At 69.5% G+C, this 54647-nt stretch carries 44 protein-coding genes; 25 read left to right on the top strand and 19 right to left on the bottom strand.

What is annotated here, in order from left to right; genetic code table 11:
* A partial coding sequence (locus tag ABZ441_RS30045; RefSeq protein WP_358979900.1) for a hypothetical protein occupies nt 1-216 on the bottom strand: 216 nt, incomplete at its 3' end.
* A 41-nt stretch (nt 217-257) separates the two neighbouring features.
* On the bottom strand, nt 258-1610 hold the full coding sequence (locus tag ABZ441_RS30040) for a family 43 glycosylhydrolase (RefSeq protein ID WP_358979898.1): 1353 nt from the start codon (nt 1608-1610) through the stop codon (nt 258-260).
* A 635-nt stretch (nt 1611-2245) separates the two neighbouring features.
* Here ABZ441_RS30040 and ABZ441_RS30035 point away from each other — a divergent pair.
* The 3 genes from ABZ441_RS30035 (at nt 2246) to ABZ441_RS30025 (ending at nt 5488) form a co-directional block, all read left to right on the top strand.
* Nucleotides 2246-3538, top strand: a complete 1293-nt coding sequence (locus ABZ441_RS30035; RefSeq protein ID WP_358979896.1) for a DUF692 domain-containing protein — start codon at nt 2246-2248, stop codon at nt 3536-3538.
* A gap of 5 nt (nt 3539-3543) precedes the next feature.
* Nucleotides 3544-4593, top strand: coding sequence for a TIGR04222 domain-containing membrane protein (locus tag ABZ441_RS30030; protein WP_358979894.1), 1050 nt, complete (start codon nt 3544-3546; stop codon nt 4591-4593).
* A 118-nt stretch (nt 4594-4711) separates the two neighbouring features.
* Entirely contained in the window at nt 4712-5488 is a 777-nt protein-coding gene (locus ABZ441_RS30025; RefSeq protein ID WP_358979892.1) for a TIGR04222 domain-containing membrane protein, read from the top strand.
* 281 nt (nt 5489-5769) lie between these two features.
* On the opposite strand, the gene hemQ is transcribed toward ABZ441_RS30025, so the two are convergent.
* Nucleotides 5770-6483, bottom strand: coding sequence for a hydrogen peroxide-dependent heme synthase (gene hemQ / locus ABZ441_RS30020; RefSeq protein WP_358979890.1), 714 nt, complete (start codon nt 6481-6483; stop codon nt 5770-5772).
* Between the two features lie 4 nt (nt 6484-6487).
* Nucleotides 6488-7975 carry a protoporphyrinogen oxidase gene (gene hemG, locus ABZ441_RS30015; protein ID WP_358979888.1) on the bottom strand — a complete coding sequence of 496 codons (1488 nt, stop codon included), beginning with the start codon at nt 7973-7975 and terminating at the stop codon, nt 6488-6490.
* A 127-nt stretch (nt 7976-8102) separates the two neighbouring features.
* Here hemG and ABZ441_RS30010 point away from each other — a divergent pair, with 127 nt between their 5' ends.
* Both ABZ441_RS30010 and ABZ441_RS30005 read left to right on the top strand, forming a co-directional pair.
* Nucleotides 8103-9065: a DUF4349 domain-containing protein gene (locus ABZ441_RS30010; protein WP_358979886.1), complete on the top strand. Its 963-nt coding sequence runs from the start codon at nt 8103-8105 to the stop codon at nt 9063-9065.
* Between the two features lie 52 nt (nt 9066-9117).
* On the top strand, nt 9118-10506 hold the full coding sequence (locus ABZ441_RS30005) for an FAD-dependent oxidoreductase (RefSeq protein ID WP_358979884.1): 1389 nt from the start codon (nt 9118-9120) through the stop codon (nt 10504-10506).
* Here ABZ441_RS30005 and hemE read toward each other — a convergent pair whose 3' ends face one another.
* Entirely contained in the window at nt 10507-11550 is a 1044-nt protein-coding gene (gene hemE / locus ABZ441_RS30000; RefSeq protein WP_358979904.1) for a uroporphyrinogen decarboxylase, read from the bottom strand.
* Between the two features lie 158 nt (nt 11551-11708).
* On the opposite strand from hemE, the gene ABZ441_RS29995 reads away from it, so the two are divergent.
* The 9 genes from ABZ441_RS29995 (at nt 11709) to ABZ441_RS29955 (ending at nt 25396) form a co-directional block, all read left to right on the top strand.
* Entirely contained in the window at nt 11709-12368 is a 660-nt protein-coding gene (locus ABZ441_RS29995) for a DUF3000 domain-containing protein (RefSeq protein WP_358979882.1), read from the top strand.
* A 220-nt stretch (nt 12369-12588) separates the two neighbouring features.
* Entirely contained in the window at nt 12589-13251 is a 663-nt protein-coding gene (locus ABZ441_RS29990) for a response regulator transcription factor (RefSeq protein ID WP_069169388.1), read from the top strand.
* 116 nt (nt 13252-13367) lie between these two features.
* A complete protein-coding gene (locus ABZ441_RS29985; RefSeq protein ID WP_358979879.1) occupies nt 13368-14642 on the top strand; it encodes an HRDC domain-containing protein in 1275 nt (424 codons plus the stop codon).
* A gap of 280 nt (nt 14643-14922) precedes the next feature.
* Entirely contained in the window at nt 14923-16143 is a 1221-nt protein-coding gene (locus ABZ441_RS29980) for an acetyl-CoA C-acyltransferase (protein ID WP_358979876.1), read from the top strand.
* Complete coding sequence (locus ABZ441_RS29975) at nt 16140-18272, top strand: 3-hydroxyacyl-CoA dehydrogenase NAD-binding domain-containing protein (RefSeq protein ID WP_358979874.1); 2133 nt, start codon at nt 16140-16142, stop codon at nt 18270-18272. The genes ABZ441_RS29980 and ABZ441_RS29975 overlap by 4 nt, the downstream gene beginning before the upstream one ends.
* 160 nt (nt 18273-18432) lie before the next feature.
* Nucleotides 18433-19458, top strand: coding sequence for a signaling protein (locus ABZ441_RS29970; RefSeq protein ID WP_358979872.1), 1026 nt, complete (start codon nt 18433-18435; stop codon nt 19456-19458).
* Between the two features lie 315 nt (nt 19459-19773).
* Nucleotides 19774-21798, top strand: a complete 2025-nt coding sequence (locus tag ABZ441_RS29965; RefSeq protein WP_358979870.1) for a hypothetical protein — start codon at nt 19774-19776, stop codon at nt 21796-21798.
* A gap of 58 nt (nt 21799-21856) precedes the next feature.
* Nucleotides 21857-23353 carry a bifunctional cytidylyltransferase/SDR family oxidoreductase gene (locus ABZ441_RS29960; protein WP_358979868.1) on the top strand — a complete coding sequence of 499 codons (1497 nt, stop codon included), beginning with the start codon at nt 21857-21859 and terminating at the stop codon, nt 23351-23353.
* Between the two features lie 36 nt (nt 23354-23389).
* On the top strand, nt 23390-25396 hold the full coding sequence (locus ABZ441_RS29955; RefSeq protein WP_358979866.1) for a glycosyltransferase: 2007 nt from the start codon (nt 23390-23392) through the stop codon (nt 25394-25396).
* A gap of 81 nt (nt 25397-25477) precedes the next feature.
* On the opposite strand, the gene ABZ441_RS29950 is transcribed toward ABZ441_RS29955, so the two are convergent.
* Nucleotides 25478-26596, bottom strand: coding sequence for a hypothetical protein (locus tag ABZ441_RS29950; RefSeq protein WP_358979864.1), 1119 nt, complete (start codon nt 26594-26596; stop codon nt 25478-25480).
* 337 nt (nt 26597-26933) lie between these two features.
* Between ABZ441_RS29950 and ABZ441_RS29945 the strand changes: the two genes are divergently transcribed.
* Both ABZ441_RS29945 and ABZ441_RS29940 read left to right on the top strand, forming a co-directional pair.
* Nucleotides 26934-28034, top strand: a complete 1101-nt coding sequence (locus ABZ441_RS29945; protein ID WP_358979862.1) for an LCP family protein — start codon at nt 26934-26936, stop codon at nt 28032-28034.
* 19 nt (nt 28035-28053) lie between these two features.
* On the top strand, nt 28054-28455 hold the full coding sequence (locus ABZ441_RS29940; RefSeq protein WP_358979860.1) for an NTP pyrophosphohydrolase: 402 nt from the start codon (nt 28054-28056) through the stop codon (nt 28453-28455).
* A 5-nt stretch (nt 28456-28460) separates the two neighbouring features.
* On the opposite strand, the gene ABZ441_RS29935 is transcribed toward ABZ441_RS29940, so the two are convergent.
* The 7 genes from ABZ441_RS29935 to ABZ441_RS29905 all read right to left on the bottom strand — a co-directional run bounded on the left by ABZ441_RS29935 (nt 28461) and on the right by ABZ441_RS29905 (nt 37839).
* The gene (locus tag ABZ441_RS29935; RefSeq protein ID WP_358979858.1) at nt 28461-29963 is read right to left on the bottom strand and encodes an amino acid permease; all 1503 of its coding nucleotides are present in this window, start codon (nt 29961-29963) and stop codon (nt 28461-28463) included.
* Nucleotides 29964-30121: 158 nt separating this feature from the next.
* Complete coding sequence (gene dxs / locus ABZ441_RS29930) at nt 30122-32035, bottom strand: 1-deoxy-D-xylulose-5-phosphate synthase (RefSeq protein WP_358979856.1); 1914 nt, start codon at nt 32033-32035, stop codon at nt 30122-30124.
* 181 nt (nt 32036-32216) lie between these two features.
* The gene (locus tag ABZ441_RS29925; RefSeq protein ID WP_358979854.1) at nt 32217-33494 is read right to left on the bottom strand and encodes a sugar ABC transporter permease; all 1278 of its coding nucleotides are present in this window, start codon (nt 33492-33494) and stop codon (nt 32217-32219) included.
* Complete coding sequence (locus ABZ441_RS29920) at nt 33491-34279, bottom strand: ATP-binding cassette domain-containing protein (protein WP_205022229.1); 789 nt, start codon at nt 34277-34279, stop codon at nt 33491-33493. Before ABZ441_RS29920 ends, ABZ441_RS29925 begins: the two co-directional genes overlap by 4 nt.
* Before the next feature lie 197 nt (nt 34280-34476).
* Nucleotides 34477-35586, bottom strand: coding sequence for a sugar ABC transporter substrate-binding protein (locus ABZ441_RS29915; RefSeq protein WP_358979852.1), 1110 nt, complete (start codon nt 35584-35586; stop codon nt 34477-34479).
* 119 nt (nt 35587-35705) lie between these two features.
* The gene (locus ABZ441_RS29910; RefSeq protein WP_358979902.1) at nt 35706-36905 is read right to left on the bottom strand and encodes an ROK family transcriptional regulator; all 1200 of its coding nucleotides are present in this window, start codon (nt 36903-36905) and stop codon (nt 35706-35708) included.
* 346 nt (nt 36906-37251) lie between these two features.
* Entirely contained in the window at nt 37252-37839 is a 588-nt protein-coding gene (locus tag ABZ441_RS29905) for a dihydrofolate reductase family protein (protein ID WP_358979850.1), read from the bottom strand.
* 68 nt (nt 37840-37907) lie between these two features.
* Between ABZ441_RS29905 and ABZ441_RS29900 the strand changes: the two genes are divergently transcribed.
* The gene (locus tag ABZ441_RS29900; protein ID WP_358979848.1) at nt 37908-38483 is read left to right on the top strand and encodes a TetR family transcriptional regulator; all 576 of its coding nucleotides are present in this window, start codon (nt 37908-37910) and stop codon (nt 38481-38483) included.
* Nucleotides 38484-38586: 103 nt separating this feature from the next.
* Here the strand turns inward: ABZ441_RS29900 and ABZ441_RS29895 are convergent, their stop codons facing one another.
* From ABZ441_RS29895 to ngcE, 3 genes are all read right to left on the bottom strand, one after another.
* Nucleotides 38587-39504 carry a carbohydrate ABC transporter permease gene (locus tag ABZ441_RS29895; protein ID WP_358979846.1) on the bottom strand — a complete coding sequence of 306 codons (918 nt, stop codon included), beginning with the start codon at nt 39502-39504 and terminating at the stop codon, nt 38587-38589.
* Nucleotides 39505-39601: 97 nt separating this feature from the next.
* Nucleotides 39602-40525 (bottom strand): sugar ABC transporter permease, encoded by a 924-nt coding sequence (locus tag ABZ441_RS29890; protein WP_358979843.1) that lies wholly within the window; start codon nt 40523-40525, stop codon nt 39602-39604.
* A 50-nt stretch (nt 40526-40575) separates the two neighbouring features.
* Nucleotides 40576-42024, bottom strand: a complete 1449-nt coding sequence (ngcE, locus tag ABZ441_RS29885) for an N-acetylglucosamine/diacetylchitobiose ABC transporter substrate-binding protein (RefSeq protein WP_358979841.1) — start codon at nt 42022-42024, stop codon at nt 40576-40578.
* Nucleotides 42025-42522: 498 nt separating this feature from the next.
* On the opposite strand from ngcE, the gene ABZ441_RS29880 reads away from it, so the two are divergent.
* The 5 genes from ABZ441_RS29880 to lepB all read left to right on the top strand — a co-directional run bounded on the left by ABZ441_RS29880 (nt 42523) and on the right by lepB (nt 49220).
* Nucleotides 42523-46371 carry a GH92 family glycosyl hydrolase gene (locus tag ABZ441_RS29880; RefSeq protein ID WP_358979839.1) on the top strand — a complete coding sequence of 1283 codons (3849 nt, stop codon included), beginning with the start codon at nt 42523-42525 and terminating at the stop codon, nt 46369-46371.
* 80 nt (nt 46372-46451) lie between these two features.
* Nucleotides 46452-46889: a hypothetical protein gene (locus ABZ441_RS29875; protein WP_358979837.1), complete on the top strand. Its 438-nt coding sequence runs from the start codon at nt 46452-46454 to the stop codon at nt 46887-46889.
* Nucleotides 46890-47051: 162 nt separating this feature from the next.
* Nucleotides 47052-47741 (top strand): hypothetical protein, encoded by a 690-nt coding sequence (locus tag ABZ441_RS29870; protein WP_358979835.1) that lies wholly within the window; start codon nt 47052-47054, stop codon nt 47739-47741.
* 52 nt (nt 47742-47793) lie between these two features.
* Nucleotides 47794-48441: a class F sortase gene (locus tag ABZ441_RS29865; RefSeq protein WP_358979833.1), complete on the top strand. Its 648-nt coding sequence runs from the start codon at nt 47794-47796 to the stop codon at nt 48439-48441.
* A 122-nt stretch (nt 48442-48563) separates the two neighbouring features.
* Nucleotides 48564-49220, top strand: a complete 657-nt coding sequence (gene lepB / locus ABZ441_RS29860; protein ID WP_358979831.1) for a signal peptidase I — start codon at nt 48564-48566, stop codon at nt 49218-49220.
* A 74-nt stretch (nt 49221-49294) separates the two neighbouring features.
* Here the strand turns inward: lepB and ABZ441_RS29855 are convergent, their stop codons facing one another.
* Nucleotides 49295-50377 (bottom strand): lytic polysaccharide monooxygenase, encoded by a 1083-nt coding sequence (locus ABZ441_RS29855; protein ID WP_358979829.1) that lies wholly within the window; start codon nt 50375-50377, stop codon nt 49295-49297.
* A gap of 194 nt (nt 50378-50571) precedes the next feature.
* Between ABZ441_RS29855 and ABZ441_RS29850 the strand changes: the two genes are divergently transcribed.
* The 3 genes from ABZ441_RS29850 to ABZ441_RS29840 are packed head-to-tail and all read left to right on the top strand — an operon-like array spanning nt 50572 to nt 51175.
* Complete coding sequence (locus tag ABZ441_RS29850; RefSeq protein ID WP_358979906.1) at nt 50572-50739, top strand: hypothetical protein; 168 nt, start codon at nt 50572-50574, stop codon at nt 50737-50739.
* Entirely contained in the window at nt 50685-51086 is a 402-nt protein-coding gene (locus ABZ441_RS29845; protein WP_358979827.1) for a DUF5753 domain-containing protein, read from the top strand. The genes ABZ441_RS29850 and ABZ441_RS29845 overlap by 55 nt, the downstream gene beginning before the upstream one ends.
* A complete protein-coding gene (locus ABZ441_RS29840; RefSeq protein ID WP_358979825.1) occupies nt 51083-51175 on the top strand; it encodes a DUF397 domain-containing protein in 93 nt (30 codons plus the stop codon). The genes ABZ441_RS29845 and ABZ441_RS29840 overlap by 4 nt, the downstream gene beginning before the upstream one ends.
* Nucleotides 51176-51181: 6 nt before the next feature.
* On the opposite strand, the gene ABZ441_RS29835 is transcribed toward ABZ441_RS29840, so the two are convergent.
* Nucleotides 51182-51805, bottom strand: a complete 624-nt coding sequence (locus ABZ441_RS29835; protein WP_358979823.1) for a histidine phosphatase family protein — start codon at nt 51803-51805, stop codon at nt 51182-51184.
* Nucleotides 51806-51975: 170 nt separating this feature from the next.
* Complete coding sequence (gene yicI / locus ABZ441_RS29830) at nt 51976-54213, bottom strand: alpha-xylosidase (protein ID WP_358979821.1); 2238 nt, start codon at nt 54211-54213, stop codon at nt 51976-51978.
* Between the last annotated feature and the right edge of the window lie 434 nt (nt 54214-54647).

The following is a 54647-nucleotide window of genomic DNA, read 5'->3' as shown; positions in this document are numbered from 1 at the left end:
CGTGGATGAGTTGGTGTTGCGGCCGGTGTCGGTGGGGTCGGCTGGTGGGCGGCCGTTGTACGGGGTGCGGTGGGATGTTTGGGAGCCTGTGGTGCCTCGGGACAGCAGGCCGAGCGCGCACCCGGCGAGGGGCGGCGGCACCGTCCCGCAGGTCCCGGTGCCGGTGACTCCGAGCGGCGACCAGTCGTTCACCTCCCGCCCGGTGCCACCGACCATGGCCCCACTGCCCCAGCCTTGGCGACGTCCGGGGCGAGGGCTCAGTGGCGGTCCCGGCGCTCGACGTACAGGCGGTTGCCCTTGGGGCCGGTCCATTCCACCCGTACGACGCCGGGCACGGCGGCCTCGGCCACACGCGACGGGTTCGACCAGTACCCGAAGTTCGGGTTGCGGAAGAACGTCGCCCACAGCCTGCCGTCGGAGTCCTCGAAGAAGTTGTTGTGGCCGGCGCCGACACCGGCCGTCCAGCGCTCGGAGTACGGGCCCTCGAAGCTGTCCGAGACCGCGACGACCGCGTCGTACTGGAACCGCACGCGACCGGTGCCGCCCGGGTCGTAGGCCTGGCGGGAGGTGCCGTCGGCATTGACCGACGTCCAGTCCCATGCGGCGTGGAGGAGGAAGTACTTCCCCCCGTGCTTGAAGACGTACGCGCCCTCGAGGTACGGCTCCGGCGTGTACGGGGTCTGTTCGAACGCGGGAAGGTCCGTCGTCGGGACGATGTCCTCCATGTCGTCGCGGAACTTCGCGTACAGGTTGTTGTGCAGCACCAGCCACGCGTCGTCACCCTCGGAGTAGAGGCTGCCGTCGATGTGGTGGTAGGCGCCGGGCTCGATGAAGCCGGGCCCCCCGATGAACGAGTCCCCGAAGGGCTTCTCCAGGTTGCCCTCGACGAGCCTGTACGGGCCCTCGACCCCGCCCTCGCTCACGAGCATGAACGAGCCCACCTTCTCGGAGTGGTCACCCATGCACGCGACGATGTACCACTTCCCGCGGAAACGGTGCAGCTCGGGGGCCCACGCCTGGCCGCGCTTGCCGAACTGCTCGTCGTACCAGTACTCCTGCCACGGAGCCACCACCGTGCGCCCGGGCCGGTTCTCGTCGGTGAACTCGGGTGACCACACCTTGCCCTTCTCCGCCCCGGGCCGGATTCCCGTCGTGTCGGCCAGCCTCCACGGGCCTCCGAGGGAGCGGGCGGTCCAGACGAAGATGCCGTCGTTCCACGGGCCGGCCGCTTCGAGTCCGGGTACGCGGGTGGTGCCCGTGGCGACGTAGAGCGGACTGCCGTCGACGACGAAGCAGTTGACGTAGGTGTCCCGCATCCAGACCACTCCGCGCTCCCTGTCACGGGGGCGCAGCTCCAGCGGGAGGACGAAGGAGTTGTCCTCCCGGGGCCACAGGTCCGGCCGGGTGTCCGCCAGGCCGTAGGGCTCGGGGTCCGGCCAGTTCGCCGGGTGGCGTCGTTTCGCCGCGGCCCGAGCGGCGGCGGTGGGAGCCGGCGCGGCCTGCGCCGCGGGCGCGGCGGCCACGGGCAGTGCCGCCGCCGCTCCCACTCCGGCGGCGCGGGACAGCAGGGACCGCCGGCCGAGCTGCGGCCTGTTCTCGGTGCTGGTCATCGGTCACGTTCTCCTTCGTTCGTCGGGAAGCCCGGAACTCGGAGGTCCGGAGTCCGGGAGGTCCGGAGCCCGGGGCCCTCCGGGAGGGCCGTTCGGCGGGCATGCCGGACCGCCGGGTCCGGTTGCGGTTCCGGTGGTCCGCGTCCGGCCGCTCCACCGCACGCCGGCGCCCCGGCCGGACGGACCGGGTGGCGGCACGTCACGGCGTCGCGGGCTACGGAATCCGAGCCTCCGCACGGAGTCGTCCGGGACGGCCCGGCGGGGTCGGCGCCGCCGCTCCGTATGGACACGGCGGCTTTGACCGGCAGTTCGGGTACGCGCTCGTCGCGCCCCGCCGGAAGCGTGCCGTGGGGCCGTCCTCGGATGGCATGTCGATCAGCATGCGAACCCCTGTTGATCTCCGTCAACGGACCGCAGAATTAATCCGGAGTGTCCGGCTCGTCGGCATATCCGCGACTCACCCGTCTCCGCAGGTCGATGGGGTGCCGACGGGCACGCCGGGGACATCACGATCGAATAACGTCCCAGCCCGCAACCGTCCGGGAACCTCAAATCGAGCTCTGAACGTCCCCTGTTCCGGGTTCGGAGGAGCCTGACGGGGCCATGACCCCTGCACAGAACGGGGAGGGGACATCATGAAGCTGGGAATCGGTATCGGATGGCGCCCGGAGATCGCGGACGCCGTCGAGGCGCTGCCGGGTATCGACTGGGTCGAGGCGGTCGCGGAGAACCTCTGCACGGACCATCTCCCCGAGTCCCTCGTGCGCCTGCGGGAACGCGGGGTCACGGTCGTCCCGCACGGGGTCGCGCTCGGCCTGGGCGGAGCCGGCCGCCCCGATCCCGGACGCCTCGCCGGCCTGGCCGCGCGGGCCGAGCTGCTCGGCACGCCGTTGGTGACGGAGCACATCGCCTTCGTACGCGCGGGAGGTCCGCCCACCGCGTCACCGGTGCTGGAAGCGGGACATCTGCTGCCGGTGCCCCGGACCTGGGACGCTCTGGACGTGCTGTGCGAGAACGTGCGGATCGCCCAGGACTCGCTGCCCGTCCCGCTGGCCCTGGAGAACATCGCCGCGCTGATCTCCTGGCCCGGCGAGGAGCTGACCGAGGGGCAGTTCCTCGCGGAGCTGGTCGAGCGCACCGGCGTGCGGCTGCTGATCGACGTCGCCAACCTGCACACGAACCACGTCAACCGCGGTGAGGACCCCGCGACCGCGCTGGACGAACTGCCGGTGGAGGCCATCGCGTACGTCCACGTGGCGGGCGGCGTCGAGAAGGACGGCGTCTGGCACGACACGCACGCCCACCCGGTGACACGCCCCGTGCTGGACGTCCTGACGCAGCTGCGCTCCCGCGTCGACCCGCCGGGGGTCCTGCTGGAGCGCGACGACGACTTCCCGCCGGCCGAGGAACTGGCCGGTGAACTGAACGCGATCCGCGGCACGCTGGCCGCGGCAGCCGGCGCTCCGCCGAAGGGCCGACGGCGGCCCGCCCCGCCGCTGGAGCCCGGCGTCCGCCCCGCGGGCGCCCGCGACCGGACCGCCGCGGCGCAGACCGCGCTGCTCTCGGCCCTGGTGGCCGGCACCCCGGCGCCGGACGGCTTCGACCACCGGCGCCTCGGGGTGCAGAGCCGTGCCCTGGCCGGAAAACGGGCCGACGTGGTCGCCATGGTCGCACCGGAGCTGGCCGAAATCCTCGGCGAGGGCTACCGGAAGGCGTTCCTCGCGTACGCCGAAAACAGGCCGATGTCCGCCGGTTACCGCCGCGACGCCCTCGGCTTCGCCGAGCAGCTCCTGGTCTCGGGCCAACCGGCCGACGAGGCTTCCAGGCGACGTCTGACCCGCTGGTGGCAGGACCGGGCCGGGCCGCGTCCGCCGCGCCGCGCCGCCCGCCTTGTCCACGCCGCCCGTACCGCCCTCCTGGGAAGGTGACCCCGATGAACGCGCTCGCCCTTCTGCTGACACTCGCCGTGGCCGTGTCCTCGACGCTTCTGATCATCGCGACCAGCAGCTCCGCTGCGCGGGGAAGCGGCTCGGTGGCGTACGTGCACGACCTGTACGAGGCAGCATTTCTCAGTGGCGGCCCCGCCAGGGTGGTGGACACCGCGCTCACCCGCATGCACGCGGACGGGCGGCTGGCCGTCGGTGGCCCCGGCATCGTCGCGGTCCTGCGGAACGAGGCACATGACTCGGTGGAACGCGCGGTGCTCCAGGAGCTGACCGCGGCTCCGAGCGGCGCCCTGCACACCCTGCGGGAGGCCGTGATGCGGCACCCGGCGGTGCAGGAGATCGGCGACGGTCTCGCCGCCCGGGGCCTGCTGGTCGCACCCGGCGAGAGCCGGCGGCGGCGGGTCTGGGCGCGCACGCTGTTCGTCGGGTGCTTCCTGGGCTTCCCGGTCGGTATCGCGCTGACCATCTCCGAGTACGTCCAGCACGACGGGTACACGGACACCCCGTTCCCCTTCATCGTGAAGGTGCTGCCGGCGCTCCTGACCGGGGTCGTGGTCGGTCTGAGCACCGCGGCGGCGGGCAGGGCACGGCTCACCCGAGCCGGGCGCAGGGCCGCCGACGACTACCGCACGGCCAACGCCCATCTGACCGACCCGGCCCACGTGGTGGCCACGTCGGGGCTGCGCGCACTCCCCGACCCGGAGCTGCAGGGACAGTTGGTGGCCGCCGCACGGCAACGACCCCCAGGGCGTACCAGGTCGGGCTCCCGGTCCTCCGCATCGGGCACCGGCGCCGCGTTCGTACCGGTCGCGTGGTGCGCCGGTACGAGTCCCCGTGGCGGGAGCTGCGGAGGCTCGGCCGGCGGGGGCGGCGACTCGGGAACGGGATCCACGTGCAGCTCGGGGTCGGGCTGCGGCAGCGGCGGTGGGAGCGGGTCGAGCTGCGGCGGTGGGAGCGGGTCCAGTTGCAGCAGCGGGTCCAGTTGCAGCAGCGGGTCGAGCTGCGGCGGCGGATCCAGTTGCGGCAGCAGCTCCTGAGCCGCGCGGAGTTGCCGGGCGCACGAATCCGGCCACCGATGACCACCTGTGACCGAGATGCGTCCATATGGTGAACAGGCCATGGCGCTTCCCTGCCGGTCTCGCATAGAACTCGGCCATGCTCTGGGTCATGCTCCTTCTGGTCGCGTGGGGTGCGGCCGCCGTCACCTGCACCCGGCTGTGCCTCGTCACCGCGGGTGCCGCCCACCGGCCGCCCGGCACCGCCGGGGCCGCAGCCTCCCCCGAACTCAATCTGTACGAAACGGCGTTCCTGGCCGGCGGACCGCAGCGGGTGGCCGATCTGGCGCTGGTCTCCATGCACCTGCGGCGCCGACTACTGCTCGCCCACACGGGCTGGGCGACGGTCGTCGACCCGGAGGGGCGGGACGAGGTCGAACGCACCGTGCTCCGCGCGATCGGCCCGGAAGGGCAGTCCCGGATAGCCCCTCTCCGGGCCGCCGCCGCGACGGCCGACACCGTACGCGCCCTGGCCGACCGCCTGGTGACGGCGGGGCTCGCCGTACCGCACGGCACCCGGACGAGCCTGGAATCGGCCGCACGCGCGGTGCGTGGCGCGGTGGTGCTGGTGGTGGCCCTGGCGGCCGTGGCCATGCTGATGCCAGGTCAGGGGGCCGGCCACGCGGGTCCGGTGGCCGCCTGGTTCGGGCTGCCGCTGCTGCTGACGCTGGGCTGCCTGGCCATCGCCCGGATGGAGAACCACCCCTACAGCCCGTGGGCCTCCCCGTCCGGGCAGCACTGGCTGGACTCACTGCCGGCACCGGCGCGCGGCGCGGACCGCGATCTTCTGGCGGCGGTGGCGGTGCGGGGCGTAGGAGCCCTGGAGGACCCGGACCTGAGAGCGGCCATGCTCAGCGGGGCACGGTCGGGGGTCTGATCCGTCGGTCGGAGACAGCACAGCACCAGGGCCGCCCACATGGGTGCGGCCCTGGTGCTGTCATATCGAGTTGTGCGGCCCGGGACACATCGGCCGGACCCGGCGAGGAGAGACGGTCCGCGGGGAGGAATGGCTGACTCCCCCGCAGACCGCGACCGTTCGCCGGCCGTCGGCCGATGTGTACCCGGCACCGGACCCGGTGTCGCTGGAACGACGGGCGGCGTCACACACGCCGTTGCCCGCCAACTGATCTTCCGGGTCGGGATGACCGGAAACGCTGGCTATGCGAGTCCGGACACCAATTCTGCGACGGACTTCCTGCGGCCCGTGTAGAAGGGGACCTCCTCGCGGACGTGGAGCCGCGCCTCGGAGGCCCGCAGGTGACGCATGAGGTCGACGATGCGGTACAGCTCGTCGGCCTCGAAGGCGAGCACCCACTCGTAGTCTCCCAGCGAGAAGGAGGCGACGGTGTTGGCGCGCACGTCGGGGTAGCCACGGGCCATCTTGCCGTGGTCCGAGAGCATGCGGCGGCGGTCCTCGTCGGGCAGCAGGTACCAGTCGTAGCTGCGCACGAAGGGGTACACGCTGATGTAGTCGCGCGGGGTCTCGTCGGCCAGGAAGGCCGGCACGTGCGACTTGTTGAACTCGGCGGGGCGGTGCAGCGCCATGTTCGACCAGACCGGCTCCAGGGCCCGGCCCAGCTTCGTGCGCCGGAAGAGGTTGTACGCCTCCTGGAGCTCGTCGGAGGTCTCCGCGTGCCACCAGATCATCAGGTCGGCATCGGCCCGCAGACCGGACACGTCGTAGGTGCCACGGACCGTGACGTCCTTCGCCGCGAGCTGGTCGAACAGCTCCTGGACCTCGTCGGCGTAACCGGCGCGGTCGAGCGGAAGGACGTCCTTCAGCCTGAAGACGGACCACAGGGTGTAGCGGATGACCTCGTTGAGGTCCTTGGCCTTCTTGCCTGCGTTCGGAAGCTTTTCTGGCGCACTCATACGGCTATTGTCCCGCCTCGCTCCCCGTGCCCCGAACCCGGGTCGGCGTGTTGTCGATCTCCCCCGCGTGCCCGCCCGTGAGGTCCTGGACGATCTCGTCCGCCGCACGGTGGGCGCTCGCGACGCAGGCCGGGATCCCGACGCCGTCGTACACGGCTCCGCACACCCGCAGACCGGGCAGCTTGGCGACCTCGTCGCGGATCCGGGCGACCCGGGTGAGGTGCCCCACGGGGTACTGGGGCAGCCCGCCGATCCACCGGGTGACCTCGGTGTCCACGGGCCGCGCGGTCAGTCCGGTCGCGGAGGCGAGGTCACCGAGGGAGGCGGCGACGAGCTCGGAGTCCTCACGGTGCAGGTGCTCCTCCTCGCCGTAGCGTCCGACGGAGGTGCGCAGCACGAAGAGGTCGGGGGCCGCGTCCGCGACCCACTGCCACTTGTTGCTGGAGAAGGTCGCGGCCTTGATGGTGCGACCGTCGACGGGCGGTACGAGGAATCCGGAGCGTCCGCGGAGTGCGTCGGTCCCCGCGATGTCGGCGCGCCGGAAGGCCATGGTCACCAGGGCCATCGAGGCGTACTCGACGGCGGCGAGCTTGACGGCGGCCGCCGGGCACTCGGCGGCGAGCAGTGTGGACGCGGACCAGGCGGGAGTGGCCAGGACGAGGGCGTCAGCGGTGATCACCCGGCGGTCGGTGCGCACGTCCCAGCCCTCGCCGGTCCGGGTCAGGCCGAGAACCGGGGTCTCCGTGAGGATCTCGGCGCCCCCGGCCCGCACGGCGTCGGCCACGGCGCCCGGCAGGGTGCCGATGCCCCCTTCGATGCCCTGGAAGACCGGTCCTGTCCGCTGCCGCGCGGCAGCCCTCTCCTGGATGCGGAGTACGCCGTCGAGGAGCGGGCCACCCTCCTTCACAACCTCGAAGAGCTGCGGCACGGCCGCACGCATCGAGATCCGGTAGGCGTCGCCCGCGTACACCCCGCCGAGCAGCGGTTCCACCAGCCGGTCGACGACCTCACGGCCGAGACGGTCGGCGACGTAACTGCCGACCGCCACGTCGTCACCGACGGCGGTCGGGGTGAGTTCGCGCTCCTCGGCGATCCTGGCGAGGCCCTCGGGCGAGAGCACACCGCTGAGCGCCGACGGGTCCCCCGGCACGCCCATCACGTGTCCCTTGGGCATGGGGCGCAGGGCGTCGCGGGTCCAGACCGACGCGGTGGCGGTGGCGGGCGGCCCGAGCCGGTCGCCGAGCCCCACCGCGGTCGCCAGCGCGACCGCTTCGGGCCGCCGCGCGAGCATCGACTCGGCGCCGAGGTCGACCCGGGTGCCCGCGATCTCGCCGGTCATCAGCTTGCCGCCGAGCCGCGCGGTGGCCTCCAGGACGGTGACCCGAAGACCCGAGGCCAACAGCCGGTGGGCCGCGGCGAGTCCGGCGATGCCGCCGCCGATGACGACGGCATGGCCCGTGCGTGTGGTGTCGCGCTGAAGAGGACGCTGCATGGGTCCACTCTCTCAAACCCGTCCCGAGTCCCGAACGTGACCACTTCGAAACCCAAGGACGGCAACCCGAGGACGGCACCGGGACGTCGAACCTGCGCCATGGACAACACGCCCTGGGGGGACGCTCATGCCATACGAACGACACACGGACAGCCACCCGCCGACCCGGCCGGCACGCCGCCGGCCGCGTGTGCTGGCCGCCGCCGGGCTGCTCGCGGTCCTGCTGACCACCGGCGCGTGCGGTGCCTCGTCCGACAGCGGTACGGCGTCCGGCGCCAAGGCGGCGGCGGACCACGCGGCGGGTGCCGGTGCGAGATCGGCCGAGAGGCCCGCGGGCAAGGCCTCGTCGGCGCCGGATCAGGGTTCCGCGGCCGCGGTCCACGTCATCCGGACGGCCACGCTGTACATCGAGGTCAGGAGCGTGCCCAAGGCTGTCGCCGCAGCCCGCGGCGTCGCGGTGGACGCCGGCGGTCTCGTCGCCGAGGAGACCACGGAACGGGTCGACGACACCCACGACACGTCCCACCTCGTCCTGCGTGTGCCCCAGGCCCGCTACGACGAGGTGCTGAGCAGCCTCGCGGGGACCGGGAAGCTGTTGTCCCGGACGTCCAGGGCGAAGGACGTGACGGGGCAGGTCGTCGACGTCGATAGCCGGATCGCCACCCAGCGGGCGAGCGTCGCCCGGGTCCGCGACCTGATGGACAGGGCCGGCAAGATCACCGACGTGGTGGCGCTGGAAGGTGAACTGAGCAGCCGCCAGGCCGACCTGGAGTCCCTGCTCGCCCAGCAGGCATCGCTGAAGGACCGTACGTCGCTGGCGACGATCACCCTCGACCTCGGCGAACCGGAGGGGAGCGCCGGGGATCCCGAGGACGAGGGAACCGGCTTCGTGGACGCGCTGGCCGGCGGCTGGGACGCGTTCGTGACGATGCTGCGCTGGATCGCGGTGGCGATCGGTGCCACGGCTCCGTTCCTGGCCGCCGCGGCCGTCCTGTCGGTCCTGTGGCGGCTGCTGCGCGGCCGTCTGCCCCGGCACCGTACGACGCCCCGGCAGACCACGGAGCCGTCCGAGGTCCCACCCGCCCCGTAGGCGCCGTAGCGTGGGCCCCTGATCCTGCTCGACGGCGGCGAAGGGACCCGGCATGGCGACGGAGCGACTGGTGGTCGTCGGAGGCGACGCGGCGGGCATGTCCGCCGCGTCGCAGGCCCGCAGGCTCAGGGGGCCCGAGGCGATGAGCATCGTCGCCTTCGAACGCGGCGAGTTCACCTCGTACTCCGCCTGCGGCATCCCGTACTGGGTGAGCGGCGACGTCGAGGGGCCGGACGCCCTCATCGCGCGCACACCCGAGGAGCACCGGGCCCGCTCCATCGATCTGCGCACCCGCACCGAGGTGACGGAGATCGACGTCGCCGGGCACCGCGTACGGGCGCTGGACCACCGCAACGGTGAGACGTACTGGACGGGCTACGACAAGCTCGTGATCGCCACGGGCGCCCGGCCGGTGCGCCCCGACCTGCCGGGGATCGACGCTCCGGGCGTCCACGGCGTACAGACCCTGGGCGACGGACAGGCGCTGCTGGCCTCGCTGGACCGGGCGCCGGGCAGGCGGGCGGTCGTCGTCGGGGCGGGCTACATCGGCGTCGAGATGGCCGAGGCGATGCTCAAGCGCGGCTTCGAGGTGACGGTGCTCAACCGGGGAGCCCAGCCGATGGCGACGCTCGATCCGGACATGGGCCGCCTGGTCCACGACGCGATGGACGGACTGGGCATCACCACGGTCAACGGCGCAACGGTCACCCGGATCGAGACCGGCCCGGACGGCCGGGTCACCGCGGTCGCCACGGACGGGGACACCTACCCCGCGGACGTCGTCGTGCTGGGCATCGGCGTCGAGCCGGAGACCGGCCTGGCACGCGAGGCGGGCCTGCCGCTGGGACCGCACGGCGGTCTTCTGACGGACCTGTCGATGCGGGTCACGGGGCAGGACGACATCTGGGCGGGCGGGGACTGCGTCGAGGTCATGGACCTCGTGGCGCGCCGTACCCGGCACATCGCGCTCGGCACCCACGCGAACAAGCACGGGCAGATCATCGGGTCCAACGTCGGGGGCGGCTACGGCACGTTCCCCGGCGTGGTCGGTACGGCGGTGAGCAAGGTGTGCGACCTGGAGATCGCCAGGACCGGGCTACGGGAGAAGGACGCGACGGCGGTCGGTCTGCGCTACGTCACGGCGACGATCGAGTCGACGGGCCGCGCCGGCTACTATCCCGGCGCGAAGCCGATGACGGTGAAGATGCTCGCGGAGTACCGCACCGGCCGGCTCCTGGGTGTACAGATCGTCGGCCGCGAGGGAGCGGCGAAGCGCGTGGACGTCGCGGCCGTGGCGCTCACCGCCGGGATGACGGTGGAGGCCATGACGGCCCTCGACCTCGGCTACGCCCCGCCGTTCTCCCCGGTCTGGGACCCGGTCCTGGTGGCCGCCCGCAAGGCCGTGTCGGCGGTGCGGGCGAGCCTCCGGGAGGACGCCTGATCAGACGGACGTCTGCTGGTGGACGTACTCCACCAGGCGCGTGAGGGCGTCGGGGTCGGTGGTCGGCATGACGCCGTGCCCGAGGTTGAAGATGTGGCCCTCGAGACCGGCGGCCGCGTCGAGCACCTCGCGGGCCTTCTCCTCCACCGCCTCGGTCGGCGCGAACAGCACCGCCGGGTCGAGGTTGCCCTGGAGCGCCTTGCCGGGGCCGACCCGGCGGGCGCCCTCGTCCATCGGGACGCGCCAGTCGACTCCGACGACGTCCGCCCCGGCCTCGCCCATCAGGCCGAGCAGCTCTCCGGTGCCGACGCCGAAGTGGATGCGGGGGACGCCGTAGGACGCGACGGCGTCGAAGACCTTCGCCGAGGCCGGCATCACCGAGCGGCGGTAGTCCGCAGGGGCCAGGGCGCCGACCCAGGAGTCGAAGAGCTGGACCGCGGAGGCGCCGGCCTCGATCTGGACCTTCAGGAACGCGCCGGTGATCTCCGCGAGCCGGTCGAGCAGCTCCGCCCAGAGCTGCGGGTCGCCGTACATCATGGCCTTGGTCCGCTCGTGGTTGCGGGACGGGCCGCCCTCCACGAGGTAGCTCGCCAGCGTGAACGGCGCACCGGCGAAGCCGATCAGCGGTGTGGCCCCGAGCTCGGCGGTGAGCATCCCGATGGCCTCGGTGACGTACGGGACGTCCTCGGGCGTGAGGTCGCGCAGCCGGGCCAGGTCCGCGCGGGTGCGGATCGGCTCGGCGATCACCGGGCCCACACCGGGCTTGATGTCGAGATCGATGCCGATGGCCTTGAGCGGCACGACGATGTCGCTGAAGTAGATCGCGGCGTCGACCTTGTGGCGGCGCACCGGCTGCAGAGTGATCTCGGTGACGAGCTCCGGCATCATGCAGGAGTCGAGCATCGCGATGCCCTCGCGGACCTTGAGGTACTCGGGCAGCGAGCGTCCCGCCTGACGCATGAACCAGACCGGGGTGTGGGGCACCGGCTCACGGCGGCAGGCCTTGAGGAAGGCCGATTCATGGGTGGCGGGGGACGTCCGCAGGCCCGAGGACGGGCCCTCCCCTGATCGGACGGAGCTGAGCTCTTGGGGAAGGTCGTTGGCACTCACGCACAGAATCTTCGCACGGAGCGGCCATAAGCCGGACGCCGCATGGGTGTCCCTCCCTGCACGGCGCTCCGGTTCCGCCTACTCTTCCCGGCATGGCTCCGGCTCAGGGACAATTTTCCGATCATTCCGATGGCACTGACAGCGAGGAGGGTGCGGACGGCGAAACCGTCCCGCTCGCGTTCCGGTCGGCGATCGACGCGCTGCGTTCCGCCCGTCTGCGCCCCGAACTGGAGGTTGAGCCCACCCGGCCGCCGAAGCGCCTGGCCCCGCACGCGTACGCACTGGAGGCCGCCGTCGTGGACGGCGAGGAGGACCTGGCCGACGGCCGCCTCGTCCTCCTGCACGATCCGTCCGGGCACGACGCCTGGCAGGGCACGTTCCGCTTGGTGACGCTCGTACGGGCCGAACTGGAGCCGGAGATGGCGGCCGACCCGCTGCTTCCGGAGGTGTGCTGGTCCTGGCTCACGGGGGCACTGGACGCCCGGGGGCTTTCGTACGGGGAGGCCGGCGGCACGGTGACGCGCGCCGGCTCGCACTACTTCGGCACGCTCTCCGCGCGCCGCCCGGCCACGCAGATCGAGATCCGGGCCTCGTGGACTCCCCGCGAGGGGCGCGGCGGGGTCCCGGACGCGGGGGCGCATCTGGTCGCGTGGGGCGATCTGCTCTGCCAGCTCGCCGGCCTGCCGCCGTCGGGTGCGGCGGAGGCGGCGGTGGTGACCCTGCCCCAGAGGCGCGGACCCCAGGTCTCATAACGCTGCGTCACCTTTCGGGAGAGCCGGTCGCACGAGGACCGGCTCTCTTTTCGTACAATCGATCGCGCGTCCTATTTGCCCGAATTGTTACTCACTAAATCGTGATCTTCCCCTAAAGGAGGACGCACCTGCTGCCGAAGAGGTCAATGACCCTTCAAGCACGGTTCGCCCCGGCTTCATCCCCGAGCCGGCCCGTCCCCGCCACTCCCCAGGAGGCCTGGTGTCCGTTCTCCTCGAGCAGCCCGCAAGCCTGGTCGCCTACCGCCCGAACAAACCGACGGCCATGGTCGTCGTGGCCGACCCGCGCGTCCGATCCACCGTCACCCGCCATCTGTGGGCACTCGGGGTTCGTGACGTCATCGAGGCGTCGTCCATCGCGGAGGCCCGCCCCCGCGTCGGCAACCCACGCGACATCTGCGTTGCCGACGTCCACCTGCCCGACGGTTCCGGGCTGACCCTGCTGTCCGAGACCCGAGCCGCCGGCTGGCCGAACGGCCTCGCCCTCTCGGCCGCCGATGACATCGGCGCCGTACGCAACGCCCTCGCGGGCGGGGTGAAGGGCTACGTCGTCACCGGCACCCGTACCAACATCGGTCACCCCACCCGTCCCGGCATGGCGCCGATCGGCGCCAACGCCGCCCGCATGCACCGCAGGCCGCCCGGCTCCCCGAGCCACCCCGGCGGCTACCGCGAACTCTCCGGCCGTGAGGTGGAGGTGCTCCGCCTGGTCGCCGAAGGCCAGTCCAACAAGGCCATCGGCGTCTCGATGGGCCTCTCCGCCCTCACCGTCAAGAGCCACCTCGCCCGCATCGCCCGCAAGCTCGGCACCGGTGACCGCGCCGGAATGGTCGCCGTGGCACTGCGCACGGGCATCATCCACTGACCCCTCCTCCCGCCGGCACCTGCACGGATGCGTATCCGGCCGGTTTACGCGCATGGCTGCCCGTCGACGGAACGTTCCGTCGGCGGGCAGCGCGCATACACAGATACCCTTGGCATGTGACCGACGCCCAAGAGACCGCAGAAGACACTTCACTGCGAACCACCGGGGGCGCCCCCCCGGACGACGTCGCCCCGGCGCCGATCCCCTTGCTCGAACCGCGCGAGGGCATTCCGCCGGTGGTGGCGACCGACGACGCGCTGGCGCGGGTGATCGCGGACTTCGCCGCCGGCACCGGCCCCGTGGCCGTCGACGCCGAGCGCGCCTCGGGCTATCGCTACGGGCAGCGCGCCTACCTCGTGCAGCTGCGCCGTGAGGGTGCGGGAAGCGCCCTGGTCGACCCGGTCGGCTGCCCCGACCTGTCGGGGCTCGGCGAGGCGCTCACCGGAGCCGAGTGGATCCTGCACGCCGCGACCCAGGACCTCCCCTGCCTGCGCGACATAGGCATGACGCCGACCTCGCTCTTCGACACGGAGCTCGCCGGACGGCTGGCGGGTTTCCCCCGCGTCGGCCTCGGCGCCATAGTCGAGAACGTCCTCGGCTACGCCCTGGAGAAGGGCCACTCCGCGGTCGACTGGTCCACCCGCCCGCTTCCCGAGCCCTGGCTGCGTTACGCCGCGCTCGACGTCGAGCTGCTGGTGGATCTGCGCAACGCCCTGGAGGAGGAACTGGACCGGCAGGGCAAGCTGGAGTGGGCGCTGGAGGAGTTCGCAGCGATCGCCTCGGCACCGCCCGCTCCCCCGCGCAAGGACCCGTGGCGCCGCACCTCGGGCATGCACAAGGTGCGCCGCCGCCGTCAGATCGCGGTCGTACGGGAGCTGTGGACGGCTCGTGACCAGGTGGCGCAGCGCCGTGACGTCTCGCCCGGCAAGGTGCTCGGTGACGCCGCGATCATCGAGGCCGCCCTGGCTCTGCCGGCCAACGTCCAGGCGCTCACCGCGCTGCCGGGCTTCGGGCACCGGATGGGGCGCCGTCAGCTGGAGCAGTGGCAGGCGGCCGTCGACCGGGCCAGGGAACTGCCCGAGTCGGAGCTGCCCCAGCCCGGCCAGCAGCCGGCGGGCCCGCCGCCGCCCCGCTCCTGGGCGGACAAGGACCCGGCCGCCGCGGCGAGGCTGTCGGCGGCCCGGACCGCCGTGACCGAGCTCGCCGAGCGGCTCCACATGCCGCAGGAGAACCTGATCACCCCGGACACCGTGCGCCGGGTGTGCTGGGAGCCGCCCAAGGCCCTGACCCCGGACGCGGTCGAGACCGCGCTCGCGGGACACGGTGCGCGCCACTGGCAGATCGAGCAGGTCGGCCCCCTGCTGCTGCGGGCCCTGGACACGAGCGCCTGACACGTCCCACACGTGTGCCCCCCCCCTGACGGACGACAGATCCGGCACGGGGGCGCACGCGTGTCGGGAGCACCCCAGGGGCGGCCTCATCCAGCAGGATCGATTTCACGCCAGTTACCCGGCCTTCCCTGGCCACCGGCGACGCCCCAGGGTGTGTGACGTTCGCCGCTCCGGTGATGGGGGGTGGGCAGTCCGGTTACCCGCAAGTAGCATGAGGGGCGTGGCGTGCCGATGCGTGCGCCCGCAGCAGTGCCATCCCGCACCCTGGAGGAGAGCCACCGTGCCTCGTACCATCCGGGACGTCGTCTTCGTCGACGGCGTCCGCACCCCGTTCGGCAAAGCGGGCCCGAAGGGCATCTACCACGAGACCCGCGCCGACGATCTCGTCGTGAAGGCCATCCGGGAGCTGCTGCGCCGCAACCCGGACCTGGACCCCGCGAAGATCGACGAGGTCGCCATCGCCGCGACCACCCAGATCGGCGACCAGGGCCTCACTCTCGGACGTACCGCCGGAATCCTGGCGGGTCTGCCGCAGTCGGTCCCGGGTTACTCCATCGACCGCATGTGCGCGGGCGCCCTGACCGCCGTCACGTCGACGGCCGGCTCCATCGCCTTCGGCGCGTACGACGTCGTCATCGCCGGCGGTGTCGAGCACATGGGCCGCCACCCGATGGGCGAGAGCGTGGACCCGAATCCGCGCCTCGTGTCGGAGAAGCTGGTCGACGAGTCCGCCCTCTTCATGGGCATGACCGCGGAGAACCTGCACGACAGGTACCCCTCGATCACCAAGCAGCGCGCCGACGAGTACGCGGTCCGGTCGCAGGAGAAGGCCGCCAAGGCGTACGCCAACGGCAAGATCCAGCAGGACCTGGTGCCGGTCTCCGTGCGCCGCACCGACCCGGCCGTCGGCGAGACGGGCTGGGGCCTGGTCACCGCCGACGAGCCGATGCGCCCGGGCACCACCCTGGAGTCCCTGGCCGGCCTGAAGACCCCGTTCCGCGCCCACGGCCGCGTGACGGCCGGTAACGCCGCGGGTCTCAACGACGGCGCCACCGCCTCGCTCCTCGCGTCCGAGGAGACCGCCCGCGAGCTGGGCCTCCCGGTCAAGATGCGCCTCGTGTCGTACGCCTTCGCGGGTGTCGAGCCGGAGGTCATGGGCTACGGCCCGATCCCGGCGACGGAGAAGGCCCTGGCCAAGGCGGGTCTCTCCATCGAGGACATCGGCCTCTTCGAGATCAACGAGGCCTTCGCCGTCCAGGTGCTCGCCTTCCTCGAGCACTACGGCATCGCCGACGACGACGCGCGCGTCAACCAGTACGGCGGCGCGATCGCCTACGGCCACCCGCTCGCATCCTCCGGCGTCCGCCTGATGACTCAGCTGGCCCGCCAGTTCGAGGAGCAGCCGGAGGTCCGCTACGGCCTGACGACCATGTGCGTCGGCTTCGGCATGGGCGCGACGGTCGTCTGGGAGAACCCGAACTTCGACGGAGGCAACAAGTGAGCACCACCACCACTGAGCTTCTGAAGGGCGCGGCCGAGCTGTTCCCCGGCGAGGTCGTCACGCAGGCGCACGTACGCCACCTCGACCTGCCGGGCGGCGCGGGCCGTTTCGCCCTCATCACGCTGGACAACGGCTTCGACCACACCAAGCCGACCACCGTCGGCCCTCAGTCGCTGGCGAACCTGAACGCCGCCGTCGACCAGGTCGAGAAGGAGGCGGCCGAGGGCACGATCGTCGGTGTCGGTGTGACCGGCAAGCCGTTCATCTTCGCGGTGGGCGCGGACCTCAAGGGCGTCGAGCTCCTCAAGGAGCACAAGGACGCGCTGGCCATCGGCAAGGGCGGCCACGACGTCTTCCGCCGTCTCTCGGGCCTCGCGGTCCCGACGTTCGCGTACTACAACGGCGCGGCGATGGGCGGCGGCGTCGAGATCGGGCTGCACTGCTCGTACCGCACCGTCTCCAGTGCGCTGCCCGCGTTCTCGCTGCCCGAGGTCTTCCTCGGCCTGGTCCCCGGCTGGGGCGGCTGCGCGCTGCTCCCCAACCTGATCGGCGCCGACCGCGCCGTTTCGGTGATCATCGAGAACTCGCTGAACCAGAACCGCCAGCTCAAGGGCAAGCAGGTCTTCGAGCTCGGGATCGCCGACGCCCTCTTCGAGGGCGCGGACTTCCTGGAGCAGTCGCTGATCTGGACCGCGGCCGTCCTCAAGGGCGAGATCGCGGTGGAGCGTCCCGAGGTCGACCGCGGTGACGCCTGGGACCAGGCCGTCGCGCGCGGCAAGGCGATCGCGGACTCCAAGGTGCACGGCGCGGCCCCCGCCGCGTACCGCGCGCTGGAGATCATCGCCGCAGCGAAGTCCGGCGACCTGGGCGCCGGCTTCGACGCCGAGGACCAGGCCCTCGCGGACCTGATCATGGGCGGAGAGCTCCGCTCGGGGATCTACTCCTTCAACCTGGTCCAGAAGCGCGCCAAGCGCCCGGCCGGCGCTCCGGACAAGGCTCTGGCCCGCCCGGTCACCAAGGTCGGCGTCGTCGGCGCGGGTCTGATGGCCAGCCAGCTCGCGCTGCTCTTCCTGCGTCGCCTCGAGGTCCCTGTCGTCCTCACGGACATCGACCAGGCGCGCGTCGACAAGGGCGTGGGCTACGTCCACGCCGAGATCGAGAAGCTGCTCGGCAAGGGCCGCATCAACCAGGACAAGGCCAACCGCCTCAAGGCCCTGGTCTCCGGTGTGCTGGACAAGGCGGAGGGCTTCTCCGACGCCGACTTCATCATCGAGGCCGTCTTCGAGGAGATCGGCGTCAAGCAGAAGGTGTTCGCCGAAGTCGAGGCGGTCGCCCCGGCGCACGCGATCCTCGCCACGAACACCTCGTCCCTCTCGGTCACCGAGATGGCGTCGAAGCTGAAGAACCCCGAGCGGGTCGTCGGCTTCCACTTCTTCAACCCGGTCGCGATCCTCCCGCTCCTGGAGATCGTCCGCGGCGAGCAGACCGACGACGCCTCGCTGGCCACGGCCTTCGGTGTCGCCCGCAAGCTGAAGAAGACCGCGGTGCTGGTGAAGGACGCCCCGGCGTTCGTCGTCAACCGCATCCTCACCCGCTTCATGGGCGAGATCCAGAACATCATCGACGAGGGCACCCCGGTCGAGACCGCGGAGAAGGCCATCGAGCCCCTCGGCCTGCCGATGTCCCCCCTGGTGCTGCTGGAGCTGGTCGGCCCGGCCATCGGTCTGCACGTCTCCGAGACCCTGAACCGCGCCTTCCCGGAGCGCTTCACGGTCTCCGAGAACCTCGCGGCCGTGGTGAAGGCCGGCAAGCGCGGCTTCTACGTCTACGACTCCGGGAAGCCGGAGCTGGACCCGGAGGTCGCGGCTCTCCTCAAGCAGGGCGACACCGTCCTGACGGAGGAGCAGGTCCGCGACCGCGTCCTGGACGCGGTGGCGCAGGAGATCGGCCTGATGCTGGACGAGGGCGTCGTCGCCGAGGCCCAGGACATCGACCTCTGCCTGATCACCGGCGCGGGCTGGCCCTTCCACCTGGGCGGCATCACGCCGTACCTGGACCGTGAGGGCGTCTCCGAGCGGGTCAACGGGAAGCGGTTCCTGGAGCAGGGCGTGGCGAGCGTCCCGGCGTAACACCCGAAGCGCAAGCGGCAAGGGTACGGCTCGGGCACGAGTCGTACCCTTCGCCGTGCCCGGGCGCCCTGACTCGACGAGCTCGTGACAGAATGTCGCATCTCACCCCATAGCTCGGGCGGCTTCCCGTTCCCGGGAGAAACGACGGTCACGGGCGGTCATGTCGAGCAACGAGAGACCGACGAGCCGGAGAGCGATGCTGCTCGCGGGCGGCGGCACCCTGGTCGCCGCCACAGGCGTCGGCGTGGTACTCGGCAGGCGTGAGCAGCGCACACCCACTCCCCGGGGCGTGGTCGGACACTTCGATGTCGACGCGGCTTCCGAACTGCTGCGCCCCACTCCGCTGCACGACATCACCGGGCCGCAGTCGATCGCGTTCGACGAACGCGGCCGGCTCTACGCGCTCCAGGTCATGCAGGACGGCATCCGGCTGCCCGACGAGGAGCGGGCCGCGTCCGGGAAGGCACGGCGACTGGCCGGGGACATGTGCGTCACGGCGTACCCCGGCGGCGGAGAGGCGCCGCGGCACATGTATCTGCGGGGATTCGGGCACGGGATCTCGATGGGCGTGGAGCCCTCCGGCGAGGTCCCGCTGCTCTGGGTGGAATCCGACGCCGACACACGGACCGGATACGGACGTGCGGTGGCCAGGATCCCCTTCCGCCACGGCACGGTACTGGACAGCACGTCACCCTCCGTACGCCATCACCGGCCCCTGCCCCACAGCCACCGCATCCATCCGGCCGTCGACACGGCCGCCGGGCGCGTCCTGGTGAGCCACTGGGCCGGCAGGTCCCACCGTTACGCGGTCTATGCCCTGGACGAGTTCCTCTCGGGCTCGTACCGGCCGCTGCTCGACCTGCGGAACCCCGCCCTGCGCAGCGGCGAGACGCTCCAGGGCTGCACCGCGCACGGGGATCACATCTACCAGCTCACGGGGACCCCCTACACGGACGCGGAAGGCGACAATCCGCCGGAGTCCGGCGGGGACACCTACGTGTCGGCCATCGACATGCGCAGCGGGAGGACCGCCGGGCGGCGCAAGGTGTCCGTGGCGCCCGGCCTGCACTTCCGGGAGCCCGAGGGGCTCGCCGTCCGGCCGGGGGGCGAGCCGGGACTCTGCGTGGCCTTCTCGGTGAAATCCGACGATCGCCGGAATCTCGCGGTCTACGCGTGCCCTTCCTGACGAGGAGCGACCTCACCGCACAGCCGTCACTCAACGTGATGATTCACATGCGCGCGATCACAAGAAGCGAGCAATTCATAACTGTTCGGTATCCAGTCATCAAATATTCGACTTTTCCCGTTTGAAAGTTCACCAAATCTTTCACGATTGTCTAATATTCGCTCTGATGCTTCACGAGCTCCTGACACACCGTCCGCCCCTCGGATAGACCCCCGCGGACCGGCCCCCACTGTGATGACGTGCGGCACCCCTGTCTCCCGCCGGCACCGTCGCCGTGCGTTCGCACAAGATCACTGAAGGAGGGGCTGTCCCCAGATGGGCAAGCCACAGCGCCAAGCCGCGCTCGGGATTCTGATCACGACCGCACTGGTGGGCAGCTTCGTCGCCATGATGGCGGCGGTCGTGATGGTCTCCCTCCCGGTCTTCGCCTACGCCGCAGCGGTCAGCTACGGGGCGGACCTCCTCCTTCACACCGCACAGTCCTCGACGCTGGACCGCCTCAGGGACTCGCGTTTCGGTCTGACCATCCGCTTCCTGATACGGCAGTTCCTCCTGCTGGCCCTCTGCGGCGTCATGATCGACCTCGACTCGTTCGTCGTGCAGATGACGGCGGTGGGCCTGCTCCTCCTCTTCGTCATGCAGCTGGTCTACGGGGCTCTGCTCAAGCGGGTCCGGTCCGAACGCTCGGCGCTGCCTTTCACCACCCGCGGGCTGGACCTCGAGGCGCTCGGCATCCGGCGCCTGCCGCACCCGTTCCTCATGGACAAGCACGTCCGCAAGATGCTGCACCTGGACGTCCCACTGGTCGCCGGCGCCATCGGCACGATCGCCTCGGACGACTGGCGTTACGTGACCTTCGGTGGGATCGCGACGGTCTGGTTCGCCTTCGTCGCGGTGCTGGTTCTGCTGCCGGGCGCCAAGAACGCGCTGATCCTGCCCAGCCCCGACGAGGCCCTGGACGAGCTCAACTGGCAGCTCTCGCAGTACCGGCCGCAGGTCGCGCTGTACTTCACCTTCGCCGCGGTGTCACGGGACTTCATGTACCAGGTGAACATGTGGCTGGAGTCGCTGGAGGGGCTGGACCTGCGCCCCATCATCGTCCTGCGCGAGCGCGCGACCCTGCGCTACCTGGACGCCACCTCCGTGCCGGTCATCTGCGTCCCGAAGGCCGAGAACCTGGCCCGGGTCGAGATGCCGGAGCTGCGCGTCACCCTCTACCCGGGCAACGCCGGCAAGAACGTGCACATGCTGCAGCGCCACGAGGTCAAGCACGTCTTCATCGGCCACGGCGACAGCGACAAGCTGGCCAGCAGCAACCGCGTCAGCAAGGTCTTCGACGAGATCTGGGTCGCCGGCCGTGCGGGGCGCGACCGTTACGAACGCATCAAGCACGCCGTCTCCGCCCACCAGATCGTCGAGGTCGGCCGTCCGCAGCTGATGCCCCTGCGCCGGTGGACCGGCTCGGTCAATCACGAGACACCCACCGTCATCTACGCTCCCACCTGGGAGGGCTGGACCGACGACGCCTGCTACACCTCGGTCATCCCCGCCGGTGAGCACCTCGTGCGCTTGCTGCTCTCGCACGAGCGCAAGCTGCGGGTCATCTACAAGCCCCACCCACTGACCGGCACCCGTTCACCCGCCGCGGCGGCCGCGCACCGGCGCATCATCGCCCTCCTCCAGGAGGACAACACCCGCCGGTTCGGCCGGAAGGTCATGGACTCGAAGGCCGCCGCCCGCAGGCTGGCGCGCATAGACAAGCGGCTCACCGCCCTCCAGGAGCGCGGGGTCCGGTCCAAGTACCCGGACCTGTCCGAGGAGGAACGGACTGCCCGGATCCGCAAGTTCCGCGACCAGGCCGGCACGCTCTACTGGGACTCACTGCCCGTGGACGCCCACCACGTGGTGACGGAGAGGGTGCCTTCCCTGTACGACTGCTTCAACCACTCGGACCTGCTCATCGGCGACATGTCGAGCGTGGTCTCGGACTTCGTGGCGACGAGGAAACCGTACGCGATCTTCAACCTGGAGGGGCTCCCGGACGCGGAGTTCAGGAACGAGCAGCGGACCGCCTACGCCTCGTATCTGCTGGACCGCGAGTGCGACGGCCTGGAGGAAGCACTCACAGCGATGTTCTCCCGGGACCAGGACGTCATGGCCCCGTACCGGGAGCAGCTCAAGGAATACCTGCTCGGCCCGGACCACCCGCCGTCGACCGTGCGATTCGCCGAGGCCGCGAACGACCTCTATCGACGCGGGCTCGAGGACTTCCCGGTCGAGCACCCGGCGTTCGCGGAGTTCTCCGACGAGCCCGGCCGGCAGCCACGCCAGCCGGCATGACCGCCCGCACTCCTCCCGCATCGCGCACCTCGCCCTTTCCTGAAAGAAGCAGAACGTCTTGACCTCCCGCACGACCCGCCGCCGTACCGTCGCTGTCGTCCTTGCCGGCGGTACCGGGCAGCGCATCGGACTGTCCATACCGAAGCAGCTTCTGAAGATCGCCGGAAAGCCGATCCTCGAGCACACTCTGCAGATCTTCGAGGCTGCCCCGGACGTGGACGACGTCCTGGTCCTGATGACGCCGGACCACGTCGCCGAGGCCCGGCGGATCGTGGCCCGGGCCGGATTCCGCAAGGTGTCCCACGTCATCGCGGGCGGTACGACCCGGAGCGGGACCACCACGCTGGCCATCGAGGCGGCTGCTGCCCTCCTCGACGGCGACGAGGACTGCAACCTGCTGTTCCACGACGCCGTACGCCCGCTGCTGTCCCGGCGGGTGATCACGGAGTGCGTCGAGGCGCTGGAGCGCTACCGGGCCGTCGACGTGGCCATCCCCTCGGCCGACACGGTGATCGTGACGCGGACCCACGGTGACGACGGCGAGTTCATCACCGAGGTGCCGGACCGTGCCAGGCTCAGGCGCGGTCAGACCCCTCAGGGGTTTCGCCTGTCCACCATCCGGCGTGCCTACGAACTGGCGGCGGCCGATCCGCTCTTCCAGGCCACCGACGACTGCTCGGTCGTCGTGAAGTACCTGCCCGACGTCCCCGTACACGTGGTGACGGGCGACGAGTACAACATGAAGATCACTCAGCCGGTGGACGTCTTCATCGCCGACAAGCTGTTCCAGCTCGCTTCGACCACCGCCCCGGCGCACGGCGCCGAGGAGTTCTACCGGGACCGGCTGTCGGGCCGCACCGTGCTCGTCTTCGGTGGCTCGTACGGGATCGGTGCGGACATCGCCAGGATCGCCGAGGAGTACGGAGCCCGGGTCCACGCGCTCGGACGATCCACCACGGGCACCCACGTGGAGAACCCCGACCAGGTCGACGAGGCGTTCTCCCGCGCCTACGCGGAGACAGGACGTATCGACTACGTGGTCAACACCGCGGGCGTGCTGCGGGTCGGCCGGCTCGACGCCACGGACGACGCGACCGTCCGGGAGGCCATGCAGGTCAACTTCCTCGCTCCGGTGAACATCGCGCGCACGGCCTACAAGTACCTCGCGGAGAGCAAGGGACAGTTGCTGCTCTTCACCTCCAGCAGCTACACACGTGGGCGCGCCGAGTACAGCCTGTACTCCTCCACGAAGGCCGCCATGGTGAACCTGACCCAGGCGCTCTCGGACGAATGGGCCGAGGACGGGATCAGGGTCAACTGCGTGAACCCCGAGCGGACCGCCACGCCGATGCGGACGAAGGCCTTCGGCCAGGAGCCCGCCGGGTCCTTGCTCACTTCCGAGGAAGTCGCGCGCAGCTCCCTGGACGTCCTCCTCTCCGGCATGACCGGTCACGTGATCGACGTACGCCGCCAGGACCCGATGTCGCTTCCGGGCTCCGCCTTCGAGTCCGCCCTCTCGAAGGTGCTGACCCGCTCCGAGAACCAGGCGCTGTGAGCCGCACTCAGCAGTGCCACTGATCCAGGAGACACCTTGAAGATCGCCTTTCTGATGTACAGCGCCTACGGGCAGGCGGGCACGTCGGTCGCGACCCAGACCCTCGCCAACTCCCTCGCCGCACGGCAGCACGAGGTCGAGCTGGTCAGTGTGTTCCAGTACCACGACGCACCGCCGCTCCGGTACGCACCGGGCGTCGGACTCCGTACCCTCGTGGACACGCGGAACGGCTCCGCGGACCTGAAGAACCCGCAGCACTCCGTGGCGTCCGATCACTGCACGGGCTTCAAGGCCGATGACAAGAACCGCTACAGCCGGCTCATGGACGAGCGTGCCGCCGCCTATCTGCAGGGGACCGACGCGGACGTCGTCATCGCCACCGCGCCGAACACCATCGCGCTGCTGACCTCACTGGGTACGGGGCGGTACATCACCCTGGGCCAGGCCCACACCCACTACCACCACCAGACCGCCTCCTCGCGGAAGATGCTGGACGCCGCCATCCCCCGGCTGGACGGCTTCGTCACGGTCACCGCGAAGGACGCCCAGACGCACCGGGACGCGTACGGCGCTGTCGGGACGCTCTTCCACGCCATCCCCAACGCCGTCACCAGCACGTTCATGCGTGCGGAAGTCCGCGAGTCGCGCATCGTCACGGCCTCGGGCAGGCTCGTCGACTGGAAGCGGTTCGACCTCCTCGTCAACGCGTTCGCCCAGCTCGGCAGGAAGTACCCCGACTGGACCCTGCGTATCTACGGGAGCGGGGAGGAGAAGGCGAAACTGCGCAAGCTGATCGACAGCCTGGGCGCGAACGAGCGCGTGCTCCTCATGGGCCACACCAAGCATCTCCGCGAGGAGTTGGCGAAGGCGGCCCTGCACACCTCGACGTCGACGGACGAGACGTTCGGGCTGACCATCGTGGAGGCCATGACGTGTGGCGTACCCGTCCTCAGCACCGCGGGTCCGCACGGCCCGTCCGAGATCATCTCGGACGGCGTGGACGGCGCTCTGTCTCCGGTCGGTGACGTCGACGCTTTCGCCAAGAACCTCGACTGGCTGCTCGGGGACGCCGAACTGCGTGCGCGGCTCGGCGCCAACGCCGTGGAGAAGTCCCGGCTCTACAGCAACGAGTCACAGGCCCAGAGCTACGAGGCCTATCTCTCACAGCTGCTGACCGCACGCGACTACCGCCCGGAAGCCCTGTGCCGTGCCACGTCGGCGGGAGACCTGGAGTTCGTCATCGACCCCGCGCGTGCACCCGGTGAACGTTTCTCGGTGCTGTGCGTCAACGCGGCGGACGGCCGGCAGGCGCTGATGGCCGCCCCTGTGGAACACACGGCGAACGGACATCTGTACGCCTCCGTTCCGGCCAGGCTCCGCCTGACCAGCGGCACCTGGAACGTACTTCTGCGCCGCGAGGACGACGGAGTCATGCGTCGCGTACGGGTCACGGAGCTCCAGAGCTCGGCGAACTCCCTCATCTCCGCTCCCGCGGAGGCGAGCCCGGTGAGCTTCAGGTCGTTCACGCGCTCGGCGGACGGCGGGTACCTCCAGATCGTGTCCCGCGAGTTCCCCGCCCACGCGGAAGTGCTCTCCGTCGAGACGAACGGCTCCCATCTGGTTGTGCGGCTCTACGCGTTGGGTGTCACGGCCGCCCAGGGCGGGCCGCATGTGGATGCTGCGGGCCAGGGGGCCCAGATCATCGCCCAGAGCCGCAAGAACGCAGGCTCCTTCTTCGCCATACCCTGCGCGTTCTCGAACGGAGGCGCCAGCTTCACCATCGACCTCCAGCAGTACGCCGACAGGATGATCGACGTCGACACGATATGGGACCTCTCCTTGAGCATCCCGGAGAATCTCACCGTCTCGGGACAGTCGCACCGGCTCAGGCTCGGCCGCTTCGGCGACGACATAGTGCAGCGCAAGCCCGTCCACGTCTACGCGAAGCCGAACGTCACCACGGTGGAGGGCCGCTCGGTGACGTACAACCCGTACTACACGGACAGCAACTATCTCTCGATCGGGTTGAAGCTGATGTCCTGAGCCCCGTCGCCGGCACCTGCGGTCGCCATCCGGACGAGGGCGGGCTCGAGTGAGCCGCAACCCGGCTCGGCTCAGCTCATGTCAGACACGGACGGAAGGCTCCAGTGCGAGCCCGGGCTCGCGGTTCTGACGTGCGATACGCAGTGCGCCGTCCTCGTCCACCAGGGCGAGTACCACCCGGCCGTAGGCGTCGCAGGCGAGCGCGGGTCCGCCGACACAGTGTTCGCCGGTGGGTGACCACCACACTCCCCCTCCCTCGTTCTCCGTGCCGCACGCGGTGAGCATGACCTGACCGTCCGGGGCACGGTGGGCCAGCACGGTGCAGTCGTAGCCGTCGAGCGGGGCGCGCAGAGCTGCGACCGGATCGGGCGAGGAGGAGCCGCCCAGCGGGATCGCCCACGTCCCGGGGCGGTAGGCCACGATGCCGCCGGTGGCATCGTCCGCCCAGTAGTAGGTCACCCTGTCGGGCGCCGTCTCCAGTCCGACGGCGGTGCCCGGGGTGTGACCGAAGGGAATGTCCTGATCCCGCTGGTAGCTTCCATCGGGCTCGTGCTGACGCAGGTACAGCGTGGCCCCGCGGGTGGGAGCCAGGACCGAGACGCGTCCGGCTTCCGTGACAGCGGCCGCGGTCCCGTCGAGTGCGGGCTTGGCCTTGAGATCCTGCCAGGCGTGCCACGTGCCACCCGCCTTCTCACGACGCACCATCAGGCTGCCGCCCGCATTGCGCACGAAGACGTGGACCATACCGGAGGCACTGACCGCGGGCGTCGGTGTACCGAGCCCCGCCGCCTTCTCCTGCTCTGCGTGCGGATTGCCCAGTGAGTGCCACTGCGTCGCGGGGCGGCCCGACTGGAACTGGGTCGCGCTCACCAGATCGACGACGTCACCGCCGCCCCTGTGCACGGCTCGGCGGCCGACGAGGTGCACGAAGCCGTCCTGCCCCTGGACGACCGACAGGTAGGTCAGGCCCGCCACGGGAAGGAGCTCGGGCCCCGTCCACGACGTGCCTCCGGGGCGGCTCTCCGTCCAGCGCAGCACCCCTTCGGAGCCGAACGCGTACGCGGTGAGCCGGCCGTCCTTGCCCAGCACGAGCCACTGTCCACGTGCGGCCCCCAGCGCGCGGTGACGCGAGGTCTTCTGCTCATCGGCACCCTGAGCAGGGGCCCTCCCCTGGGCAGTGCGCCTCGATCTGACCGGCATGGCGTGAGGTCGTCCTTCCGCGAAGCTCCTCGGCCCCGTCCGGATCCGCTTGTGCGTCCCGGAACCCGGCAGGCCGGATGCGCTCATCATAGAATCTCCACCCGATCACCGAACACCAGGACCCATCACATACCGGTGTCGTCGACATGGTTCGGCGAGAAGGCTCATAAACATGGCTGGCGTGCACAAAGATGGAAGATCGGGCGAAGATTTACACAAGATTCGAAAGCTTGTCTATACTTCTCGGCCAGCCCCCCACATGCGTGGACCGGCCCCACCCGAGTCCCCAACTCCGCACCCAGCCCTCACGGGCCACAGAACAAGGGACTCGTGCAGGATGAGCCACGACGCCGTACCCCCGGGCCCGCGCGCCTCTCGACGGGCGGAAGCACCGAAGCGAGGGCGTAAGAAGGACGGCAAGCGCCGCCGCGGCCTCAAGATCACGCTCGGGGTGCTCCTCGTGCTGCTGCTCGCGGGCGGCGGCACGGCGTACTGGATGTTCAAGGATCTCGACAACAACATCAAGGGCGTCGACATCAACAAGGCGCTCGGTGAGGACCGTCCCGAGAAGCTCCCCACCACCGGCCAGAACCTGCTCGTCCTCGGCTCCGACTCACGCGCCGGGGCGGAGAACCAGGAGCTGGGCGGGGGTGGCGCCGTCGGCGGGGCGCGGTCAGACACCGCTCTGGTGGTGCACATACCCGAGGGCCGCACCGAGGCCGTCGCCGTGTCCATCCCGCGCGACACCCTGGTGACCAGGCCCGACTGCACGAAGTCGGACGGCTCGACGATGAAGTCCGCCGAGCGCGTCATGTTCAACTCGGTCTACTCGCAGGTCGGTCCGGCCTGTGTGGTGAAGACCGTGGAGAAGATGTCCGGGGTCCGCATCGACCACTACCTGGAGATCAACTTCGCCGGGTTCAAGGATCTGGTCGACGCGATCGGAGGGGTGACCGTCAAGGTCGAGGAACCGATCAAGGACGAGGCCTCGGGCCTCGACCTCACCGCCGGTACGCACAAGCTGAGCGGCACCGAGTCCCTCGCCTACGTCCGCACCCGGCACGGCGTCGGGGACGGCAGCGACCTCGGCCGCATCGGGCTCCAGCAGCAGTTCCTGCTCGCGCTGCTGACCGAGATCAAGTCGCAGGACCTGCTGGGCAGTCCGACGACCACGTACAAGATCGCCAACTCCGCGACCAAGTCGCTGACGACCGACGAGGGGCTCGCCTCCCTGACCTCGCTCAGTGAGTTCGCCCGCTCGATGAACGGTGTCGATCCCGCGTCGATGGAGACGATCATGCTGCCGGTCGCCTACGACAAGCAGGACCCGAACCGGGTGGTCGCCGCCGAGCCGCAGGCCGGCAGTCTCTGGAAGGCGATCCGCGCGGACGGCACGATTCCCGAGTCGGCGAAGAAGTCTCCGGCCACCGGCGGCTGACGACCGGCATCCTGAGGGGATGGAACCTCTGCGGACCTTGGTGATCGTCGACTCCGCCAACGTGGTGGGGTCGGTGCCGGACCAGTGGTGGCGGGACCGGCGTGGGGCGGCCGAGCGACTGCGGGACTCGCTGGTCCCGTACGCCGCCGGAGGGCTGCCGGGACACGCCGGTCCCGTCGAGATCGTGCTGGTCGTGGAGGGAGCCGCGCGCGGGATCGCGTCCGTGCCGGGTGTACGGGTGGAAGCGGCCCCGGGCAGCGGGGACGACCTGATCACCGATCTGGCCGCTGCCGCCCAAGGCGTACGGCCCTGCCTCGTCGTCACGGCCGACCGTGGGCTGCGGCAGCGGGCCGAGGCCCACGGGGCCCGCTGCACGGGTCCTCGTACGGTACGGCCGCTGCCGCCGTCGCGCGGCGCCTGACGGGGTCAGGAGGCCTTCGCCATACGGCTGTTGTGACGCCCGTACGCGAAGTAGATGATCACGCCGATCACCATCCAGATTCCGAACCGGAGCCAGGTCTCCGCCGGCAGGTTGAGCATCAGCCAGACCGAGGCCGCCACCGAGACGATCGGCAGCAGCGGCACCCACGGAGTGCGGAAGGCACGGTGGAGCTCGGGGCGGGTACGGCGCAGGACGATCACCCCGAGCGCGACGACGACGAACGCGAAGAGCGTGCCGATGTTCACCAGCGTCGCCAGCTCGTTGATGCTCGTGAAGCCGGCGACGATCGCGATGATCACACCGAGCAGGATGGTCGGACGGTACGGGGTGCCGAACCGCGGGTGCGTCACCGAGAAGAACCTCGGCAGCAGTCCGTCGCGGCTCATCGCGAAGAACACCCGGGTCTGGCCCAGCAGCAGGATCATGCAGACGGTGGTGAGGCCGACCGCCGCGCCGAAGCTGATGACTCCCGCGTAGAAGGGGTGCCCGACGGCCTTGAAGGCGTCGGCGAGCGGGGCGCTGACGGAGAGTTCGGAGTAGTTCTGCATGCCGGTCACCACGATGGAGACGGCGACGTAGAGCAGGGTGCAGATGACCAGCGAGGCCAGGATGCCGCGCGGCATGTCACGCTGCGGGAGCTTGGTCTCCTCTGCGGCCGTGGCCACCACGTCGAAGCCGATGAAGGCGAAGAAGACGATGGATGCGGCGGTGAAGATGCCCATGACGCCGAAGTTCGTCGGTTCGTAGCCGAAGATCAGCTGAACCAGCGGGGCGTCAAGGCCCGATCCCCCGGCCTGCTTCTCGGCCTCGGGGATGAAGGGCGAGTAGTTGGACGTGTCGATGAAGAACAGCCCGGCGATGATCACGATGCCCACGACCGCGAGCTTGATGGCGACCACGACGGTGGTCACCCGTGCGGAGAGCTTCATCCCGAGGACCAGGATGACCGTCAGGATCAGCACCAGGGCGAACGCCAGGATGTCGAAGCCGAAGCCGCTCGCCACATCGGGGCCGGAGAGCGCCTCGGGCATCGTCCAGCCGATGTTGTCCATCAGTGAGCGGACGTATCCGGACCAGCCGACCGCCACCACCGCGGTGCCCAGGGCGAATTCAAGCACCAGGTCCCAGCCGATGATCCAGGCGACCAGCTCGCCCAGCGAGGCGTAGGAGAAGGTGTACGCCGATCCGGCCACCGGGACGGTGGAGGCGAATTCGGCGTAGCAGAGGGCGGCGAGCGCGCAGACGACGCCCGCCGCGACGAAGGCGAGAGCCGTGGCCGGGCCCGCCGTCTCCTTGGCGACCTTGCCCGTGAGGACGAAGATGCCGGTGCCGATGATGACGCCCACTCCGAAGACCGTGAGGTCCAGCGCGGAGAGGGACTTCTTGAGGGCGTGCTCCGGTTCTTCCGTGTCGCGGATGGACTGTTCGACCGTCTTGGTCCGGAGCAGCCCTTTCCCGCTGGGGGGCGTGTCCTGCTGCGTGCTCACCGGCGTACCTCCACGCACTCGTCGTGCACGCCATGATTCGGAACCGGCCGCCCCGGCACGCCCCGTACGCCCCGATTTCACACGAATGGGCCGGTCGGACCACCCGAGTGGGGTGGGCGACCGGCCCGATGCGGTGCGGGTGGATCAGCCGCGACGGATCAGTCGCGGACGGGCTCCACGACCCGGCTCTCGTACCGGCCGTCGAGCTTGGCGACCAGACCGGTGACCTGGCGGGCGATGTCCGGTGCGGTCAGGCCGATCTCGGCCATGACCTCGCCGCGCGAGGCGTGGTCGAGGAACACCGGCGGGATACCGAAGTCGCGCAGCGGCACGTCGACGTCCGCGTCGCGCAGTGCCTGCGCGACGGCGGAGCCGACACCGCCGGCCCTGCTGTTGTCCTCGACCGTGACGACGACGCGGTGCTCCGCCGCCAGAGGGGCGAGCGCCTCGTCGACGGGCTTGACCCAGCGCGGGTCGACGACCGTCGTGGAGATGCCCTGGGCGTCCAGGAGAGTGGCGATCTCCAGGCACATCGGGGCCAGCGCGCCGACGGAGACCAGCAGGACGTCGGGCTCGTCCGTGTCCGCCGCGCGCAGGACGTCCATGCCGCCCACCGTGCCCACCGCGTGGACCGCGGGGCCCACGGCGCCCTTGGAGAAGCGGACGACGGTGGGTGCGTCGTCGACGTCGACGGCCTCGCGCAGCTGGGCACGGACCTGCTCGGCGTCGCGCGGTGCGGCGATGCGCAGGGTCGGCACGCACTGGAGGATCGACATGTCCCACATGCCGTTGTGCGAGGCTCCGTCCGTGCCCGTGACGCCCGCCCGGTCCAGGACGAAGGTCACTCCGCACTTGTGCAGGGCGACGTCCATGAGTACCTGGTCGAAGGCACGGTTCAGGAAGGTCGCGTAGACCGCGAAGACGGGGTGCAGCCCGCCCGTGGCAAGGCCGGCGGCGGAGACCGCGCCGTGCTGCTCGGCGATCCCGACGTCGTAGATCCGGTCCGGGAACGCCTCCTCGAACCTGCCGAGGCCGACGGGCTGGAGCATGGCCGCCGTGATGGCGACGATGTCCTCGCGCTCGTGGCCCAGCTTGAGCATCTCCTCGCCGAAGACCGAGGTCCAGTCGAGCCCCGAGGTGGAGATGGGCAGGCCGGTGTCCGGGTGGATCTTGCCGACCGCGTGGAAGCGGTCCGCCTCGTCCTCGAGGGCGGGGGTGTAGCCGCGGCCCTTCTGGGTGAGGCAGTGCACGATGACCGGGCCGCCGAAGCGCTTGGCGCGCTGGAGCGCGGACTCCAGGGCCTCGATGTCGTGGCCGTCGATCGGTCCTACGTACTTCAGCCCGAGGTCCTCGAACATGCCCTGGGGAGCGATGAAGTCCTTGAGGCCCTTCTTGGCACCGTGCAGGGTCTCGTACAGCGGCCTGCCGACGACGGGCGTGCGCTCCAGGAGGTCCTTGCCCCGGGCCAGGAACCGCTCGTACCCGTCGGTCGTACGCAGGGTGGCCAGGTGGTTCGCGAGGCCGCCGATGGTCGGGGCGTAGGAGCGCTCGTTGTCGTTGACGACGATGACGAGCGGGCGGTCCTTGGCGGCGGCGATGTTGTTCAGCGCCTCCCAGGCCATTCCGCCCGTCAGTGCGCCGTCGCCGATGACGGCCACGACGTGGTCGTCCTTGCCCAGTACCTCGTTGGCCTTGGCCAGGCCGTCGGCCCAGCCGAGGACGGTCGAGGCGTGGGAGTTCTCGATGACGTCGTGCTCGGACTCCGCGCGGGAGGGGTATCCGGAGAGTCCGCCCTTGCTCTTGAGCTTCGAGAAGTCCTGCCGGCCGGTGAGCAGCTTGTGCACGTAGCTCTGGTGGCCGGTGTCGAAGAGGACTTTGTCCTGCGGGGACTCGAACACCCGGTGCAGGGCGATGGTCAGCTCGACCACGCCCAGGTTCGGGCCGAGGTGGCCGCCGGTCTTGGACACCTCCTCGACGAGGAAGGTACGGATCTCCCCGGCGAGCTGGTCGAGCTGCTCGAGGCCGAGCCGGTCCAGGTCGCGCGGTCCCCTGATGCGGGTCAGCAGGTCCACCCGTGCCTCCTTGCTTGTGAGCTGGTCGAGCGTGTCGATCCGATGAGTCTAATGTTCCGCCGGCGGCACGGGTCATCGGGCGCCGTTTTCCGCCACGCCCCCGCGTGGTCCCGCCGGACGCGCGGGTGCCCGGCATCGCGAGGATGCCGGGCACGTGTGCGCAGGTCCGCAGGTGTGACGGTCAGGCGCGGCCTGCTGTCTTCTGCGTCTTGCGGGTGATGGAGTCGATGACGACCGTGACGAGAAGAACAGCGCCGGTGATCATGTAGTTGATCGGCGTGGCGATGCCCTCGAGGGCCAGGCCGTACTGGATCGAGACGATCACCATGACACCGAGCAGTGCGTTCCAGGTGCGGCCCCGGCCACCGAAGAGGCTGGTGCCGCCGATGACGGCTGCGGCGATGACGTTCATCAGGAGGTCGCCGGCGCCGGAGCCCTGGTTGGCCGCCGCGATCTTGGACGCCCAGAACAGGCCGCCGATGGCCGCGAAGGTGCCGGCGATGGAGAAGACCGAGACGCGGATCGCGGTGACGTTGATGCCCGCGCGGCGGGACGCCTCGACGCTGCCGCCGAGTGCGAAGATCTTCCGCCCGTAGGAGGTGCGGCGCAGGACGAAGTCCGTGCCGACCAGAACGATGAGGAAGAGGACCAGGGCGAGCGGGAGGCCGCGGTACTGGTTGAACATGAACGCGGCGCCGAAGGCGAACACCGCGAGGACGACGGTGCGGACCACGATGTCGACGAGCGGCCGCGCCGGGATGCCCGCGGCCTCACGGCGGCGGGTGTCGAGGAAGGCGGAGAGGAAGTAGCCGATCACCGCGATGGCGGCGAGGCCGTAGGCGGCGGCGACGTCCGAGAAGTAGTACGTGGTCAGACTGCCGACGACGCCGTCGCTGTCCAGGTTGATCGTGCCGGTGTCACCGAGCAGCTGGAGCATGAAGCCCAGCCAGAACAGCAGACCGGCGAGGGTGACGGCGAACGCCGGGGCGCCGATCCGTGCGAAGAAGAAACCGTGGATGGCGCCCATGACCGCGCCGCTGACGATGGCGACGAGTATGGCGAGCCACTCGTTCATTCCGTGCGTGACGCTGAGCACGGCGACGACCGCGCCCGCGACACCGCTGACCGAGCCGACCGAGAGGTCGATCTCACCGAGCAGCAGCACGAAGATGATGCCGACGGCCATCATGCCGGTGGCCACCATCGTCACGGCGATGTCGCTGACGTTCTTCGCGGAGAGGAACTCCGAGTTCAGGCTCTGGAAGACGACACAGATGATGATCAGGCCGAGGATCACGGGGATCGAGCCGAGGTCACCACCGCGCATCTTGCGCTTGAACTCGGTGAGGTAGCCGGCGAGGCCCTGCTCGCGCACGAGGAGCCGGGGGTCGACCACGGTGTCGGCGCCCTTGGCGGCCTCCGGGTTGACCACAGCGGTGGACGTCTTGTCGGTTGTCACTTCTGGGCCTCCGCGTTGCGCGCCGCACGACGGGTCACGGCGTTCTCCGTGGCACCCGTGATGGCGGAGATGATCTCTTCCTGCGAGGTGGTCTTCACGTCGAAGATCCCGTTGTTCCGGCCCAGCCGGAGCACCGCGACCTTGTCGGCGACGGCCTTCACGTCGGCCATGTTGTGGCTGATGAGGATGACCGCGTGGCCCCGCTCGCGCAGCCGCTCGACGAGGTCGAGGACCTGTGCGGTCTGCTCGACGCCGAGCGCGGCGGTGGGCTCGTCGAGGATGACGAGCTTGGGCTCGCCCAGCATCGAACGCGCGATGGCGACGGTCTGGCGCTGACCGCCGGAGAGCGACGCGATCGGGATGCGGACGCTGGGAATGCGGATCGACAGCGTGCTGAGGAGCTCGCGCGAACGGCGCTCCATCTCGACCTCGTCGAGGATTCCGAACTTGCGGAGCTCCCGGCCGAGGTAGAGGTTGCCGACGACGTCGATGTTGTCGCAGAGCGCGAGGTCCTGGTAGACGGTCGCGATTCCCAGGTTCTGGGCATCGTGCGGCTTGTTGATCTGGACCGTCCGGCCGTCCCACTCGATGACACCGTCATCGATGGGATGCACTCCGGCGATCGTCTTGACCAGCGTTGATTTACCGGCGCCGTTGTCACCCACCAGGGCGACCACCTCGCCGGAGTGGACCTCAAGCTCTACGTCGGTGAGCGCCTGGACGGCACCGAATCGCTTGGAGACCCCTCGCAACGCCAACACGGGCGTAGCGGACACGTGAACCATCTCCTTCGCCGCCTGACCCGGCGGGGATACCGCGCCTGGGGGGAGGCGCGGTGGTTGAGCAGAAGAATTGGGGAAGAGCGCCGAGTAGGCGTTCCGTCCGGCGCCCTGCCCGGTAGCGGGACAGTTGGTGGGCGGGGCGCCGGACAGGCTTCGGGTCCGCCCGGCCGGCCGCGAGGGCCGGTCCGGGCGGCTGGGGCCTACTTCAGGCCCGCGGAGGTGCAGGCGGCCTTGTACTTGGCCGTGCAGATCTCGTCGAGGGTGTAGATGCCGTCCTTGATGACGGTGTCCTTGATGTTGTCCTTGGTCAGCGAGACGACCGGGACGAGGACAGTGGCGATGCCCTTCGTGCCGGCGTTGTCGACCTTGGACGTGGCGATGGAGTCGAGCTTCTCGCCCTTGGCGAGCGCGACGGCCATCTCCGCGGCGACGATGCCCTCCTGCGGGTAGGGCTTGTAGACGCTCATGAACTGCTCACCGGTGACGATGCGCTGTACACCCGCGAGTTCGGCGTCCTGGCCGGTGACCGGCGGGAGCTTGGAGATACCGGCGGACTTGAGGGCCTGGATGATGCCGCCGGCCATGCCGTCGTTGGCGGAGTAGACGCCGTCGATCTTGTCCTTGCCGAGGGCCGTGATCGCGCCCTCCATGTTGGAGTTGGCGTTCTCCGGCTTCCACTCCTTGGTGTCGTACTCCTTGCCGTACGTCACCTTGCCGTCGAGCACCGACTTGGCGCCCTTCTTGAAGAGCGCGGCGTTCGGGTCGGTGATCGAGCCGTTCATCATCACGACGGTGGGCTTGGCGGCGTCGCCCAGGGCCTCCAGCAGGGCCTTGCCCTGCACGCGGCCGACCTCTTCGTTGTCGAAGGAGGTGTACGCGTCGATCGGGCCCTCGGCGAGGCGGTCGAAGGCGACGACGGGGATGCCCGCGTCCTTGGCCTTCTTGACGCTGTTCTCGATGGCCTTGGCGTCGACGGCGTCGACGATGAGCGCGTCGACCTTGTTCGTGATCATGGTGTCGACCTGCTGGGACTGCGTGGTGGCGTCCTGCTTGGCGTTGGCGTAGATGACCTTCGCCTTGCCGTCGGTCAGCTCGCTGACCTTCTCCTCGATGATCGGCTTGTCGAACTTCTCGTAACGAGCCGTGACGTTCTCGGGAAGGAGCAGGCCGATCTTGAGGTCGTCGCCCTTCTTGGCCGACTCGGAACTGGTCTTGTCGCCGGACTCCTTGGCGCTCCCGCAAGCGGCGAGAGAGACAGCCATGGTGGTGGCGGCAACGGCAACGGCGGCACGACGCATACGCGTGTTCATTTCGAACCTCCCTGACGAGGCCGCGACGTTGCGGCCGAGGTGGCTGGAAGTCAACTCGGCCGCGACGTCAGCGTCAAGGAGTAAATCCTTAACGAGATGACAACGGTGCCATTCGTTATCTAAGTGAAGGCAGGGGCCGCCGCAGGGAGGGTGCTGTCCAAAAGGGATGAATCCCCCATCTCGCTGAGTACGAGGGCCAGCGCACCCAGCACCTCGGCCCGCCCGCCGAGCGCCCCCGGAAGCACGGAGAGCTGCCGGGCCGCACTGGGGATGGCGTACCGCGAGACCGAGTCACGGATGGGACTCAGCACCAACTCCCCGGCCTCCGCGAGGGATCCGCCCAGCACGACCCGGCTCGGGTTGAGCAGGTTGCACAGGTTGGCCACCCCGCTGCCGATGTGCCTGCCGACGTCGCCGATGACCCGGCGGCAGCCCGGATCGCCCTCACGGGCCAGCTGGACCATCCGCTCCATGGTGAGATCGGCCCCGTGGCTGGGCTTCAGCAGCGGCAGGACGTACCGGGCCGCGGTGAAGGTCTCCAGGCAGCCACGGTTACCGCAGCGGCAGACGGGGCCCGCTTCGTCGAGGGTGATGTGGCCGATCTCGCCGGCCGTGCCGCCGGGCCCCCGGTAGATGTGCCCGTCGATCACCAGACCGGCGCCCACACCGCTGGCCACCTTGATGTACGCGAGGTCCCTGACGCCCCTGCCGGCGCCCCAGACGAGCTCACCGAGGGCCCCGAGGTTGGCGTCGTTGTCCACGTAGACCGGCACCCCCAGGCGTCCGGCGAGCTCCTGGCTGGGATTGATGCCCGTCCAGCCCGGCAGGATCGAGGTGGAACCCAGCGTGCCGGATTCGACGTCGATCGGCCCCGGCACGCCGAGGCCGACACCGATCACCTTCCCGGGGCTGATCCCGGTGGTCTCGACCAGGCGGTTGACCAGCTGTTCCGCGCGGCCGAAGCCCTGCGCCGACGAGGCGTCCACATCCAGCGGCTCTGACTCCTCGGCCAGCACCTGGTGAGCCAGGTTCCCGATGGCCACCCGAAGGTGGGTGTGTCCGAAATCCACTCCTATGACGATGCCCGCGTCCCCGCTCAGGGAGACGCTCCTGGCACGGCGCCCGCCCGCGGAGGTGGGGGTGACCTCGACCGTGCCGCTGTCCTTGAGCTCACGGACGATGTTGGAGACGGTGGCTGCGGAGAGGCCGGTGCTCCTGGCGATCTCGGCCTGGGTCAGGGACCCCGCCATCCTTACGGCACGCACGACCCGCTCAAGGTTGGCCCTGTGCAGAGATGTCTGCGACCCCGGAGTCTCCATCGACTCACTCACTCCCGCCGTATTCTCCAACATGTGAACTCTAAGATGAGCGTTTTGGGGTGGCCCCCGTCAAGACCTTGAGCAGTCGCAGCCTCCGATGAGCATGGGGCCTCCACATCCGGACAGCGAAGAATGCCCGGATAACCACGTGAACCGCCCACCGGCCGGGGCCGGTGGGCGGTTCACGGCCCGGTGGGCCTGTTCGTTTCCGGTGACCGGTGTTGCCCGGATGAAGCCAGCGACCGACTACCGCATGTCACCGATACGGGATGAACGGGGGCGCGCGGCACGGACCGGACTCCACCGGACACCGGCCCGCACTGCGCTCCACCACGTCCCGGACGCGTCAGCGCCGGGTGAACCGGGTGACGGTGACGCCGTTGTCGAACGAGGCCCGGTCGGCGACCTCGAAGAAGGTCGGGTCGAACTCCCCGTTGATCACCGGGATCCCGGACCCTGCGACGACGGGGTAGCTCTTGACCACCATCTCGTCGATCTCGGGCAGCAGCACACCCGCGAGGAGACCGCCGCCGCAGAGCCAGATGTCCTGGCCCTCCTCCCGCTTGAGGCCGCGCACCAGGCCGAGCGGGTCCTCCGGGACCACGGTGACGGCCGGGTCGATGTCGGGGGCCAGCGTGCTGGACACGACGTACTGGCGCAGGTGGGCGTAGGGACTGGTGAAACCGGCGTCCTTGCCGGGCAGGTAGCTGCCGAGTCCCATCAGTACGGTGTCGAAGCGCTGGTTGGGCGCGTCCTCCAGCCCCAATCCGGCGCGGGCGAAGGTGGGGACCGTCTCGGGGTAACGGGCATTCATCCACGAGGCGTAGGCAGCCGCCTGCTCCTCGTCACCCTGCGGATAGAAGTCGAACTCCCCGCCCGGTCCCGCGATGTAGCCGTCGATGGAGACGGCGACGTAGTAAACGAGCTTTCGCATGCGCACCCCGTTGCGTAGTACTCTGCCTGAAGTGGTTTGACCGTAGTACTACGGATGGAGTGGTGTCAATGGTGCGCAGGAACGACGCGCGGCGGGCGGCCCTCGTCGACGCGTCGATCGAGGTGCTGGCCAGGGAGGGTGCACGCGGGCTCACGTTCCGGGCGGTGGACACGGAGGCGGGTGTCCCGGCCGGCACGGCCTCCAACTACTTCGCCAACCGGGACGACCTGCTCACCCAGGCGGGGAGCCGGGTCTACGAACGGCTGCAGCCCGACGAGGCGACGGTGGAACGGCAGCGGAACGCCTCACCGGACCGGGAGACCTACACCCAGCTGATGCGCGAGCTGATCAGCAGGGTCAGCGGTTTCCGCACCGGCTATCTGGCGCTGCTGGAACTGCGCCTGGAGGCCACCCGGCGGCCCGGGCTGCGGGCGGTGCTGACCGAGCAGGTGCGCACGGACGTCGAGGCCAACGTGGCCTACCACGAGGCGTCGGGCCTGCCCGGCGACGCCACCGCGGTCCGGCTGCTCATCCTGGCCTTCAACTGGCTCATCGTCGAACAGCTCACGCTGCCGGGAGTGTTCACGGAGGCCGAGCGCGACCGGCTCGTCGAGGCCGCGGTAGACCGCATCGTGGGGAGGTGACGCGGGCGTCCGGTCCGCTGTCGCACTTCGGGGCCCGGAGCTCCACATGCCTCGTCACCACCTGCCGGCCGGCAGGTGGTGACGAGCGGACGGAAGGGATCCCCTACTTGAGCGCTCCCGCCGTCAGCCCCGCGACGACCTGGCGCTGGAAGACGATGTAGGCGGCGAGAACCGGCAGCATCGCCATCACGAGACCCGCGAAGAGGCCCGACCAGTCCCCCTTGTACCCCTGGCTGGTGGCCAGTTCGACCAGGCCCTGGGAGAGCACCTTGCCGTCCGGGTCGGTGTTCAGCACCGTCGGCAGCATGTACTGGTTCCACTGCCCGAGGAAGTTGAAGATACCGACGCTGATCAGGCCGGGCTTGGCCATCGGCAGCATCACCTGGAAGAACGTCCGGGTGTGCGAGGCCCCGTCGAGCATGGCCGCTTCCGCGATCGAGGTCGGCAGGGTCCGGAAGAACGAGGTGAGGAAGAAGACGGTGAACGGCAGCGAGTAGGCGATGTAGACCAGGATCAGCCCGTGCACCGAGTTCAGCAGGCCCATGTTGTTCATGACGAAGAACAGCGGGACCAGCGCCAGGATGATCGGGAAGCTCATCCCGCCGATGAAGAGGAAGTAGACGAAGCGGTTCCCGGGAAAGTCGAACCGCGCCAGCACGTACGCCGCCATCGAACCCAGCAGCAGTGTGCCGATGAGTGAACCGCCCACCACCAGGATGGTGTTGAAGAAGTAGTCACTCATGTGCGCCTGGTTCCAGGCCCGTGACCAGTTCTCGAAGTGCAGCGTGTCCGGCAGCGCCCAGGGCGTCGACAGGATCGAGTCGTCCGTCTTGAAGGACGCCATCACCGCCCAGAGCAGCGGCATGATGACGAGGACCGCCCAGATGACGAGCACACCGTGCGAGAAGACGTTGAGGACCTTGCCCTCGCTGCTCTTCGCCGGTCCGGCGGCCGGGGCGTCCACCTTGGTCACCGGCGAGCGCGGGGCCGGAACAGCGGGCGGAGTCTCAGTGACCTTCACGTGTGCTCACCTCGTACAACTGTCGGGCCGGCCACCGGGACCGAACTGATCTGCGTGCAGCCGGCCGTCCGGTCGCGGAACCTCGGGGAAGCCGGCATCAGAACTCCAGCCGCTCGCGCCGGCCCAGCTTCATCACGATGCCCGCGAAGAGCATCGTGACGATGAGCAGCCCGACCCCGATGGTGGTCGCGTAGCCGGCCTGGGCGTCCCGGAAGGCCGTCTGGTAGACGTACAGCGGCAGAACGGTGGTGGAGTAGTCGGGACCGCCCGGTCCCACCGTCATGACCTGTACGGCCGTGAAGGCCTCTACGCCGAGCGCCAGGATGCCCATGTAGACCCAGCCGGACTGCACGGTGTCCCAGAGCAGCGGCAGCGTGATCTTGAAGAAGGTCGTGATGCGGTCGGCACCGTCGAGAAGCGCGGCCTCGTAGAAGTCCTTCGGGATGGACGCCATACCGGCCGAGAACAGGACGACGAAGAAGCCGACCGTCGACCAGATCAGCACGACCATCACGCAGTACAGCGCCAGATCGGGATCGCCCAGCCAGTCCGGCTGAAGGCTCTTGAGCCCGACTGCCTTCAGCGTCGCATTCAGCATTCCGGACGTCGGGTTGAACGCGAACTGGAACAGCAGGGCCACGATCACGATCGACAGCACCTGGGGGAAGAAGTAGGCGATCTTGTAGAACGAGGAACCCCGCACCCCGGCGACCGCGGCGTTCTTGCGCCGACGGCCGCCGACGTTGAGCATGAAGGCGAAGAAGAGTGCGAGGCCCAGCGTCACCAGCGGCAGCAGCAGCGCCAGCAGCACACTGTGCTGCAGCGACTTCCAGAAGATGTCGTCGTCGAGCATCCGACTGTAGTTGTCGAAGCCGACCATCTTGAAGTCCGGGCTCAGTCCGGTCCAGTCCGTGAACGAGTAGTAGATGGACTGGGCGAAGGGCCAGATCACGAAGATGGCGTACAACGCCAGTGGAGCGATGAGGAACCCCACGATGAAACGGTACTTGCCGTGCTGCATCGCTTACCGACCCCGGTTTCTGAGCGGGTGCCGCCGCTGGTGACGGTGGCTCACTGGTGCTTGTAGTGCTTGATGGACTGGTCCTTGGCCGCCGCGTCGGCGAAGGCCTGGATCTTCTTGATGGTCTCCGCCGGGGTCGCGCGGCCGGCCATCATCTCGCCGATTCCGGCGATACCGATCTGCTCCTTCTGCAGCTTCACGTACCAGTCCTGCAGCCGCGGGTTCACCACGTTGTCGCCGGCCTTCTTCAGGACGTCGACGCCGGACTGCATGGCGGTGGACAGCGTGAGGCCGTCGGTGCCGCCGTTGAAGGCGCTGAGGGACTTCACCGACTTCGTGAAGTTCTTGGAGGACTCCTCGCTGAGCATGATGCGCAGCTGCTCCATGCCGCCCTCGGGGTTCTTCGCCTTCGCCGGTACGACGAACGGCTCACCGCCGGAGGCCCACAGGGTGCCGAAGGGCAGCTTGTCGGAGGAGTCGAGGCTGGACGGGGCGCCGACCATCATCTTGAAGTCGTCCGGCGTGGTCGGGGCGGCCTCGTTCTCCACCCACGAGCCGTTCGGGATGAAGAGCGCCTTGCCCTTGGTCCACTCGGTCTGCGACTGGATGTGGGTCAGGCCGGGCGTGCCCTTGAGGATGTAGCCCTTCTTGAAGAGCTCGTAGTACGCCTCGAACGCGGCCTTGACAGCCGGGTCCTGCCAGGCGTTCGGCTCCAGGTTGTCGATCTTGTCGAGGACCTCACGGCCACCGATCTTGCCGATGAAGGGGTAGAGCGAGAACGGCAGGTAGTACGGGTACTTGCCCGGGTACGTCCAGCCGGCGATGCCCTTCTTCTTCGCCTTGGCGCAGAGCGCGAGCATGTCGTCCCAGTTCTCCGGGTACGTCGCGTCGAGCTTCTCGAGGTTGGTCTGGGAGTACCAGACGCCGTAGACCGTGTACGCGTAGTACATGATCCAGACCGGGTCGCCGTCGAACTGGCCCATCTCCAGGACACCCGGGCGCAGCGTGTCGCGGACCTTCTTCGACGGGTCGTCGTACGACGGGGCGTCCATCAGCGGCGTCAGGTCGGCCAGCTGCTTCTTGCCGACCAGGACACCCATGTCCATCTGCTCGGCGCCCGAGTTGTCGATCAGGTCCGGCGGGGTGCCGCCGTTGAAGCGCGGCTGCAGCGTCGACTGGATCTTCTCCGTCGCGGCGTGCTTGACCTTCGGAGCCTTGGGGAAGGCCTCGTTGTACTTCTTCTCGGCGTCGATGGCGTACTGCTCACCGAAGCCACCGTTGAAGATGACGACCTCGAGGGCGGCGGTCTCGTTGACACCGAGCGGGTTCTTCGCGCTCTTGGTGCCCTTCTCGACCTTCTCGTCACTTCCGCTGTCGCTGCTCGCGCACGCCGACAGGAAGCTCATCGTCGGGACGGCGATCAGGCCGAGTGCGGCAGAACGCTTGATCAGGTCGCGACGGCCAAGGCCCTCATTCGTGCGGCCGGAGGTGGATCCCATGCTCAAGTCCTCGCCTTCTCCAGGACTCAGGCGGTGTACCGGTCACCCGTCGTGAATTCGCCTCAGGCGAAGGGCCCCGCCACCGCGGTCAGTTGCGCTTGGGTCGTGCAGATTGCAGGAATGCCGGATGCAGTGGAGAAGTTCCGGGGACCGTACAGCAGGCCGCCTCTCGCGCCCCCCGGACGTGCCACCCTCCCCCGTGCCCGCACGCCGTTGTGAAGCGGCTGTGCAGACGCCGACAGGTATAGTCCACTTGCCGCCAACTGGGCAAGATCGAATGCATGGTTGAGCGGCAGTCTTTCCCGATTTGAGACCTCACGGACACCTCGGCACCGCGCGCCTCCGCGCGGAAACACCGTTTTCCGCAATACGGTCGAATCGTCGGCGCGAACCCCATGCAACACCCTTGACACACGCAGCCACTTGGCTCCCTACTGGAACTCGTATCCCGCAATGACAACGTTGTCCTAAGCATGTCCCCGGGAGGAACGGCTCCGTATGCAGCCCCTACGTGGTCCTCAGCACGGCTCGCGCCACAGACACAGCCACTCCGCCACGGTCCTGGCGGCCTCTGTCGTCATGGCCCTGGCAGCCCCAACCGCAGCCCTCGCCCAGCCGGCCGGCGCCGTACAGAAGCCGTCCGGCGAAACGTCGTTCAGCTCCTCGTTCGAGGCTGACGAAAAGCATCCGGCCTGGCGCAACACCGTCGAAGAAGGTGACGACGGCAAGAAAAGGGCATCGGGTGTCGACGGCGGATTCTCCGCCGGAATACCGGGCAATGTCACCGATCAGGTCACGGATCTCCGCGCCAGCGACGAGAACACCGCCGGCGGTGAGGTCAAGGAGAACCTGACCGATCTGGAACCGGGCAGCAAGTGGCTGGCCTTCAAGCCCACGGGCTGGGTCGAGTTCGACCTCGCCGAGCCCACCAAGGTCGTGACCTACGCCCTGACGTCGGCCAACGACCACGACGAGCGGGACCCCAAGGACTGGACCCTGAAGGGTTCAGCCGACGGCAAAACCTGGACGGATCTGGACACCCGGACCGGCCAGACCTTCTCCGAGCGGCTGCAGACCAAGTCGTACGACTTCACCGCGGACAGCGCGTACCAGCACTTCCGCCTGGAGATCACGAAGAACAACGGCGCGTCCGACGCCCTCCAGCTCGCCGACGTCCAGTTCTCGGACGGGGACACCTCGGCCCCCGCCCCCGACGACATGCGCAGCCAGGCGGACCGGGGCCCCTCGGGCTCCCCCACCGCCAAGCAGGGCGCCGGGTTCACCGGGAAGAAGGCCCTGCGCTACGCGGGTACGCACAAGCCGGACGGCCGCGCCTACTCGTACAACAAGGTGTTCGACGTCAACACGGCGGTCACCAAGGACACGCAGCTCTCTTACCTGGTCTATCCCCAGATGAACGAGACGGACCTCGACTACCCCGCGACGCACGTGGCGGTGGACCTGGCCTTCACCGACGGCTCCTACCTGAGCGAGCTGAAGGCCACCGACAGCCACGGCGGGCTGCTCACTCCGCAGGGTCAGGCCGACGCCAAGCGGCTGTACGTGAACCAGTGGAACAAGGTCGCCTCGCGCATCGGCACGGTGGCCGCGGGCAAGACCGTCGACCGGATCCTGGTGGCGTACGACTCCCCCAAGGGCCCCTCGAAGTTCCAGGGCTGGGTCGACGACATCGCGATCGCCCCGAAGGCCCCGGAGAAGCGCAAGGCGCACCTGTCGGACTACGCGTCGACGGTGCGCGGCACCAACTCCAGCGGCGGCTTCTCGCGCGGCAACAACTTCCCCGCCACCGCGGTCCCGCACGGCTTCAACTTCTGGACGCCGGTCACCAACGCCGGCTCCACGAGCTGGCTGTACGACTACTCGCGCGGCAACAACGACGACAACCTGCCCACGCTGCAGGCCTTCAGCGCCAGCCACGAGCCGAGCCCCTGGATGGGTGACCGCCAGACCTTCCAGATGATGCCGTCGGCGGCCTCCGGCACCCCGGACGCGTCCCGCAAGGCCCGCGCGCTGCCGTTCCGCCACGAGAACGAGACGGCGACCCCGCACTACTACGGGGTGACGTTCGAGAACGGCCTCAAGGCCGAGATGACGCCCACCGACCACGCGGCGCGGATGCAGTTCACCTTCCCCGGTGACGATGCGAGCCTCGTCTTCGACAACGTCTCCAACGACGGCGGCCTCACCCTCGACGCGAAGACGGGTTCCTTCACCGGCTACTCCGACGTGAAGAGCGGCGGCTCCACCGGGGCCACCCGTCTCTTCGTGTACGGCTCCTTCGACGCACCGGTCACGGACAGCGGCAAGCTGAAGGGGGGCGGCGGCGACGACGTCACCGGCTTCTTCCGCTTCGACGCGGGCAAGGACCGCAAGGTCGGTCTGCGTCTGGCCACCTCGCTGATCAGCGTCGACCAGGCGAAGAAGAACCTCGCCATGGAGCTGCCGGCGAAGACCTCCTTCGACAAGGTGAAGAAGAACGCGCAGAAGGCCTGGGACAAGATCCTCGGCAAGGTCGAGGTCGAGGGTGCGAACGCCGACCAGCTGACCACGCTCTACTCCAGCCTCTACCGGCTCTACCTCTACCCGAACTCGGGCTTCGAGCAGGTCGACGGCAAGAGCACCTACGCGAGCCCCTTCTCGCCGCAGACCGGCACCGACACCCCGACCCACACCGGCGCGAAGATCGTCAAGGGTGAGGTCTACGTCAACAACGGCTTCTGGGACACCTACCGGACGACCTGGCCGGCGTACTCCTTCCTCACCCCGAAGCAGGCCGGCAAGATGGTCGACGGCTTCGTCCAGCAGTACAAGGACGGCGGCTGGATCTCCCGTTGGTCCTCCCCGGGCTACTCGGACCTGATGACCGGCACCAGCTCCGACGTGGCCTTCGCCGACGCGTACGTCAAGGGTGTCGACTTCGACGCCGAGGCGGCGTACGACGCGGCGGTCAAGAACGCCACGGTGACCCCGCCGTCCTCGGGCGTCGGGCGCAAGGGCATGGACACCTCGGTCTTCACCGGGTACGCCAACACCTCGACACACGAGGGCCTCTCCTGGTCGCTCGAGGGGTACCTCAACGACTACGGCATCGCGCAGATGGGCCAGGCGCTCTACAAGAAGACGAAGAAGGCGCGCTACAAGGAGGAGTCCGAGTACTTCCTCAACCGGGCGCAGAACTACGTCAAGCTCTTCGACGACAAGGCCGGCTTCTTCCAGGGCAAGAAGGCGAACGGCGACTGGCGTCTGCCCTCCGACCAGTACGACCCCCGTGTCTGGGGCTACGACTACACGGAGACCAACGGCTGGGGCTACGCCTTCACCGCCCCGCAGGACAGCCGCGGTCTGGCCAACCTCTACGGCGGGCGGGACGGTCTGGCGAAGAAGCTGGACACGTACTTCTCGACCCCGGAGACCGCGGGACCCGAGTTCGTCGGCTCGTACGGCGGCGTCATCCACGAGATGACCGAGGCTCGTGACGTGCGGATGGGCCAGTACGGTCACAGCAACCAGGTCGCGCACCACGCCACGTACATGTACAACGCGGCCTCGCAGCCCTGGAAGACCCAGGAGAAGGTCCGCGAGGTCCTCGGCCGCCTGTACACGGGCAGCGAGATCGGCCAGGGCTACCACGGCGACGAGGACAACGGCGAGCAGTCGGCCTGGTTCCTCTTCTCCTCGCTCGGCTTCTACCCGCTGGTCATGGGCAGCGGTGAGTACGCGATCGGCTCGCCGCTCTTCACGAAGACGACCGTGCACCTGGAGAACGGCCGCGACCTCGTCGTCAAGGCCCCGAAGAACAGCGCGACGAACATCTACGTCCAGGGCCTGAAGGTCAACGGCAAGAAGTGGAACTCCACCGCGCTGCCGCACGACCTGCTCGCCAAGGGCGGCGTGCTGGAGTTCGACATGGGCTCCAAGCCGTCGGCGTGGGGCACGGGCAAGGACGCGGCCCCGGTCTCCATCACCCAGGACGACAAGGTGCCCGCTCCGAAGGGCGACGCGATCAAGGGTGACGGCGCTCTCTTCGACAACTCCTCCGCGACCTCGGCCACGGTCGAGTCGGTGGAGCTGCCGGCCCCGGCCGGCACGAAGGCGGTCCAGTACACGCTGACCTCGGCCACCGCGGCGAAGGCCCCGGCGGGCTGGGTGCTGCAGGGTTCGACGGACGGGAAGTCCTGGAAGGACCTCGACGAGCGGACCGGCCAGACGTTCGCCTGGGACAAGCAGACCCGGGTGTTCTCGGTGCAGGCGCCGAAGGCGTACGCGAAGTACCGGCTGGTGAGCGCGACGGCGGCGACACTGGCGGAGATCGAGCTGATCTCCTGACGGGCTGACCGGAGTTGCGCGGCCGGGGGCCGGTCATCCGCATCTGCGGGTGGCCGGCCCCCGGTGGCACAGTGCTCGGCATGTCCCCTCGGATACGGATCACCGGGCGTGCGGCAGCCCTGGCGGCGAGTCTGGCCACCGTGCTCGCCACGGCCCTCGCGCCGGCCACCGCCACCGCCTCGGACAGGGTCGCTCTGAGCCTGGATGACGTCCCGCGCAGCATGGTCGTGTACAACGCGGACGAGGGCGCCGGCGCTTCGAACGGCGCCTTCCAGGTGCCCGTCTCCGTGGTACCGGGCAACGAGGAACCGGTGCGCGACATCAGGGTGGTGGTGGACGCGTCGGGGCTCGAGGGCATCGCCCGGGTGACCGAGGGCGGCTACGGGAACTGCACCGGCGACGGATGGGTGTACACCTGCGACTACGGCACCCTGCGGAACGACGGCGAGAGCAACGCGCCCTTCGACGTCCTCGGGGTGGACGGAGTCGAGCCGGGCGACAGCGGCACGGTCACCTAGACGGGGCGGCTCCTGCTCGAGAGGGCGCCGATCAGTATGGGCCGATCAGGGTACTTTTGCACCCTTTTACGGCGTCCTGACACAATCTTCGGATGATCCATGGCATCCCTTAGGCGATCAGGTGATCAGTACGACAATCATCTCGGCTTAAAGGAGACCAGCATGCGCAGTTCCGCTTCCCTCCGCTCCCGCAGCATCCGCACGGGCACCACGGTGGCCGCCGCGGTCGCCGCCGCCGGCGTCGTCGCCCTGGCCGGGGCCCCTGCCGCATTCGCCGTCGGCGAGAGCGGCGACATCGACATCCGGTCCATCAGCTGGCACTCGCGCGGTGAGCGCAACGGCGTCGAGGTCTGCCAGTTCGCTCTCGTGGCGAGCAACTTCGGGGAACTCCAGCAGCTTGAGTGGACGATCACCGAGCGGCCCCCGGGCAACACGCTGACGAACCTCCTCCCCCTCTCGAACGGCCAGGCCCGCAGCCAGGAGTACCTGCTGCCGGAGGGTACGTACCAGCTGGAGTGGACCGTCGGCGTGAAGAAGCAGAAGAGCTTCGAGGTCGACTGCTCCAAGCACGGCCAGGGAGGCAACGGCAGCCGCGGGGAGGGCGAGGGCCGGGGTTCGTCCGAGTCCGGCGCCATGGCGAACAAGAGCGACAAGGGTGCCGGCGAGATCTACGACAAGCCGTCCGGTGCCGTGCCCGCCGGTGGCGGCGGCGTCCCGGAGATGGAGAGCGTCAGCTCCGAGGGTGAGTCGAACGTCGGGACCTCGGCCGCGCTGGTCGCCGGTGCCGCAGGCATCGCGGGGCTGATCATGGTCCGTCGATCCGCACGCCGCCGTGCCCGCAACGAGGCCTGACACACGCGGCCGTCGGCGCCGACGGGGCCCGAGTCGTGCATGCCGGCTCACGATGACCCTGTGCGTCACCTTCTCGCTGGTGACCGGTGTGGTGTGGGCGAGTTCGGACTCGCCCGAGGACGCCTCGTCGGTCACCGCCGCCCGCGGCAGCGATGCCGCGGGCGGCGGGTCGCCGCCGTTCCGGAGGGCACCGCACAAGCCTCCGGAGAAGGTGCCCGCCTCGCACGCGCCGCTGGTGCACTCCCGCCCGCTGAAGGTGGCGATCCCCGCGATCTACATCGAGGCCCAGGTCACCAACCTCGGCCTGGACGAGAAGGGCCGGCTCGGCGCCCCGCCGCTGAGCAAGCCCAAGCTGGTGGGGTGGTACGGGAAGGGACCGTCCCCCGGGGAGGCGGGTACGTCCCTCCTCGTCGGTCACCGGGACACCGCGACGGGGCCTGCGATCTTCCTCAATCTCAACGTCCTGCGCCGGGGTGACACGGTGAAGGTCACCAGGGCGGACCACCGGATCGCCGTCTTCACCGTCGACGAGGTGAAGACCTACACGAAGGACAAGTTCCCCGACGACAAGGTGTACGGCGCCACCGGCCGTCCGGAGCTCAGACTCATGACATGCGGCGGACGCTTCGACAAGAAGGACGGCTACTCGGCGAACGTCGTCGTCTTCGCCCATCTCACGTCACTCAAGAAGGCGGCCTGAACCCGGGCACGCCGCACGGAACCGGCCGGTACCTCGGGGGCGAGGTGCCGGCCGTTCGCTGCGCCGACTCCGCCGTGCGTTCCGTGCGCTAATCTCCTCGCACGCACGTGCGGAGGGGAATCATGGGACGGGCAGGGCGAGGGCTGCGGCGGACCGCCTGGGTGTCGGGCACCGTCGGGGCACTGCTGCTGGTGGGCACCGTGGTGGTGTTCGGGACCGGCTACACGGGGGCGAAGGTGTCCGGCAGCTCGATGGAGCCGACGTACTCCATCGGCGAGCGCGTCGTCCTCGAACGCGTCGACGCCGACGAGGTCCGCCGTGGAGACGTGGTGCTGTACAGGGTGCCGGAGCGCTACGAAGGCCTCGCGGTTCTGGGACGGGTCATCGGCGTGGGCGGCGACCAGGTCGCACAACAGCCGGGCGGCCCCGTCACGCTGAACGGATCCCCGCTCACCGAGAAGTACGTGAAGGACGGCGACCCGGCCGGCACGCCGTCCGGTTACGACGTCGTGGTCCCCGAGGGACGGCTCTTCGTGCTCGGCGACTTCCGCGCCGACGCCAGGGATTCCCGCTCCTTCCTGGACGACCGGTCGGGGACCGTCGCGTCCGCCGGCGTCCTGGGCCGGGCCCTTCATGACCGAAGCGGGCCTGTGGGACTGGGGCTGGCCATGCTCCTCGGCCTGCTGCTCGCCATCACCGCGCTCGTGTCGGGGATCGCCGCACGGGGCGCGCGGACACGGAGCCGGCCGACCGGCGTGCCGGTGCGGCCGCTCACCTGACGCGTCGGGCCGGGACCCGATCGCGGTCGGCACCCCGCCCGGAGGCGCCGGTACCGACCGCTGCGTGCGCGCGCTCAGCCCACCCTGCAGCCGAGTTCCAACGCCGAATCCGGGGCGCCGCCCTCGGAGACGTAACCGAAGGTCGTGGATTCACCGGGGTCCAGCGAACCGTTCCAGCCCGCGTTGTGGACCATCACCTCCTGCCCCTGCGCCGTCATCGCTCCACTCCAGAGGCTGGCGACGTTCTGCCCTGTGGGCTGCGTCCACTCCACCATCCAGCCGAGCATCGGCACCGTGCCGGAGTTGGTGACCTTCACCTCGGACTGGTAGCCACCGCTCCAGCTTCCGGTCGTGCTGCGTGTGGCGGTGCAGGCGCCGGGCGGGGGCTCGGTCGGGGGGTTGGTGCTGGTGCCGTCCTTGACCCCGGTCACCTCTCCGTTGCCACCGTCGAACACCACGTCGGAGCAGGAGTAGAAGGTCTCCTGACTGTCGGAGCGCTGCCACACCATGTAGATGACGTGGCGGCCTTCCTTGCCCTCGGGCAGCGCGCCGGTCCACTTGTAGTCCGCCTCGACCGTGCCCGGACTACCGTTCAGCGGCGGGTGGTCGATGGAGAGGAAGGGGGACTCCTCCACGTCGTCCCAGGTCAATGCCCGAGTGGGGTCGTAGCCGTCCTTGGTGATGTAGACGTAGAACCAACCCGGGTGCGCGGCCCATGCGTTGTACGAGAAGTCGATCGTCGACCCCTCGGTCAGGTGGGTCACCGGCCAGTCCGTGCTCGCCTTGTTGAACCCGGTGAAGTTGGTGTTGCCGCCACTGCACAGCTCGCCGTCGGGCACGAAGCCGCGCGTACGGCCGGCACCGTCGGAGCGCAGCACGGAGAACCAGTTGTAGAACGGGGTGGTCCCACTCTCCTGCGCGGCGGACTTGCAGGCGGGGTTCACGGGCTTGATCTCGCCCGTGTCGGTCAGCCCGTCCTGCCAGCAGAGGAAGGTCCGGCTGGCCGGCTTCATGGGCGTGCCGTGCGCCTCGGCCTTCTCCCCCGTGGTGAGGACGAGCCCGAGGGCGGGGATGGTCGTGAGCAGTGCGAGCAGGGTGAGGAGGACTGCTCTTCGGCGGGTGCCGGCCAGTAATCGGTGTCTGGACAGTTGGATCACGATGTTCGTCCCTTCGCTGCGGCGCCGGGTGGGGCCGGAATGCGGTGCAAGCTTGGGAGCGCTCCCATTAGCGGAGGCTAGCGCCGACCCCAAACCATGTAAACGCCTTGCGCAGAAAGGCTTCTCCCACTCTTGCGAGTGACTTCGGCCTCTGAGCCGCATACGGGGGCGGGGTAACCGCCAGCTTCCGGAACATGCCACTGCCGAAGGACCTGGACCCGTACGCGAACCCCCGCGCCTTCTACGGAGCGGAGCTGCGCCGCCTGCGCGAGTCGGCGGGGCTGTCACAGAACATGTCCGCACCCGAGTGGAGCGGACATCACTCCTGGACTCCCCCACCGCACCCGTGCTCTGGGCGGTGATTCACGAAGACGCCCTGCTCGTGCCGGTTGGCGGGAAGGCCGTAATGGCCGAGCAGCTCGTCCACCTTGCCGAACAGACCGCTTCCCGCCCCAGGCTCATCGCTCAGGTACTGCCGTTCTCCGCCGGGGCACACCCCCTCCTGCATGCGTCGATGACCCTGATGAAGTTCACCGAGGCTCCTGCCGTCGTGTACACGGAGGCTGCGTACAGCGGCCAACTCGTCGAAGAACCCGCCCTGGTGGAGCAGCACAGCTCCGCCTACGATCTGGCCAGGGCTGCCGCCTTGTCGCCGGAGGCATCCCTGGACCGGATCGCCTCAGCGGCAAAGGAGTTCTTGACGCCATGACCACCACGCCTGAACTGAGTACAGCTGCCTGGCGTAAGGCGTCCTACAGCAACGGCGACGGCGGCGAGTGCCTCGAGGGCTCGCTCTGACGCCGGTCAGGCGATCGCGTTGAACAGCTTCTCCGGAAGGGCCATGTTCAGCGCGGTGACGACCGGCTTGTCGTGTTCCGTGCCGAGGCGGGAGACCGCCCCCGTGGCGAGCTGGAAGAGAGCCCCGCTCGCGGGCGTCAGCCGCAGGTAGCGTGCGGTGAGCACACGCAGGAAGTGCGAGTGGGCGACCAGCGCGATGTCGGCCTCGCCGAGACGGGACGCCGCCGCGCTGACCTCCGCCAGGATCCGGTCCGCCCGGTCGCCCACCTCCTGCGGGCTTTCCCCCGGGTGCTCCTCGGGGCCCGCGGCGACTCCGTCGGTCCAGAGGTTCCACTCGGGGCGGCTGCGGCGGATCTCGACCGTGGTGATGCCTTCGTACGCCCCGTAGTCCCACTCCCGCAGGTCCGGTGTCTCGCGGGGCGCCGTCAGTCCCGCCAGTTCGGCGGTGCGGCGTGCGCGCAGGAAGGGGCTGACCAGGGTGAGGCCGATCTCCCGTTCGGCGAGGAGCGGCACGAGGGCGCGGGCCTGGCGCTCCCCGAGTTCGGTCAGGGGCAGGTCGGTCCAGCTCGTGTGCTGCCCGGACCGGGACCACTCGGTCTCGCCGTGCCGGATCAGGATCAACTCGCCCATTGGTGGTTCCGCTCTGTGTGCCGTGTGCGTACGCGTGTGCCACTGGTGCCAACCTGCCGGCCCACGATCGCATTCCGCCCCGCCCGTCGCGGGGCGGCTCGCCCGGGCAGGCCGCCGGAGCGGGTGCTCCGGCGGCCTGCCCGCGGTGCGGGATCAGCGGGTGACGGCCGTCAGGCCGGTCCGCGGACGACCGTGACCGTGTACGGCTGGCCCGTGCCCGTGGTGACGTGGACCTCGCCGCCCTCGTAGGCCACCTCGTACGTGGCCGCCACCGCACCCGTGCGGTCGGGGACGGTCACCGTGCGGGTGAAGTCGCCCGTGCCGGCGGGGACGAACACGCGGAGTTCGAGGCCGTCGAGCCACTCACCGTCCGGACGGGACTCGTCCGCGCCCAGTGCCAGGACCGCGCCCTGGCGGACCAGCAGGGGCAGGCTGTCGAAGCCGTGGGTCTCGCGGCGCCAGGCGGGGCCGGTGACCGTGTCACCCGTCAGCAGGTGGGTCCAGGTCCCCTCGGGCACGTAGTACTCGACTTCGCCGTCGTCGGTGAAGACGGGAGCGACCAGGACGTCAGGGCCCAGCAGGTACTCGCGGTCCGCCGTACGGGCCGTCGGGTCGTCCGGGAACTCCAGGAGCAGTGGGCGCATCGTCGGGACACCCGTGCGGTGGGCCTCGACCGCCACGCCGTACAGGTACGGCATCAGGCGGTGCTTGAGGCGGGTGAACTGCCGGGCGACGTCGACCGCTTCGTCGCCGAACTCCCACGGCACGCGGTACGACGACGAGCCGTGCAGCCGGCTGTGCGACGACAGCAGACCGAAGGCGAGCCAGCGCTTGAAGACGGCCGGGTCGGGCGTGCCCTCGAAGCCGCCGATGTCGTGGCTCCAGAAGCCGAAGCCGGACAGGGAGAGCGAGAGTCCGCCGCGCAGGGACTCCGCCATGGCCTCGAAGGAGGACCAGCAGTCGCCGCCCCAGTGGACCGGGTACTGCTGGCCGCCCGCGGCGGCCGAGCGGGCGAAGAGCACCGCCTCGCCCTGACCGCGCTCCTCCTCCAGGATCTCGAAGACGGCCTTGTTGTAGAGGTGCGTGTAGTAGTTGTGCATGCGCTCCGTGTCGGAGCCGTCGTGCCAGACGACCTCCGTCGGAATGCGCTCGCCGAAGTCGGTCTTGAAGCCGTCGACGCCCTGGTCGAGGAGGACCTTCAGCTTGGCCTGGAACCAGGCGGTGGCCTCGGGGTTGGTGAAGTCGACCAGCGCCATGCCGGCCTGCCACTTGTCCCACTGCCAGATGTCGCCGTCCGGGGTCAGGACGAAGTAGCCCTTCTCCGCGCCCTCTTCGTACAGGGCGCTCTTCTGCCCGATGTACGGGTTGATCCAGACGCAGATCTTCAGGCCCTTGTCCTTGAGCCGGGCGATCATGCCCTCCGGGTCGGGGAACACGGCCGGATCCCACTCGAAGTCGCACCACTGGTACTCGCGCATCCAGAAGCAGTCGAAATGGAAGACGCTCAGCGGGATACCGCGCTCGGCCATGCCGTCGACGAAGGAGGTGACGGTGGCCTCGTCGTAGGAGGTGGTGAAGGAGGTGGTCAGCCAGAGGCCGAACGACCACGCCGGAGGGAGGGCGGGGAGGCCGGTGAGGGCGGCGTACCGGGAGAGGACGTCCTTCGGCGTGGGGCCGGCGACGACGAAGTACTCCAGCGTCTGGTCCTCGACGCTGAACTGCACCTGGCCGACGGCCTCGGAACCGACCTCGAAGGAGACCTTGCCGGGGTGGTTGACGAAGACGCCGTAGCCGCGGGAGGACAGGTAGAACGGGATGTTCTTGTAGGCCTGCTCGCTGCTGGTGCCGCCGTCGGCCTGCCACATGTCGACGGTCTGGCCGTTCTTCACGTACGGCGTGAAGCGCTCACCGAGGCCGTGGACGGTCTCACCGACACCGAGGGCGAGCTGGGCGAACATGTGGTGGCTGCCGTCGTCCACGGTGGCGAACGCGGTGCCCTTACGGCCGGCGGAGGTCAGGACCCGGCCGTCCGCGTCGAGGAACTCCAGGCCGAAGGCGCCCTCGGTGGGGAGCCGCAGGGTCAGCGGGCCGCTGGTCAGCTCGGCGGTCGCACCCTCGGTCCGGGTCGTGGCGGCGGACTGCGTCGCGGCACCCGGCAGTTCGAAGTCGGGGCCCTTACGGCGCCTGCCGGCGTGATGGGTGAGGCGCACCGCGATGACGCCCTCGGCGGGGGCGTGGGCCTCCACGGTGATCAGCGGGGCGTTCAGCGTGTCGCCGCGGCGCTCGACGCGCTTGACGGCGGCGTAGGCGGCGAGTCGGTCGTCGTCGAGGCGGACATCGCGGACTTCCGTGGCGTACGAGGCGTGCACACCACTGCGCATCTGCCAGAAGCCGTCGGTGAACTTCATGGGGGTGGTCCTTAGCCGATCAGGAGGTGCTGGGCGGGACGTCAGGGCGCCTGCGGCAAGCGCGGCTGCGGGTCCTCTCGATTTTGATCGTACACAAAACAAATGTGACGGGCAGGGTGGGACGGCGATGGGTATTCCCGAATTGCCCCGAAGACCGAACAGCAGGAAGCAACGCCGGATCTGCCATGTTGGCGCCACGTGATCGACACGTCACGGAAATGGTCTAGAAACCATGAGCGGGATGGCGTATTAGTACTGCAAGCAAACAAATTGGCTGGTCGGGCATCAAGGCCGGGCCTGACGTCGACAAGAGGCTGTGCAATGTCGGACCGCTTCACTCCCACCCCTGCGGACAGGTTCACCTTCGGTCTGTGGACCGTGGGCTGGCGTGGCAACGACCCGTTCGGTGACGCGACGCGTCCCGCGCTGGACCC

Source organism: Streptomyces sp. NPDC005752 (assembly GCF_040630715.1).
Classification (GTDB): Bacteria; Actinomycetota; Actinomycetes; order Streptomycetales; family Streptomycetaceae; genus Streptomyces.
Note: the sequence above shows the minus strand (reverse complement) of the source record. Positions and strands in the feature narration are given on the sequence as shown.

Excerpts from the sequence above, each read along its gene's own strand:
- ABZ441_RS30040 (WP_358979898.1), bottom strand. The coding sequence starts at position 1,610 with ATGACCAGCACCGAGAACAGGCCGCAGCTCGGCCGGCGGTCCCTGCTG.
- ABZ441_RS30035 (WP_358979896.1), top strand. The coding sequence starts at position 2,246 with ATGAAGCTGGGAATCGGTATCGGATGGCGCCCGGAGATCGCGGACGCC.
- ABZ441_RS30030 (WP_358979894.1), top strand. The coding sequence starts at position 3,544 with ATGAACGCGCTCGCCCTTCTGCTGACACTCGCCGTGGCCGTGTCCTCG.
- ABZ441_RS30025 (WP_358979892.1), top strand. The coding sequence starts at position 4,712 with ATGCTCTGGGTCATGCTCCTTCTGGTCGCGTGGGGTGCGGCCGCCGTC.
- hemQ (WP_358979890.1), bottom strand. The coding sequence starts at position 6,483 with ATGAGTGCGCCAGAAAAGCTTCCGAACGCAGGCAAGAAGGCCAAGGAC.
- hemG (WP_358979888.1), bottom strand. The coding sequence starts at position 7,975 with ATGCAGCGTCCTCTTCAGCGCGACACCACACGCACGGGCCATGCCGTC.
- ABZ441_RS30010 (WP_358979886.1), top strand. The coding sequence starts at position 8,103 with ATGCCATACGAACGACACACGGACAGCCACCCGCCGACCCGGCCGGCA.
- ABZ441_RS30005 (WP_358979884.1), top strand. The coding sequence starts at position 9,118 with ATGGCGACGGAGCGACTGGTGGTCGTCGGAGGCGACGCGGCGGGCATG.
- ABZ441_RS29995 (WP_358979882.1), top strand. The coding sequence starts at position 11,709 with ATGGCTCCGGCTCAGGGACAATTTTCCGATCATTCCGATGGCACTGAC.
- ABZ441_RS29970 (WP_358979872.1), top strand. The coding sequence starts at position 18,433 with ATGTCGAGCAACGAGAGACCGACGAGCCGGAGAGCGATGCTGCTCGCG.
- ABZ441_RS29965 (WP_358979870.1), top strand. The coding sequence starts at position 19,774 with ATGGGCAAGCCACAGCGCCAAGCCGCGCTCGGGATTCTGATCACGACC.
- ABZ441_RS29950 (WP_358979864.1), bottom strand. The coding sequence starts at position 26,596 with ATGCCGGTCAGATCGAGGCGCACTGCCCAGGGGAGGGCCCCTGCTCAG.
- ABZ441_RS29945 (WP_358979862.1), top strand. The coding sequence starts at position 26,934 with ATGAGCCACGACGCCGTACCCCCGGGCCCGCGCGCCTCTCGACGGGCG.
- ABZ441_RS29940 (WP_358979860.1), top strand. The coding sequence starts at position 28,054 with ATGGAACCTCTGCGGACCTTGGTGATCGTCGACTCCGCCAACGTGGTG.
- ABZ441_RS29920 (WP_205022229.1), bottom strand. The coding sequence starts at position 34,279 with ATGGTTCACGTGTCCGCTACGCCCGTGTTGGCGTTGCGAGGGGTCTCC.
- ABZ441_RS29915 (WP_358979852.1), bottom strand. The coding sequence starts at position 35,586 with ATGAACACGCGTATGCGTCGTGCCGCCGTTGCCGTTGCCGCCACCACC.
- ABZ441_RS29910 (WP_358979902.1), bottom strand. The coding sequence starts at position 36,905 with ATGGAGACTCCGGGGTCGCAGACATCTCTGCACAGGGCCAACCTTGAG.
- ABZ441_RS29905 (WP_358979850.1), bottom strand. The coding sequence starts at position 37,839 with ATGCGAAAGCTCGTTTACTACGTCGCCGTCTCCATCGACGGCTACATC.
- ABZ441_RS29900 (WP_358979848.1), top strand. The coding sequence starts at position 37,908 with ATGGTGCGCAGGAACGACGCGCGGCGGGCGGCCCTCGTCGACGCGTCG.
- ABZ441_RS29890 (WP_358979843.1), bottom strand. The coding sequence starts at position 40,525 with ATGCAGCACGGCAAGTACCGTTTCATCGTGGGGTTCCTCATCGCTCCA.
- ngcE (WP_358979841.1), bottom strand. The coding sequence starts at position 42,024 with ATGGGATCCACCTCCGGCCGCACGAATGAGGGCCTTGGCCGTCGCGAC.
- ABZ441_RS29880 (WP_358979839.1), top strand. The coding sequence starts at position 42,523 with ATGCAGCCCCTACGTGGTCCTCAGCACGGCTCGCGCCACAGACACAGC.
- ABZ441_RS29875 (WP_358979837.1), top strand. The coding sequence starts at position 46,452 with ATGTCCCCTCGGATACGGATCACCGGGCGTGCGGCAGCCCTGGCGGCG.
- ABZ441_RS29870 (WP_358979835.1), top strand. The coding sequence starts at position 47,052 with ATGCGCAGTTCCGCTTCCCTCCGCTCCCGCAGCATCCGCACGGGCACC.
- ABZ441_RS29865 (WP_358979833.1), top strand. The coding sequence starts at position 47,794 with ATGACCCTGTGCGTCACCTTCTCGCTGGTGACCGGTGTGGTGTGGGCG.
- lepB (WP_358979831.1), top strand. The coding sequence starts at position 48,564 with ATGGGACGGGCAGGGCGAGGGCTGCGGCGGACCGCCTGGGTGTCGGGC.
- ABZ441_RS29850 (WP_358979906.1), top strand. The coding sequence starts at position 50,572 with ATGCCACTGCCGAAGGACCTGGACCCGTACGCGAACCCCCGCGCCTTC.
- ABZ441_RS29840 (WP_358979825.1), top strand. The coding sequence starts at position 51,083 with ATGACCACCACGCCTGAACTGAGTACAGCTGCCTGGCGTAAGGCGTCC.
- ABZ441_RS29835 (WP_358979823.1), bottom strand. The coding sequence starts at position 51,805 with ATGGGCGAGTTGATCCTGATCCGGCACGGCGAGACCGAGTGGTCCCGG.
- yicI (WP_358979821.1), bottom strand. The coding sequence starts at position 54,213 with ATGAAGTTCACCGACGGCTTCTGGCAGATGCGCAGTGGTGTGCACGCC.